Origin of the sequence: Amycolatopsis sp. SB7-3, assembly GCF_041021335.1 — a bacterium.
GTDB lineage: Bacteria > Actinomycetota > Actinomycetes > Mycobacteriales > Pseudonocardiaceae > Amycolatopsis > Amycolatopsis japonica.
In genome coordinates, this window is record NZ_JBFPJQ010000008.1 from 111649 (window position 1) to 169319 (window position 57671).

The window sequence follows — 57671 nt, forward strand, 5'->3', positions numbered from 1 at the left end:
CAATCCACAGCAGCCGGAATCCATTGTGGAATTGTGGATACCCGCGGCGCGCATGGCGGCCTCGTCGGCGTCGAAGCCGAGCACTGCGTGCTGGTGGCAGTGCACCTGACTGAGCGCCTCGACGTCCAGCGAGCGGAACTCGAGCGGCGAATCCTCGACGAGTTCGGCGAAGGTCCTGGTCCGTTCGGCGAGCAGGTCCGCCACCGGGTCGCCGGGGAGAAGAGCCGGGAGGTCGCCGCGGAAGAGGGCCGTGCAACTCGGCTCCAGCCCGGCCACCAGATACCCCGCCCGCAGGTACGGTTCGAGCACGGAAAGCGTGCGGCGCAACACGTTCTTCGCGACATCGAGCTGTCCGGTCGACACCCAGGTGAGACCGCAGCAGACGCCGCGATCGGGCAGGACGACGTCGTAGCCCGCGGCGGTGAGCACCTCCGTCGCGGCGTCGAGGACGTCCGGCGTGAGGTAGTTGTTGAAGGAGTCGGGCCACAGCACCACGGGCCGGGCACCGGTCGCCCAGCGTTTGAGATCCGGCCGTCGCCGGGTGAACGGCGCCGTCGCGAAGGTCGGCAGATCCCGTTCCGGCGCGATCCCGCCGAACTTCTTCAGCAGTCCGGAGAACCGGCGCGACAGCGTGTTCGCCAGCCGGGGCGCGAGTGACGCCGCACGCAGCCACACCGGCAGCCAGCCCATCGAATAATGCGACGCCGGGCGGATCCGTCCTTTATGGTGCTGGTGCAGGAATTCCGCCTTGTACGTCGCCATGTCGACGTCGACCGGGCAATCGGACAGGCAGCCCTTGCACGACAGGCAGAGATCCAGCGCCTCGGCGACCTCCTCGGAGCGCCAGCCGTCGGTGATCAGCTCGCCGTTCACCATCTCGGCGAGCAGATGCGCGCGGCCCCGCGTCGAATGCTTCTCCTCGCGTGTGGCGCGGTAACTAGGGCACATGACGCCCGCACCGGTGGTGTTGCGGCATTTCCCGACACCGACGCAACGCCGCATCGCCTGCCCGAAACTGCCCCGGTCCTCCGGGTACGCGAGCGCGGTGACGTCTTCGAGCTCCAGCGGTGCGCGACGGACGCGGAGATCGGCGTCGACCGGCCGGGGATTCACCAGGATGCCGGGGTTCATCATGCCCGCCGGATCGAAGATCCCCTTGAACCGCGCGAAAAGCGCGAGCATCTCGGGACTGTACATCCGGGACAGCAGTTCCGAACGTGCCTGGCCGTCACCGTGCTCCCCCGACAGCGAGCCGCCGTGCGCGGCGACCAGATCCGCCGCCTCTTCGAGAAACGACCGGAATCCGGCGATCCCTCGCGGTGAAAGCAGATCGAAGTCCAGCCGCAGATGCAGGCAGCCCTCGCCGTAGTGGCCGTAGACGACGCTCTTGCGCCCGTGCTCGCGCATGAGCTGCTTGAACTCCCGAAGGTAGGCGCCCAGCCGCTCGGGCGGCACGGCCGCGTCCTCCCAGCCGGGCCATGCCTCCTCTCCCCCGGCCAGCCGGGTCGCGAGACCGGCGCCCTCCTCCCGGATCCGCCACAGCCGCTTCTGCGCGGCCGCGTCGTCCAGCAGCGTGGATCCGGTCAGCGCGCCGCGGAGCCCGTCGATCAGCCCGCGGGCCTGGTCCGGGTCGGCCATTTCGACGAACAGCCAGGCGCCACCGGGCGGCAGACCGTCGGCGCGACCGGGCTCCAGCAGCGCGACCAGATCCGCGTCGACGCCTTCGACGGTCAGCGGCGACCACGGCAGGATCGCCGGGACGGCGTCGGCCGCGGCGATGTCGGATTCGAAGCCGAGTACCGCGAGCACCTTGCGTTCCGGCACTTCGGCGAGCGAGACCAGCGCCTCCAGCACGGTGACGCAGGTGCCCTCGCTGCCGACCAGTGCCTTGGCGACGTCGAAACCGTTCTCCGGCAACAGGTGTTCCAGCCCGTATCCGGAGACCCTCCTGCTGAAGGAGGACAGTTCGGTGCGCAGCAACGCCAGGTTGTCCCGGACCAGCGCGCGCAGTTCGGAGAAGACCCGTCCTTCGGCGCCGGGCTTGGCCGCACGAGCGTCCACTTCGGACGGTGAGGTCGGCCCGGCGGTCAACCGCGTGCCGTCGTGGAGCAGCACGTCCAGCTCCCGGACGACGTCGACCGTGCGGCCCCAGGCCACCGAATGCGAACCGCAGGCGTTGTTGCCGATCATCCCGCCGATCGTGCAGCGCGAATGCGTCGACGGGTCGGGGCCGAACCGGAGCCCGTGCGGCGCGGCGTGCCGCTGGAGGTCGTCGAGGACGGTTCCCGGGGCGACCCTCGCCGTGCGCGCCGCCGGGTCGAGGTCGAGGACCCCGCCGAGATGACGCGAAGTGTCGATCACGACGCCCGGCCCGCACGAGTTGCCCGCGACGCTGGTGCCGCCACCGCGCGCGATCACCGGCAGCCCGGCCCGGCGGCAGGCGGCGACGGCCTCGATCACCTCGTCGACGCTCCGCGGCAGCACCACGCCCTTCGGCACGTGCCGGTAGTTGGAGGCATCGGTCGTGTACAGCGCCAGTGTCGCGGCGTCGGCCAGGATCTCCACGAGGTCCATTCAAGACAACCGCGGCCGGAAACGCATCGGTGAACCTCTCCGGACGGGTGTGTCGGAAACCACGTCCGATATGCGATCGTGAGCGCGTGACGGCGAGACGGCACGCCGCTGAAGAGCTCGCCGCCGAGCACAGCGCGGTGCTCGGCGGACTTCTTCGCGAGCGCGAAGAGCTGCTCGCGACCCTCGACCGGGTCGCGGCCCTCAACGGCACCGCGCGGCTGATCCGCGAGTCGATCGGCACGCATTCCGGCTTCGTCGCCGAGCTGGCCGGACCCGAACAGGCGGTGATCCGCTGGATGTCGGGCACCCGCACCGACGCCCTGCAGGATCTCGCCGTGCCGATCGGCCAGGGCATCGGCGGGCGGGTGCTCGCGCTGGGCAGGCCCGTGCGGGTCAACGACTACGTGAGCTCACCGAGTATCACCCACCAGTTCGACGCGCAGGTCCGCGGCGAGGGGCTCGCCGCGATGATCGCCGTCCCGATCGTCAGCGGGACCGAGACCGTCGCCATCGCGTACGCCGCCATGCGCGAGCGCCGGGACTTCGGCGACGACGCGGTCCAGTCCCTCGAGGACATCGCCACCGAGGCGGGCCGGGCGCTGAAACTGGCGTCGGTCGCCGAGGCCGACCGCGAGACCGCGCTGTCCGCCGAGCGGCTCCGGATGCAGAGCGCGCTGCACGATTCGGTCGGCGCGCTGCTGTTCTCCATCGGCGTCCAGGTACGGAACCTGCACGAGGACATCAGCGACAACCCGGCGCTCGAATCGCGGCTGCGGCGGCTGGAAGGCGACGTGTCGGCCGCGTCGAGGGCGCTGCGCGAGTCGCTGCTCGCGCTGTCGGAGTCGAGCCCGGAACGCGCGCTGCCGGTGGAACTGGCCGAGCACTGCCGTTCGTTCCAGGCGCGCTGCGGTGTCCCGGCGCGGTTCGTGCAGCTCGCGCCGGTGCCGCGGCTGGACGCCGAACGCACCGGCGTCCTGGTCGCGGCCGTCCGGGAGGGCCTGCTCAACGTGGAGAAACACGCCGAAGCGCTGTCCGTCGTGGTGAGTCTCCTGCCCAGTGAGGACGGTGTGCAGGTGGTCGTCGCCGACGACGGCACCGGACGCCGCGCCGAAGACGCCGACGAGCCCGGACCCGGCACCGGGATGGGGCTGCGCGCGCTGGCCGAACGCGCCGCGCGGGTCGGCGGCCGGGTCAGCCTGGTCCGCGACGAAGACGACGGTTGCACGCTGCGCGCCTGGGTGCCGGAACCGTGCCGTCGCCGGTGACGGTCCTCGTCGTGGACGACCATCCGGTGGTCCGCGACGGGGTGAGCCTGCTGTTGCGCTACGACCCGGCGATGACCGTGGTCGGCTCGGCCGAGACCGGCCGGTCCGCGATCCGGCGGGCGGGTGAGCTGAAACCGGCGTTGATCCTGCTGGACCTGCGGCTGCCGGACATGCTCGCGCCCGAGGTCATCGCCGAACTCCGGCGCGTGCACCCGGCCGGGCGGATCGTGGTGTTCACCGCGCACGGCGACCATCAGGGCGTGCGGGCCGCGCTGGACTCCGGGGCGCACGGCTGCCTGCTCAAGGACGTCGCCGGGACGGATCTGGTGGCGGCGTTGCGGCAGGTGCTCAAGGGTGAGCGCGTCGTCGATCCGCGGATCTTCCCCGACGACGGCCAGCGGTCCGACGCGCTGGCCCGCAGCGGCCTGACGCGGCGCGAGTACGAGGTCCTGCGGCTCGCCGCGCAGGGCCAGACGAATCCGGAGATCGCGGAATCGACCGGGCTGGCGCGGAACACCGTCAAGACCTATCTGCAGTCCGCGCTGCACAAACTCGGCGCCCGGAACCGCGTCGAGGCCATCGGCAAGGCCTCCGAAGCCGGCCTCCTCTGACGCGTTTCGTCCTCTGAATGCGGTAGTTGCACGCGCAAGTACCGCATTCAGAGGACGAATTGCGTCGTGTCCGTTTTGTGTCCGGGTGGGTCTCCAGGTGGGGGTAACGCGGCGGAGGGTGCCCACGCAGGATGACCGCCACCGATCGTGACTCGCGTCACACGAACGGAGGAGGCGGCTTGCTCAGTGTTCGTGATCTCCAGGTGCGGTACGGCCGGTCGGTGGCCGCGCTGCACGGGGTCGACCTCGACGTTTCACCTGATGGCGTGCTGGCCGTGCTCGGCAGCAACGGGGCCGGGAAGTCGACGCTGCTGCGCACCGTCTCCGGCACGCTGCGGATGCACCGCGGCTCGGTTTCCGCCGGCGAGGTGCGCTACGACGGCAAACCACTGACCAAACTGGACCCCGCCCGCATCGTCGGTCTCGGCGTGGTCGGCGTCCCCGAAGGCCGCCAGGTCTTCGCGCGGATGACGGTCGAGGAGAACCTGCGCGCCGGCGGGATCGGCGCCCGCTCCCCCGAGCAACGCGCCGCCGCCCGCAAACGCGTCGACGAGCTCTTCCCGGTCCTGTCCGAACGCGCCAAACAGCGCGCCGGCCTGCTTTCCGGCGGCGAGCAGCAGATGCTCGCGATCGGCCGTGCGCTGATGTCCGGCCCGCGGCTTCTGCTGCTCGACGAACCTTCGCTCGGTCTCGCGCCGAAGATCGTCGAGCGGATCGGCGACATCATCCGCGAGATCCACGAACAGGGCACCGCCGTGGTCCTGGTCGAGCAGAACGCCGTGATGGCGTTGCGCGTCGCCGACCACGCGATCGTCCTGGAGGTCGGCCGGGTCGCGCTGGCCGGGACGACGGCCGAGCTCGCGGCGAGCGAGGAGGTCCAGCGCCTCTACCTGGGCGGTCACGCCGAATCGCAGGCCACCGCCGAAGCCGAAGCCGCCGACGCCCGCAAGCACCTCGCGGGCCGGAGCCTGTCGAGGTGGGCCGGATGACGCCGCCCGAATTGCACGTCGAGAACGTGACCCTGCGCTTCGGCGGGATCCGGGCGCTGGACGACGTCTCGTTCACCGTCGGCTCCGGTTCGCTGCACGCGCTCATCGGCCCGAACGGCGCCGGGAAGTCCAGCTGTTTCAACGTGATCAGCGGCCTCTACCGGGCGAACACGGGCAGCGTCCGGCTCGGCGACACCGTCCTTTCCGGACTCGCGCCGCATCGGCTCGCCCGGCTCGGGGTCGGCCGGTCGTTCCAGAACGCCGCCCTCTCCCCCGGCTCGACCGTGCTCGACAACGTCATGCTCGGGCGTCACGCGCTGACCAAGGGCGGTTTCCTCGCTTGCGGCCTCCGTCTGCCGTGGACGGTCCGGGCCGAGCGCCGCCATGCCGAACGGGTTCGGGAGATCTGCGACTTCCTCGGCATCGGCGCGCTGGTGGACCTCCCGGTCGGCGCGCTGCCCTACGGCGCGGTGAAACGCGTCGACCTCGCCCGCGCGCTCGCCGTCGAACCGGTCCTGCTGCTGCTCGACGAACCCGCGGCGGGCATGAACGCGACCGAGACCGCCGAGCTGGCCGGGACGATCCGCGACGTCCGCGACGAACTCGGCATCTCGATCCTGCTGGTGGAACACGACATGGGGCTGGTGATGGGCATCGCCGACCGGGTCACCGTCCTGGACTTCGGCAAGCGCATCGCCGACGGCACACCGGCCGAGGTCCAGTCGGATCCGGACGTGATCAGGGCATATCTCGGCACGGAGGCCACGGCGTGAACACATTCCTGCAACTCGTGGTGAACGGACTCGGCAAGGGCGCGGTGTTCGCGTTGCTGGCGCTGGGTTTCGTGATCATCTTCAAGGCCACCGAGGTGGTCAATTTCGCGCACGGCTCGCTCGTGCTCTTCGGCGGCTACCTGGTCGTCGTGACCCGCGAAGCGCTCGGTTGGGTGGGTGCCTCACTGGTCGGCATCGTTTCGGCTGGTCTGCTCGCCCTTCTGCTGGAACGGTTCCTGCTGTCCCGCTCCAGGCACGCGGACGCGAACAGCCTGGCGTTGCTGACCATCGGCGTCGACGTGATCATCACCGAGGAGATCGTGCGGCGGCTCGGCGTCACGTTGCCGTTCCTCGGCGACGCCTGGGACGCGAAACCGTTCCAGCTCGGCGGGATCACGCTGTTCCGCACGCATCTGGTGGCGCTGCTCGTCGCCGCCGTGCTGATCACCGCGTTCACGCTGGCGTTCAAGTATTCGAACTGGGGCGTCGCGATGCGGGCGCAGGCCGAGAACCGCGAGGCCGCCGCGCTGATGGGCATCCGCAGTTCCCGGGTGACCGCGACCGCCTGGGTGGTCGCGGGCGTCCTCGCCGGGGTCGCGGTGCTCTTCATCGCCACACAGGACTTCTCCGGCGCGGGGCTGTCCCGCGGCACGCACTCCATCGCGCTCGCCGCGTTCCCCGCGGCCATCCTCGGCGGGCTGGACTCGACGGCGGGCGCGGTGGTGGGCGGCCTCGTCGTCGGGCTGGTCGAGGCGCTTTCCGCGCAGTACGTGTCGTTCGACTTCTCCAAGAGCGCGGTCTTCCTGGTGATGCTCGTGGTCCTGGTGGTGCGGCCGTCGGGGTTGTTCGGGACGAGGGAGAGCACCCGTGTCTGACACCGCCGTGAAAACCCCCGCCGCCGCCCCGACGGCACCGCCCCCGAAACGCGATCGGGGACGCCTGCTCAGGGCATTGGTCTGGGTCGCGCTGCTGGTGGTCCTGCTCGCGATCCCGTTGTATCTCGACGCCGCCTGGCTGAAGGCCGGGCAGTACATGATGATCGGCGGCGTCGGCGCGATCGGGCTGACACTGCTGGTCGGGCAGGCCGGGCAGTTGTCGCTGGCGCACGCGTTCTTCCTGCTGGCGGGCGCGACCGGGTACACCGTCCTTTCCGGACCGTCCGACGACGAGCGCGTGATCGGGCTCGGGCTCGATCCCGGGCTGTCGCTGATCGGCGCGGTGGTCGTCGCCGCGCTGCTGGGGCTGGCGTTCGCGCCGGTCTCCGGACGGTTGCGCGGGATCTACCTCGGTGTCGCGTCGCTTTCGCTGGTGTTCCTCGGGCTCTACTTCGGACAGTCGGCCGAGACGCTGACCGGCGGGACGTCGACCGGGCGCACCCCGGAACCGTTCTCGCTGTTCGGCTTCCCGTTCACCAACGGCGGCCCCGAGATCGAGCTGCTGGGCGTGCCGATCCGGCAGGCGGAACGGCTCTGGTACCTGTTCCTGCTGCTGACCGTGCTCGCGTTCGTCGTCGCCAAGGCGGCGGTGCGCAGCCGGGTCGGCCGGTCGTGGCGGGCGGTGCGCGACAACGAGGCCGCCGCGTCCGTGATGGGCGTCAGCGTCACGCGGGCCAAGGCGGGCGCGTTCGCGGTCTCCTCGGCGTACGCGGGGCTCGCGGGCGCGATGACCGTGCTGTGGTTCGACATCCTCAAACCCGACGAGAGCGAATTCGGCACGTACGGCATCAACATCTCCATCGCCTTCCTGGCCATGGTGATCATCGGGGGACTCGGCTCGGTGCCCGGCGCGCTGGTGGGCGCGCTGATCGTCAACGGGCTGCCGCAGGTGCTTTCGCTGTATTCCGCCGATCTCGGCTGGTTCTCCGGAACCGGGGACGGCGCCTTGACCCCGATCCTGGTCAGTTCGTTCGTCTACGGCGCCGCGATCATCCTCGTGGTGCTCTTCGAACCGGGCGGACTCGCCGCGATCGGACGACGGATCACACCCGCCAAGAAACCTCATCTCCCGGAGGAGCAAGACAAATGAAGCGCATCTATCCGGCCGTCGCGCTGGCGGCGGTCCTCGCCCTTTCGGCGTGCAGCACGAAAGCGGGCGACTCGGGGTCCTCGGGGGCGGACGGTTCGGGCGTCAAGACCGACAAAGGGGCGACGGCCTCGGAGATCACCCTCGGCGTGATGACCGACAAGACCGGGGTGTTCAAGAACCTCGGGCTCGGTATCACGCAGGGGAACGAATTGTGGGCCAAGGACTTCAACGCCGCGGGCGGGGTGTGCGGCCGTCAGGTCAAACTCGAGACCGTCGACCACGGCTACAAGGCGGACACGGCGAAGACGCTGTATCCGCAGATCGAACCGAAGGTCCTCGGCTTCGTGCAGCTGCTCGGCTCGCCGGTGGTGGCCGCGCTGAAGCAGAACATCGCCTCGGACAAGACCGTCGCCGCGCCCGCGTCGTGGTCTTCGGAACTGCTCGACAACCAGTACGTGATGATCGTCGGGACGACGTACGACCTGGAGATCATCGACGGGCTGTCGTACTTCCAGGAAAAGGGCCTGGTGAAGGACGGCGACACGATCGGGCACGTCTACATCGACGGCGAGTACGGCAAGAACGGCCTGCGCGGCTCGCAGTTCTACGCCAAGAAGCACAATCTGACGGTCAAGGAGGTCAAGATCACCTCCACGGACAACGACCTCACCAACATCATCACCGGGCTCAAAGGCGACGGGGTGAAGTCCATCGTTCTCACCACCACTCCGGCACAGACCGGTTCCGCCCTCGCGGCGAACAAGGCGCTCGGACTGAACGTGCCGGTGCTCGGGAACAACCCGACCTTCGACCCCGTGCTGCTGAAGAGCCCCGCGGCGAACGCGCTGGACAAACTGACGATCGTCGCCAGCAGCGTCCCGTTCTCCGCCGACATCCCCAAGGCCAAGGAAGTCGCCACGAAGTACAAGGCGGCGTACAAGGAGACCCCGAACGGCGGGATCCCCTACGGCTACGCGGTCGGCGAGGTGTGGGGCGCGGTGCTCAAGAAGGCCTGCGAGAACAAGGACCTCACCCGTGACGGCGTCGCGGCGGCGCTGAAGCAGACGACGTCGGCGAGCACGGAGGATCTCGTGGCGGCGCTGGACTTCTCGAAGCCGGGCACCCCGGCGACACGTCAGGTGTACGCGGCGACACCGGACGCGTCGGCCGAGGGCGGCGTCCGCTACGTCAAGCCGCTGTTCGAGGCTCCCGAGGCGAAGGAGTACGTGGCCCCGCACCAGAAGTGAGTCTCGCTTCGGCGAGCGCGTCCGCTTCGGCCAACGGCGTGGTGCCGTTGGCCGAAGCGGCGTCGAGGATCCCTTGCGTGGTCTTCTCCAGTGCCTCGACGCGGGCGAGCGCCTCGGCGTGCGTGAGGTTCTCCTTCTCCCGGCCGAGGGTGTAGACGACTCCCCCGGCGCTCGCGACGAAATCCGGGATCCACAGGACTCCCCGGGCGGCGAGGTCGCCGGCCACTGTGTCGTCGGTGAGCTGGTTGTTGGCCGGGCCGACGACGAGCGGCGCGGCGACCTCGGTTCCGGGGCCGAAGACCCCGCCAACGGCCGCGGGGATCAGGACGTCGGCTTCGACGCCGAGCACCTTCTCCGGCTGGACCAGGGCCAGGCCTTGTTCGCGGGCCGCGGCGAGGCGTCGTTCGTCCACATCGGACACGACGACCTCGGCGCCCTGCTCGACCAGGTTCGCGGCGAGGTGGGCACCGACCGAGCCGTAGCCGCTGAGGACCACCTTGCGGCCGTTCATCCCGTCGTCACCGAAGACCGCCCGCGCCCCCGCTCGCAGCGCGGCGAGCACGCCGACGGCGGTCGGCCCGCTCGAAGAACCGGTGCCGCCGTGCTCCTCGGGCAGGCAGAAGACGTGCGGGGTCCGCTCGCGCAGCACGAGCATGTCGTCCGGGCCGGTCCCGACGTCGGGTCCGGCGAGATACGCACCGTCGAGTGACGCGATGAGGTCCGCGTGGTCGAGCAGGATCTCGCGCCGCTGTTCGGCGGACGGCACGCCGTCGAGCGCGACGACACTCTTCCCACCGCCGAAGTCCAGCCCCGCGACCGCGCATTTGCGGGTCATCGCCGCGGACAACCGCAGGACGTCGTCGATCGCGTCGTGGACGCGCGGATAGACCTTGAACCGGCAGCCCCCGACGGCCGGGCCGAGCGTGCTGGAATGCACGGCCACCATCGTCGTCACCCCGGACCGGCGCCCCCGCCGGACGACCAGCTCCTGTACGGACATCTGACTCCCCTACTTCGCATTTAGTCGACTGAATGCGCCGAAGTTAGGGTGATGCGCAGGGTTACGGAGTCCTTGCCGAACGATATTCGGCAAGGCTGGTGAAGGAGTGAGCGTGGACGAACTTGATTCGGCGATCATCCGGGAACTCCAGGCGGATGCGCGGCAGTCGAACCGCGACATCGCCCGCAAGGTCGGCGTCGCACCGTCGACCTGCCTGGAACGGACGCGGCTGCTGCGGGAGCGCGGCGTCATCCGCGGGTATCACGCGGACATCGACCTGCGCAGCCTCAACCGCGGCGTGCAGGCGATGGTCTCGGCGCAGGTGCGGCCGCTGAGCCGGGAGGTGATCGATTCCTTCCAGCGTTCGGTCGCGGAATTGCCGGAGGTCCTCTCCGTTTTCGTCACCGCCGGCAGCGACGATTTCCTGATCCACGTCGCCGCCCAGGACGTCGATCAGCTCCACGCATTCCTGGTGGATCGTTTGGCGAAGCGCAAAGAGATCATCGGCTTCCGGAGTTCGATCATTTTCCGGCATCTGCGCAAGACCGAGCTGGAACCCCTTCCGCGCCGAATACCGGGTGACACCCCCTAGGTCTTCACCCCGGAATACCCGACACACCACCCCTAAGTACGCCCGAAATCCGAGACTTCGCATCGTAGGAGACGGAAACTGTCGGGGGTATGGGTTTCACTGTTCACAGCGGAAACGGAAAGGAGGCGCGCCATGGACGTTCGGACAGGCCTGAACCATCGTGAGCGGGCCACCCTGAGAGCCGTGGCCGAGGGCCACGCCGAGATCAGCTGCAGCTGCGAGCCGGACCTGTTCGTCGACGGTCTCGCCTGCTGCGACCAGCACACCGCGCATCGCCTCGCCCACCTCGGCCTGGTGATGCCCGCCCGGGGCGGCCGCTGGGGCGAGCGGGTTCCCGCCCTGCTCACCGAAGCCGGAGCGGTGGCACTGGAAGGCGCGTTCCCGCCGCTGGCCGCCGCTTAAAAACGTTTGCGGGTGCGCGCGGGGAGCGCCACGATCTCGTGATGCGTGTCTTTCTGGAGACCGAGCGGCTCGTGCTGCGGCAGTTCACCGGTGCCGACGTCGACGACCTGTTCGCGCTCTACGACGATCCCGAAGTCATGCGGTACCTCAATGGGGGCGAACCCGCCGACCGGGCGGAGATCGAAAAGCTGGACCTTCCCGCCTTTCTCGGTTACTACGAGCGTTTCCCCGGTTACGGGTTCTGGGCGGCGATCGAGAAATCGAGCGGGGATTTCCTGGGGTGGTTCCATTTCCGCCCGCTGCGGGGACACCACACGGACGACCCCGAGCTGGGGTACCGGCTGAACCGGTCGGCCTGGGGCAAGGGATACGCGACCGAAGGTTCGCTCGCGCTCCTGGAGAAGGGGTTCACCGAATTGGGGGCCCGGCGGATCTGGGCGGCGACCATGGCGGTGAACCTGGGGTCCCGGCGGGTCATGGAAAAGATCGGGATGCGGTACGTCCGGACCTACCACCAGCACTTCGACCACCCGATCCCCGGCACGGAAGAGGGTGAGGTCGAGTACGCCATCACCCTGGACGAGTGGCGATCGGCGCCCGAACCGCATTCAGAGGACTAAACGCGGCCGGTGGGCAGCCAGGTTTCGCCGATCTCCTCGGCCAGGGCCTCCCCGCCGGTGAGGTCGGCGAGCCAGGCGTGGAACGTCTCACCCTGGTCCGGCGCGAGCCCGACGTCGAAATGCGCGACGTCCTCGAAGCGCGTCGCGTGCAGCAGGTACGGCGACGAGCGGATGTCGTTCTCCAGGCGGCCGGCCCGGTCGTAGTCGACGACGACCTCCACCAGCCGCAGCCGCCGGTACTCCCGCACCCCGATGACGTCGACGGCCTCCGAAACGGCCTGCCCGTACGCCCGGATCAGCCCGCCGGCGCCGAGCAGCACCCCGCCGAAGTACCGGGTCACCACGGCGACCGTGTCGGTCAGCTCGCGGCGGCGGAGCACCTCGAGCATCGGGGTGCCCGCCGTGCCCGCGGGCTCGCCGTCGTCACTCGAACGTTGAGTCCTGCCGTCGGCGCCCAACACGAACGCGTGACAGTGGTGCCGGGCCGCCGGATCGGCCTTCTTCCTGGCGGCGATCACCTCGCGGGCGGCCTCCTCCGAGGTGACCGGCGCGAGCGCGCAGAGGAAGCGCGACCGCCGGATTTCGATCTCGTGGACCCCGGTACCCGCCACGGTGAGATAACGATCCGCCATCGGCCAAGCCTCTCAAACCGGGCAGGTCGCTCTGCCGTTCGGGCGATTCGCCGGTCACCCGAGGTCACCATCGCAGGAGCGAAACCCACTCTTCCGCGCGACCCAGGTCACACTTTCGGACGAGCCCGGCAGCGATAACCGCAGGTCAGCACGCTGATGCTCCACTCAGTGGACACGTCATTCCAGCTCGTGGGCAGATGATGTTTGAAGTCAACGCCCGCGTGGCATTTCCCACCCCGACCAAGCGACGTATGTCGATAACAGCGATTTCACACTATCGTCATAAGACCGGCGAACCCGGGAGTAACACGTGTACCCGCCAGCCACCCACCACAGCGGCCAGGCGGCACCCACGTGCACAGCAGTACCGATATGCGCATCGGCCGCCCAGTGCAGTGCGGCTCTACGAGGCCTGCCCCCGTTTCCGCGGGCGGGATCGTTCCCTCTCGACTGACCATCGCGGTCCCGGACCACTCCGTTAACTGGTTCACGTCCGAACCACCCGAACGGAGTGTTACCGGTCGCGCCGACGCCTTGGGAGGCGGCCAGCCGTGACCCACCATGCCAGCTACAAGGGCAGCAAGGCCCCCGAAGGCCTGTACGACCCGGAGTTCGAACACGACGCCTGTGGTGTCGCGTTCGTCGCCGATCTCTCCGGTAAACGCGATCACGGCATCGTCGCCAAAGCGCTGATCGCGCTGCGGAACCTGGAACATCGCGGGGCCCGCGGCGCCGACCCGGAGACCGGCGACGGCGCCGGGATCCTCATCCAGGTCCCCGACGAGTTCTATCGCGAGGTCGTCGACTTCGACCTTCCCTCGGCCGGCGCCTACGCCGTCGGCACCGCTTTCCTTCCGCAGGACGAAAAGGCCCGCGGCCGGGCGATGACGACCATCGAGCGCGTCGCCGCCGAAGAGGGCATGCGCGTGCTCGGCTGGCGTGACCTTCCCGTCGACACGGACCACGTCGGCACCGGCGCGGCCGAGACCATGCCGCATTTCAGCCAGTTGTTCCTCGCCGGGAACGACGCGCTGGAGGGCCTGGCGCTGGAGCGCACCGCCTTCGTCGTGCGCAAACGCGCCGAGCACGAGCTCGTCGAGGACGACGTCTACTTCCCCAGCCTGTCCTCGCGCACGATCGTCTACAAAGGAATGCTCACCGAGCCGCAGGTCGAGAAGTTCTTCGCCGACCTCACCGACGAGCGCGTCACCAGCGCCATCGGCCTGGTGCACTCCCGCTTCTCCACCAACACCTTCCCGTCGTGGCCGCTGGCGCACCCGTACCGGTACGTCGCCCACAACGGCGAGATCAACACGTTGCGCGGCAACCGGAACTGGATGGACGCGCGTGAGGCGCTCCTCGAATCCGACCTGATCCCCGGTGACCTCAAGCGGATCTACCCGATCATCACCCGCGGCGCGAGCGACTCGGCGTCCTTCGACGAGGTGCTGGAGCTGCTCCACCTCGGCGGCCGCTCGCTGCCCCACGCGGTGCTGATGATGATCCCGGAGGCCTGGGAGAACCATCAGGAGATGGACCCCGCGCGCCGCGCGTTCTACGAGTTCCACTCGACGCTGATGGAGCCGTGGGACGGCCCCGCGCTGGTCTCCTTCACCGACGGCACCCAGATCGGCGCGGTCCTCGACCGCAACGGCCTGCGCCCCGCCCGGTACTGGGTCACCGAAGACGGCCTCGTCGTCCTCGCCAGCGAGGTCGGCGTGCTGGAGCTGGACCAGTCCACCATCGTCCGCAAAGGACGGTTGGAGCCGGGCCGCATGTTCCTCGTGGACACGGCCGCCGGCCGGATCGTCGAGGACGAGGAGATCAAGAACGAGCTCGCCACCGAGCACCCGTACGACGAATGGGTCGAGGACGGCCTGCTCCCGCTCGACGGGCTTCCCGCGCGGGAGCGCGAGATCCCGCCGCACGCCGCGCTCGTGCGCCGTCAGCAGGCGTTCGGCTACACCGAGGAGGAGCTCGACGTCCTGCTCGAACCGATGGCCCGCACCGGCGCGGAGCCGATCGGCTCGATGGGCAACGACTCCCCCATCGCCTCGCTGTCCAGCCGCCCGCGGCTGCTCTTCGACTACTTCATCCAGCTCTTCGCCCAGGTGACCAACCCGCCGCTGGACGCGATCCGCGAGGAACTGGTCACTTCGCTCGGCACCCAGCTGGGTGCGGAGCCGAACCTGCTGCAGGCCGACGCCAAGTCGTGCCGCCGGATCGTGCTGCCGTTCCCGGTGCTGGACAACGACGAGTTCGCGAAGCTGGTGCACGTCAACGACGACGGTGACCTGCCGGAGTTCCAGGCGGTCACCGTGCAGGGCACCTACGACGTCCACGGCGGCGGCGAGGCGCTCGTGCGGCGGCTCGACGAGATCCGCGCCGAAGTGTCGGCGGCCATCGCCGAGGGCGCGCGGCTGATCGTGCTGTCCGACCGCGGGATCGACGAGGACCACGCGGCCATCCCGTCGCTGCTGCTCACCGGCGCGGTGCACCACCACCTGGTGCGCGAGAAGACCCGCACGCAGGTCGGCCTCATCGTCGAGGCGGGCGACGCGCGCGAGGTGCACCACATCGCGCTGCTGATCGGCTACGGCGTCGCGGCGGTGAACCCGTACCTGGCGATGGCGACCGTCGAGGAGATGGCCGAGCAGGGCCTGATCGCCGGTGCCACCGCCAAGCAGGCGACCGCGAACCTGATCAAGGCGCTCGGCAAGGGCGTCCGCAAGACGATGTCGAAGATGGGTGTGTCCACAGTGGCCTCCTACACCGGCGCGCAGATCTTCGAAGCGGTCGGGCTCGGCGAAGAGGTCATCCAGAACTGCTTCACCGGCACCACTTCCCGGCTCGGCGGCGTCGGCTTCGACACGCTCGCCCTGGAGGTCGCCGAACGGCACCGCCGCGCGTTCCCGCGCGACGGGTTCCGCGCGAACCACCGCGAGCTGGAGACCGGCGCGGACTACCAGTGGCGCCGCGAGGGCGAGCCGCATCTGTTCAACCCGCAGACGGTGTTCAAGCTGCAGCATTCCACCCGTGCCGGGAAGTACGAGGTCTTCAAGGAGTACACGAAGGCCGTCGACGACCAAGCGCAGAAGCTGTACACGCTGCGTGGGCTGTTCGACTTCAAGGTCGGCCAGCGGCCGGCGGTGCCGATCGACGAGGTCGAACCGATCTCCGAGATCGTCAAGCGGTTCGCCACCGGCGCGATCTCCTACGGGTCGATCTCGGCGGAGATGCACGAAACCCTGGCCATCGCGATGAACCGGCTCGGCGGCAAGTCGAACACCGGTGAGGGCGGCGAGGATCCGGAACGGCTCTACGACCCCGAGCGCCGCAGCGCGGTCAAGCAGGTCGCGAGCGGCCGGTTCGGCGTCACGAGCGAATACCTGGTCAACGCCGACGACATCCAGATCAAGATGGCGCAGGGCGCGAAGCCCGGTGAGGGCGGCCAGCTGCCCGGCGCGAAGGTGTACCCGTGGATCGCGAAGACGCGGCACTCCACGCCGGGGGTCGGGCTCATCTCCCCGCCGCCGCACCACGACATCTACTCGATCGAGGATCTGGCGCAGCTGATCCACGACCTCAAGAACGCCAACCCGGCCGCGCGCATCCACGTGAAGCTCGTGTCCGAGGTCGGCGTCGGCACGGTCGCGGCCGGGGTTTCCAAGGCGCACGCGGACGTCGTGCTCATCTCCGGGCACGACGGCGGCACGGGCGCTTCGCCGCTGTCGTCGATCAAGCACGCGGGCGGTCCGTGGGAACTCGGGCTCGCCGAGACGCAGCAGACGTTGCTGGCCAACCGGTTGCGCGACCGGATCGTCGTGCAGACCGACGGCCAGCTCAAGACCGGCCGCGACGTCGTCATCGCCGCGCTGCTCGGGGCCGAGGAGTTCGGTTTCGCGACCGCGCCGCTGGTGGTGTCCGGCTGCATCATGATGCGGGTGTGTCACCTCGACACCTGCCCGGTCGGCGTCGCCACGCAGAACCCGAAGCTGCGCGAGAAGTTCAGCGGCAAGGCCGAGTACGTGGTGAACTTCTTCGAGTTCATCGCCCAGGAGGTCCGGGAGTACCTGGCGGAGCTGGGTTTCCGGTCCATCGCCGAAGCCGTCGGCCATGCGGAGATGCTCGACAAGCGCAAGGCGATCGACCACTGGAAGGCCGCGGGTCTCGACCTGACGCCGATCTTCCACGTGCCCGACATGGCCCCGGCCGGCCTGCGCCACCAGCAGACCGTGCAGGACCACGGGCTGGAGAAGGCGCTCGACAACACGCTGATCCAGCTGGCCGAGGGCGCGCTGTCGTCCGGGGACAAGGTGCGGCTGGAACTGCCGGTGCGCAACGTGAACCGGACCGTCGGCACCATGCTCGGCCACGAGCTCACCAAGCGATGGGGCGGCGAAGGCCTGCCGGACAACACGATCGACGTCACCTTCACGGGTACCGCCGGTCAGTCGTTCGGCGCGTTCGTGCCCAAGGGCATCACGCTGCGGCTCTACGGCGACGGCAACGACTACGTCGGCAAGGGCCTGTCCGGCGGACGGCTCATCGTGCGGCCGCCGAAGGTGGCGAGGTACAACGCCGAAGAGCACATCATCGCGGGCAACGTGATCGGCTACGGCGCGACCAGCGGCGAGATCTTCATCCGCGGCAAGGTCGGCGAGCGGTTCTGCGTGCGCAACTCGGGTGCGCTGGCCGTCGTCGAAGGCGTCGGCGACCACGGTTGCGAGTACATGACCGGTGGCCGGGTCGTCGTGCTCGGCGGTGTCGGCCGCAACTTCGCGGCCGGGATGTCGGGCGGCACCGCCTACGTGCTGGACCTGCCCGCGCACCGGATCAACCCGGAGATGGTCGACATCGACCCGCTGGATTCGTCCGATGTGGACTTCCTGCGCGAGGCGCTCGAAAAGCATTACGACGAAACGGAGTCCGCCGTCGCGCGTGCGCTGCTCGCCGACTGGGACGCCGCCGTCGACCGGTTCGGCAAGGTCATGCCGAAGGACTACAAGCGCGTGCTCGCGGCGCAGGCGAAGGCCGAGCGCGACGGGCGTGACGTGAACGAGGCGATCATGGAGGCCGCACATGGCTGACCCCAAAGGCTTTCTGACCACCACTCGCGAGACGCCCAAAAGCCGTCCCGTCGACCTGCGCCTGATGGACTGGCGCGAGGTGTACGAGGACTTCGCGACGTCGAAGCTGCAGAAGCAGGCCGGACGCTGCATGGACTGCGGTATCCCGTTCTGTCACCAGGGCTGCCCGCTCGGGAACCTCATCCCCGAGTGGAACACGCTGACCTGGCGCGACGATTGGCGCGACGCGGCCGAGCGGCTGCACGCGACCAACAATTTCCCGGAGTTCACCGGGACCCTCTGCCCGGCGCCGTGCGAGACGGCGTGTGTGCTCGGGATCAACGACGATCCCGTCACCATCAAGCGGGTCGAGATCTCGATCATCGACCGGGCCTTCGAAGAAGGCTGGGTCACGCCGCAGAAGCCGGTGGCGCTCACCGGCAAGAAGGTGGCCGTGGTCGGATCCGGCCCGTCGGGACTCGCCGCGGCGCAGCAGCTCACGCGCGCGGGCCACAGTGTCGTGGTCTTCGAGCGGGCCGACAAGATCGGCGGGCTGCTGCGCTACGGCATCCCCGAGTTCAAGATGGAGAAGCACCGGCTCGACCGCCGTCTGGACCAGATGCGCGCCGAGGGCACGGAATTCCGGACCTCGGTGAACGTCGGCGTCGACCTCACCGTCGAGGAACTGAAGTCGTCCTACGACGCCGTCGTCCTCGCCGGCGGCGCGACCGCGTGGCGGGATCTGCCGATCCCCGGCCGCGAGCACGCCGGTATCCACCAGGCGATGGAGTTCCTGCCGCACGCCAACCGCGTCGCCGCCGGGGAACTGGACGTCTCGCCGATCAGCGCCGAAGGCCTCGACGTCGTGGTCATCGGCGGCGGTGACACCGGCGCGGACTGCGTCGGGACCTCGCACCGCCAGGGCGCGAAATCGGTGACGCAGCTGGAGATCATGCCGAAGCCGCCGCTTTCGCGGTCCGACGCGCACCCCTGGCCGACGTACCCGATGATCTACCGCGTCTCGTCCGCGCACGAGGAGGGCGGCGAGCGGCTGTACTCGGTCAACACCCAGGAGTTCGTCGCGGACGCCGACGGCCGGGTGCGGGCGCTGAAGCTGGTCGAGGTGCGCAACGAGGGCGGCAAGTTCGTCCCCGTGGAAGGCACCGAGCGCGAACTGCCCGCGCAGCTGGTGCTGCTGGCGATGGGCTTCGTCGGCCCGGAGCGGGAAGGCCTGCTGGAGTCGCTCGACGTCGAGCTGGACCAGCGCGGCAACGTCGCCCGCGACAAGGCGTTCAAGACCAGCGTCGACAACGTGTTCGTGGCGGGCGACATGGGACGCGGCCAGTCGCTCATCGTGTGGGCGATCGCCGAAGGCCGGTCCGCCGCGGCCGGCGTCGACGCGTTCCTCACCGGCCGGGACGTGCTGCCCGCGCCGATCGCTCCGACCGACCGGCCGCTCACCTAGGCCGTTTTGCGCGTGAAGGCCCCCTTCCCTCGGCTGAGCCGAGGGAAGGGGGCCTTCACGCGTGTTGCCCCCATCGCGTTTAGTCCTCTGGATGCGGTAGTTGCGCGGACAACCACCGCAAGCAGAGGACTAAACGCGGGGTGTAATCGGCGCATTGGTTCTTTCGAGTGAAAGAACCGCCGGAAGAGTGTACTTGCGGGTGATGACAGCAAGGTTTCGGTATCGGTTGTATCAAGGGGGTAAGTCCCGTGCGGCGGCGGGGACCGGCAAGACCTGCCGGGGCCGCCGGACGGGATCCCAAGGAGGGGGTTCCTTGATATGTCCGTCGATCTGACCGTGCCCTTGGAATGGAAGACCGCCACCGGCGATGCCGCGAAAATGCTCGAAGAACTACAGCCGAACATCCTGAAAGCGCACGCCAGAGACCATTTTTCCGCACTTTTCCTCCGTTTTTCGGAGGCCCCGAGCGCGATGAAGTTCCTCGCGTCGCTCGTCCCGCTGATGAAGTCCGCGAAGACCCACCTGACCGAGGTCGAGCGCTTCAAAGCCGAAGGGGTGAAGGGGACGCCCTACGTCGGCACCGGGCTGACCTCGGCAGGCTACCGGTTCCTGAAAATCGAGGCGCCACAAGACGAATCCTTCCGGTTGGGCATGCGCACGCAGGAGACCCGGGAGAAGCTGAACGACCCGCCTCGCTCCACCTTCGACAGCGGATACCACGACGAGATCCACGCCGTCGTCGTCATCGGCGACGGCGCCGACGCCCCGATGACCGCGCGCCGGAACGCGGTTCTCGCACTGATTCCGTCGACCGTTTCCGTCGTCGCCGAGGAAACCGGATTCGGCCGGGTGAACGCCAACGGTGAGGGTATCGAGCATTTCGGCTACGTCGACGGCCGGAGCCAGCCGCTCTTCCTGGTCGAGGACATCCACGCGGAAAAGACGGGGACGGACGGGATCAGCGTCTGGGATCCGAGCGCCCCGCTGAACCAGGTGCTCGTTCCGGATCACGCGGCTCCCGATCCCGAAGTGCATTTCGGCAGCTACTTCGTTTTCCGCAAATTGGAACAGAACGTGCGGCGGTTCAAGCAGTCGGAAGAGGCACTGGCGGATCAATTGGGGCTCGTCGGCGAAGACCGGGAACGGGCGGGCGCGATGATCGTCGGCCGGTTCGAGGACGGCACGCCGGTCACCGCGCAACGGGAAGAGGGCGCGGAAAGCCCGGTACCGAACAACTTCGACTACGGAAGCGACATCGCCGGCGCCAAATGCCCGTTCCAGGCGCATATCCGGAAGACGAATCCGCGCGGCAGCGGCGGCGCGGAACAACCGCCGCAGGAACGTCTGCACCTGATGGCACGACGGGGCGTGCCGTACGGCGAACGGGCCGACGATCCGAACGCCGACCTGCCGCCGTCCGCGCGGCCCAGCGGCGGGGTCGGCCTGCTGTTCATGGCGTTCAATTCGGTGCTGGGCAACCAGTTCGAGTTCACGCAGGCGACCTGGTCGAACAACCCCGGGTTCCCGATTCCCCCGGTCGGGGTCAAACCGCCGGGCCTCGATCCGGTCATCGGCCAGGGCCCGCGCCCGGAATCCGTCTACACCGCGGAATGGGCGGGCACCCGCACGGTGACCGCGGATCCCATCCCGCAGGCGGTGACACTGAAGGGTGGCGACTACTTCTTCATGCCGTCACTCGCCTTCCTGCGCGGGCTCGGCGGGAAGAACTGATCCGGCGGGCGCCGGTCACGCTGGGGGTGGCCGGCGCCCGCTTTCTCCCTTCTCTCGGTCCGTATCGCGACGCGTAGTACTTTGTCCGGTGCGGTAAGCGACATCGGGCTTCGGGGAGGGAGCTGGTGATGAATCGGCATGAACGGCTGACGGCCTTATTGGACATGGTGGGAGAGCGGGAAAAAGTCGACGTCGAGGTTTCGGCGGGCGAACTCGGTGTCTCCCCCGCGACCATTCGCCGGGACCTCGATCATCTGGCGGGCCGCAATCTCGTGGTCCGCACCCGCGGCGGCGCCGTCGCGAGCAACGTCGCCTACGACCTTCCGTTGCGGCACAAGGCCGCGCGCAACGCGCCGGAACAGCAACGGATCTCCGCCGCCGCGGCCAGGATGGTCGACCCGGGCATGGTGGTCGGTCTCAACGGCGGCACCACGAGCACCGAGGTCGGCCGCGCGCTCGCGACCCGGCCGGATATGGGCGAGCCGAGCGGCGGGCCGTCGCTCACCGTGGTGACGAACGCGCTCAACATCGCCCACGAACTCGCCGTGCGGCCCAATATCAAGATCGTGGTGACCGGCGGGGTCGCGCGGCAGCAGTCGTTCGACCTGTCCGGGCCGCTGTCGCAGCTGTTCCTCGATCAGATCTCGCTCGATCTGGTGTTCCTCGGCGTGGACGCCTTCGACCCGGTGCACGGCGCGCAGGCGCACCACGAGGGCGACGCGAGCACGAACCGGCTGATGGCGGCCCGCGCCCGGCAGGTCGTCGTCCTCGCCGACAGCGGGAAGCTCGGCGGTCACGCCTTCGCGAAGATCTGCGCGACCGCCGACGTCGACGTGCTCGTCACCGACGGCCGCGCCGATCCCGAGCGGGTGCACGCCTTCGAGGAGGAAGGCGTGCGCGTGGTCAAGGCTTGAGCAGGTCCAGCCCCAGCAGCGCCGCGCCGAGCCTGCCCGCCTCGTCACCGAGCCGCGCGATCCGCAGTTCCGGCATCCGCTGGAACTGCAGGTTCGCCGCCAGCCAGGCCCGCACCGGCTCGAGGACGTAATCGCCCGCGGTGAACAGGCCGCCGCCGAGAACCACGACTTCGGGCGCGAGCAGGGTCACCAGGGTCTTGATGCCGTGGCCGAGCCCCTCGAGCGCGTCGTTGACCACGGAGATCGCGGCCTCGTCACCGTGGCGGGCGGCGTCGACCACCTGCTCGGCGCCTTCGGCGGGCCGCCCGGTGTGCTCGCTGTAGCGGCGGGCGATGGCCGACGCGGAGGAGATCGCTTCGAGGCATCCCGTCGCGCCGCAACCGCACGGCAGCCGGTGACCGACGTCGATATGCCCGATTTCGCCGCCTTGCCCGCCCGCCGCGTACAGCCTTCCGTCGAGCTGTAGCGCGGCCGCGATCCCGGTGCCGACCGGGATGAAGGCGGCGTCGGTGCAGCCCTTGCCCGCGCCGACGCGGAACTCCGCGAGCCCGCCGGCGCGGACGTCGTGCCCGAACGCGAACGGCAGGCCGAGCCTGCTGTCGAGCATCTCGCCGAACGGGACGTTCCGGAAGTCGAGGTTCGCCGAGAACCTGGCCACCCGCTCGACCTCGTCGACGATGCCGGGGATGACCACGCCGACGGCGTCCGGCGTACCGGTCCCAGCCTGCTTGCCCAGCGTTTCCACGATCCGCGCGACCTGATCGGCGAGCGCTTCGCCGTCCGCCCCGCGCGCCGTCGGCTCGCGCAGGCTGGCGAGGTCTTTCAGGTCCGCGTCGTAGAGGGCCGCCTTGATGGACGTGCCGCCGACATCGAGTGCCGCCACCGCAGGTGTCATACCCACGATTGTCACATTGACCGGAGGCTTCACCGCGACCTACGCTCGGTCGGCCAGACGACGGCACCCGGAACGCGGTGAGAATCCGCGCGGTCGCGCCACTGTGACCCCGAGCGATCGGGGAAGCCAGACCCGGAGCCGTCGTGACACCCCTGAAGAGGCCGCGCTAGCCCGAGGAGGTCCCACCGCCATGTCCGAAGCGGTAGCCGCAGTACCCGTCCCCGTCCGGATCCCCGTCCGCGAGATCCTGCCCTGGGCGGTGCTCGTCATCCTCCTTTCGTTGATCACGCTGTACTTCGTCAGCGCCGAGCAGGGCGCGGTGTCGGTGTTCGCGAATTCGTACGTCCACGAGTTCGTCCACGACGGCCGGCACCTGCTGGCCTTCCCCTGTCACTAGGGCGGCAAGCGCTCCATGATGAGGACCTTGCTGGTCCGCGGCATGCTCGCGGGCCTGGTCGCCGGTGTCCTGGCGACCCTTTTCGCGTACTTCTTCGGTGAGCCTTCGGTCGACACCGCCATCGGTCTCGAGGGCACCGCCGCGCATTCGCACAGCGCGCCCGGTGCCCACGAACACGCCCCGGCCGACGCCGAAGCGGCGGAGGAAGAGCTCGTCACCCGCGGTGTGCAGAGCACCGTCGGGCTGCTGACCGGCGTCGGCCTGTACGGCGTCGCCGTCGGTGGGCTGTTCTCGCTCGCGTTCGCCTTCACCTACGGCCGCCTCGGCACGCTGCGACCGCGGGTGACCGCGGCCCTGCTCGCCGGCGGCGGCTTCGTGGTCGTGTTCCTCGTGCCGTTCTTGAAGTACCCGGGGAATCCGCCCGCGGTGGGTCAGGCGGGCACGATCGGGAGCCGGACTTCACTGTACTTCGGTTTCGTCGCGCTTTCGCTGCTGGTCGGCATCCTCGCCGCGGCGTTCGGGCGGAAGCTGGCCGACAAACTCGGCGCCTGGCGCGGCGGTCTGCTCGCCGCGGGCGGGTACGTCGTGCTGATCTCGGTGGCGGCGGCGCTGCTGCCGTCGATCGACGAGGTCCCCGACGGGTTCCCCGGTTCCACGCTGTGGTCCTTCCGGCTGGCGTCGGTCGGCACGCAGGTGGTGCTCTGGACCGCGCTCGGCCTGGCCTTCGGCGCGTTGGCCGAGAAGGCCTTGGGGCGTAAGGACACCGTGCGGGCAAGCTAGCGTTTCGTCCTCTGAATGCGGTAGTTGCGTGTGCAAGGACCGCATTCAGAGGACGAAATGCGTCAGGGGACGCCGGGCGGCACGAAAGGCAGAGAGCCGTCGGCACCGTTCTCGATCAGGCGCAGCAGAGCCTCGGTGTCGACGTGCTCTTCGACGGCGTCCGCGAGCCTGTCCAGCATGGACTCCCGCAGTGCGCCGAACCCCGGTGCCCCGGCGGCCGGTGACCAGTCCGCCACCTCGCCCAGCCAGGCGCGCCGGAAGCCGTCGTTCTCGAAGGCGCCGTGCCACATCGTGCCCCACACCGCGCCCCGCCGGTATCCGTCCAAAAAGGACTCGGAGGGGCCGGTGGCGGTCACGGTGCCGTGGTGGATCTCGTACGCCTCCACGGATTGACCGCGCCACGCACCCGTCGGCCTGGCCAGCACCTTGTCGGCACTGAACGAAACCCGCGTCGGCAGCAGGCCGAGACCGGGGACCGTTCCCGCCCCGGATTCGACGTCGTCCTCGATCTCGGCGGCCAGCATCTGATAGCCGCCGCAGATCCCCAGCACCGGACGCCCCGCCTCGGCCCGCGCGCGCACGGCGTCGGCCAGGCCACGCGCCCGCAGCCACGCCAGATCGTCCACGGTCGCGCGGGAACCCGGCAGGATCACCACGTCGGCGGACCGGACCGTGTCCGGGTCGGCGGTCAGCGCGACCGAGACGCCGGGCTCGGCGGCGAGCGCGTCGACGTCGGTCGCGTTGGAGGCCCGCGGGAAACGCACGACGGCGACGCGCAGGGACCCGCCGGAGGCGCCCCAGCCCGCGGCGGCGAGCGCGTCTTCCGAGTCGATCCACACCTGGTCGAGCCAGGGCAGCACGCCGAACACCTCGCGGCCGGTGAGCTTTTCCAGCGTCTCCAGTCCCGGCCGCAACAGGCCGACGTCACCGCGGAACTTGTTGACCAGCCAGCCCGAAACCAGCGCCTGGTCTTCAGCAGACAGCAACGCGAGGGTGCCGAACATCGCGGCCATGACCCCGCCGCGGTCGATGTCGCCGACGACGACCACAGGCAGGCCGAAGCGCCGAGCCAGCCCCATGTTGACGTAGTCGCCTTCGCGCAGGTTGATCTCAGCCGGGCTTCCCGCGCCTTCGCACAACACGACGTCGAAACGCTTGCGCAGCGAAGAGAACGTGTCGAAGGCGATCTCGGCGAGCCCGGCCCGGCCCGTCGCGTACTCCCCCGCTTCGAGCGTGCCGAACGGTTTCCCGAGCGCGACGACGTGGCTGCGCCGATCGCTCCCGGGTTTCAGCAGCACCGGGTTCATCGCGGCTTCGGGTTCGACGCGGGCCGCCCGTGCCTGCAGCCATTGCGCACGGCCGATCTCGGCGCCGTCCGCGCACACCATCGAGTTGTTCGACATGTTCTGGGACTTGAACGGCGCGACGCGCACGCCCCGGCGCGCGAGCCAGCGGCACAACGCGGCGGTGACCAGGCTCTTGCCCGCGTCCGACGTCGTCCCCGCGACGAGCAGGCCGCTCATCGCGCGACCGCCACCGCGACGGCGAGCGCGGCGAGCCCGACCGCCCTCGACAGCCGGACCGCGCGGCGCACGTCCACCGGCTCCGGTTCGCGGCCGTCGCCGAGGACACCGCGGCGTTCGGTGCGGCCGCCGTAGCTGTTCGTCCCGCCCAGTTTGATCCCGAGCGCGCCGGCGAAGGCGGCCTCGACCTGGCCCGCGTTGGGACTCGGATGGTGTTTCCCGTCGCGGCGCCAGATCCGGAACGCGGGCCTGGCGAAGCCGCCCGCCAGCGGCGCCGACGCCACGGTGAGCGCCGCGCCGGCCCGGGACGGCACCAGGTTCGCCAGATCGTCCGTCCGCGCCGACGCCCAGCCGAAGTTGACGTATTTCGGCGATCGGTAGCCGACCATCGCGTCGAGTGTGTTGAGCGCGCGGTAACCCAGCAGACCGGGGATCCCGGCGACCGCGCCCCACAGCAGCGGCGCGACGACCGCGTCGGAGGTGTTCTCGGCGATGGACTCGGTGGTCGCACGCGCCAGCTGTTCGGTGTCGAGGCCGGTGGCGTCGCGGGCGCACAGATGCGAAAGCCGCTGTCGGGCGCCGGGCAGGTCGCCGTCGTCGAGCAGGTGAGCCATGCGCGTGCCCTCGTCCGCGAGCCCCTTGCCGCCGAGAACCACCCAAGTGGACGCCGCGGTGAGCGCGAACCTCGCGAAGGGACGCTTCCGCGTCAAGTACTGGGCAGCGACCCCCAAACCGGTGACGGTGCCCGCGCAGAGCGCGGTGTACGCGGCGCCCCGTACCTTCGAATCGGCGTAAACCCGCTGTTCGAGGGCTTGCGCGGCGCGGCCGAAGCCCGCGACCGGATGCCTCTTCCGTGGATCTCCGAACACGGCGTCGGCGACGTAACCGGTCACGAGTCCGGCTGCGGTGGCGGCTTGTCGGAGTGGCACGTGGCGAACGGTAGCGCGTGCACGAGAATGCGGGGTATGACCAAGCTGACGCATCGCCTCGCGAGGGTTCTGGAGACTCTCGCGCGGGCACTTCGCCGCTATTCGCGCGACGACGGCAAGGTGCTGATACTGGGCGGCGTCCGCTCTGGGAAGTCACACCACGCCGAGCGGCTCGCGTCCCGCCACCCGCACCTCACCTACGTCGCGCCCGGGCTGCCGCCGAGCGCCGAAGATCCCGAATGGGCCGCCCGGGTGGCCGCGCACCGCGCGCGGCGGCCGAGCCACTGGAAGACCGTCGAGACCACCGATCTGGCCACGGTGCTGCGCACGGCGACGCATCCGCTGCTCATCGACTGCCTCGGCACGTGGATCAGCCGGGTGCTCGACGAGGTCGGCGCCTGGGACCAGCGCAAGGGCTGGGAGCGGCGGCTCGACGACCGGCTGGAGGATTTCCTGGCGGCGTGGGCGCAGGCCGACGTGCCGGTGATCGCGGTCAGCAACGAGGTCGGCAGCGGTGTGGTGCCCGCGACGGTGTCCGGACGCGTGTTCCGTGATGTGCTGGGCGCGTTGAACAACCGGGTGTCCGCCGTGTCCGACCGGACCGTGCTGGTCGTCGCCGGACGGATGCTCGACCTGCCTTAGGGAGTCCCCATGCGTATCGCCACCCCGGACGCCGCCGCCGCGACCGCCGCGCGCGCCAGACTGGACGGACTGGTCAAACCGCTCGGTTCACTCGGACGGCTCGAAGACCTGGCCGCGTGGCTCAGCGCGGCGCACGGTGTCGTCCCGCCGCGGCCTCTCGACGACGTCCGCGTGGTGGTCTTCGCCGGGGACCACGGGGTTTCCGGGATGTCGGCGTATCCGCGCGAGGTCACCGCGGCGATGGTCCGGGTGTTCCTCGCCGGGAAGAGCGGGGTCAGCGTGCTGGCCGGGCTCGCCGGGGCGAAGGTGCGGGTGCTGGACATCGCGGTGGACTGGGACGGCGCGGACGTGCCCGCCGAGGTCACCGCGCACAAGGTCCGGCGGGGTTCCGGCGCGATCGACGTCGAGGACGCGCTCGCCGAGGGCGAGGCGCGGACGGCGTTCGAGCACGGGCTGGCGATCGCGGACGAGGAGATCGACGGCGGCGCGGATCTGCTCGTCCCCGGTGACATGGGGATCGGGAACACGACGGTCTGCGCGGCCGTGGTCGCCTCGCTGCTCGGTCTTCTCCCGGAAGACGTCGTCGGCACGGGCACCGGGATCGACGAGGCCGGACGCGCGCGGAAACTCGCGGTCGTCGAGGCCGCGTTGATCAGGGCCGGTGCGGTGAAAGACCCCTTCACGTTGCTGACTTCGCTCGGCAGCGCCTGTCTCGCCGCGACGGCGGGCTTTCTCGTGCAGGCGGCGGTCCGCGGGGTGCCGGTGCTGCTCGACGGCGTGTTCTCCGGCGCCGCGGCGCTCGTCGCCCGCGAGATCGCGCCGGGTGCCGAGCGGTGGTGGCTGGCCGGGCATCGCTCGACCGAGCCGTCGCAGGCGTACGCGTTGAAGGCGCTCGACCTGGAGCCGATCCTCGACCTCGGGCTGCGGCTCGGCGAGGGCAGCGGCGCCGTGCAGGCGGTACCGGTGCTGAGGGCGGCACGGGCGATCCTCGCGGACATGGGTCTGCTGGCGGATCTGGCTTGATCGCCGACGCGCTGAAAATGGCCGTCGGCACCCTGACCACCGTCCGGGTGCCGGCGCCGGGAGTGATCGACCGGCGGGTGGCGGGCGGGGCGATGGTGCTCGGCCCGCTGGCCGTCGTGCCGCTCGCTGCCGTCGCTTCGCTGATCGTCTTCCTGGGTGGGCTGATCGGTCTGCCCGCGTTCGCGTCGGCGGCGCTCGCGCTGGGCGCGGTGGCGCTCGGCAGCCGCGGGCTCCATCTGGACGGGCTCGCCGACACGGCCGACGGTCTCGGCGCTTCCTACGACCGTGCTCGGGCGCTGGAGGTCATGCGGCGCGGGGATTCCGGGCCGACCGGGATCGCGACCCTGGTGCTGGTGCTGCTCGTTCAGGTCGGCGCGCTGGCCGGGGCGATCTCGGCCGGGCACGGGATCGCGGCGGCCGCCGTCGCGGTCGTCGCCGGACGCGGGGTGCTTTCGCTGTGCTGCGCGCGTGGTGTCCCGTCGGCGCGGCCGGAAGGGCTGGGCGCGACCGTCGCCGGTTCGGTGCCGGTGTGGGCGGCGGCCGCGGTCTTCGCCGTACTGGCGGGCGCGGCGGCGCTGGCGTTGCCGTGGTGGCAAGGGCTCGCCGCGGTGGCCCTGGGATATCTGGCCGCGTCCGCGCTGCTGGCGCGGTGCGTTCAGCGGCTGGGCGGGGTCACCGGGGACGTGCTCGGGGGCTGCGTCGAGGTCTCCGTCGCGGGGATCTTGCTGGCTTCGTCGTTCTGAGGAACCGTCAGTTTCTCGTCGATCTCCGGCAGCCAGAAGCACAACTCGAAGGTCTTCATCCCGGCCCACAAGCCGAGTTTGCGGCCCTGGGAGACCAAAGTGACCGACGCGAACAGCAGCAGCGCGGCGATCACGGCGGCGATGAACGGATGCTTGCCGGCGAAGATGTCGACGATCGCGGCGACGGCGCCGAACAGCATCGGCGGCGCGCAGTTGCGCACCATCAGCCCGGACGCGCGCAGCCGCGTGACGTCGGCCGCGACCTCCTTGTCGTGCAGTTGCAGCGCGCACAGCAGGAGATGCGGGCTCTCCTTCAGGAACGCGCGGTCCTTGGCCGCGGGCATCCGGCGCACGAACTCCACGGCGGCGTCCCGGTCCCGCCTGCGCGGCACGATCCGCTCCAGCGCTTCCCCGAGCGGATAGGCCAGATAGCCCAGCAGGAAACTCAGGACCACGATCACGACGACCAGCACCACGGTCGGCACGCCGCCGACGCTCGCCGCCGTCAGGATGTGGAGCTTCGCCCCGAGGTAACCGAAGAACGCGACGTACAACGCGCCGGGGATGGTGTAGGCGAAGAGATCGAAGACGCCGATCACGAAGTTCACTCGCCTATCCAACCAGAAGCCGCCGTGCGCTTTGGCCGAGTTGGTCGTGAGTGGTAAGTCGCGTTCTAACGACACTTACCACTCACGAGCCCAAGGCTTCGGCGACTTCGTCGGCGTGCGGGATGGTCGCGGCGATGATGCCGTCCAGCACCTTCCGCGTCGCCGTCATCTCGTCGATCGCCGTGGTGATCCGGTCCCTCTCCCGGTACAACTCGGGCAGCAGATCGACGCAGGCGGGCGCCAGGCCGTTCCCCAGATCGACCATGCACGGCAGCACCCCGGCGATGGTCGCGGTGCCCAGCCCCGCGGACAGCAGGGTGCGGATGTTGCGCACCCGCGCGACATCCGCTTCCGAATATTCGCGGTAACCACTCGGCCTTCGCACCGGATGCAGAAGGCCCTGTTCCTCGTAATAGCGGAGCAACCGTTCCCGCACGCCCGTCCGCCGCACCAGCTCACCGATCCGCATGAGAACAACCATTACACGATCAGGAGTTGACTCTCACATCGATGAGAGACTTTAGCCTTGCCCCATGACCGATCAGAACCTCCCGGTGGCCGTCGCCGGACTCGGCCCGATGGGCGCCGCGCTCGCCGCCGCCCTGCTCGACCGCGGCCACGACGTGACCGTGTGGAACCGTTCCCCCGGCAAGGCCGCCCCCTTGGTGGCGAAAGGCGCGCGGCAGGCGGACGACATCGTGGACGCGGTGTCCGCGAGCCGTCTGCTCGTGGTCTGTCTCGCCGACTATGACGCGCTTTACTCCGCGCTCGGCCCCGCGCGGGAAGCCTTGCGCGGCCGCGTGGTGGTGAACCTGAATTCCGGCACGCCGAAGGAGGCACGCGAGGCCGCCCAGTGGGCGGAAGAACACGGAATCGGCTATCTCGACGGCGCGATCATGGTTCCTCCGCCCCTGGTCGGGCACCCCGGCTCGCTCTTCCTCTACAGCGGCCCCACCGAGGTTTTCGAGACGCACAAGGAGACCCTGGCCGACCTGGGCGATCCGACCCATCTCGGCACGGACCCGGGCCTCGCCGTGCTGTACAACACCGCGTTGCTGAGCATGATGTACTCGTCCCTGAACGGTTTCCTGCACGCCGCCGCGCTGGTCGGCAGTGCCGGGGTCGGGGCGGCCGAGTTCACGGAGATCGCGGTGGACTGGTTCCTGCCCTCGGTGATCGGCGGGATCATCAAGGCCGAGGCGCCCACCATCGACAAGGGTGAGTATCCCGGCGAGCTCGCTTCCCTGGAAATGAACGTCACGACGCTGAAGCACATCATCGGCACCAGCGACGAGCAGCGAGTCGACGCCGGCATCCCGGCCGGGAACAAGGAACTGCTGGACCGGGCGGTCGCCGCGGGGTTCGGTAAGAGCGGCTACTCCTCGGTGATCGAGATCCTCAAGCGGGGAGCCGCCTGACCGCCGCGAGCGCCGCCAGGAAGCGGTCCACCGTCTCCCTGTCCCGCGCCGCGATCCGCAGGTACCGCCCGTCCAGCCCCGGGAAGGTGTCCCCACGCCGGACAGCGAACCCGTGCTCCCGCAACCGTTCCCGGACGACATCGGCCCCAGGGTGCCGCACGAGCACGAACGGCCCCCGGGGCTCCCCCAGCACTTCGACACCCAAAGCGGTCAAGCCCGAAACCAGGTACTCCCGGTCCGCTTCCGCCGCCACGGCCAGTTTCTCGGCTTCCTCCAGCGCGGCCGGACGGCAGCACGCCACCACGGCGACGGCGGCCAGTGTCGACACCGACCACGGCGGCTGGACCGCGCGCAAGCGGTCCACAATGGATTCGTCGGCCAGGACGTACCCGGCACGCAGCCCGGCGATCCCCCACGTCTTCGTCAGGCTGCGGAGGACGACGAAACCCGGTTGCCCCGCAACGCTTTCGGTCTCGCCGGGGACGGCGTCGAGGAAGGCTTCGTCGACGACGACCAGCCGGTCCGGGCGGCCCAGCGCGAGCAGGTCCGCGGCCGGATGCAGGACGGAAGTCGGGTTCGTGGGGTTCCCGACGAAGACCAGATCGGCTTCCTCCGGGACTTCGCCCAGCCGGAAACCGTCGTCGGGCGACAGCACCACCCGGTGCACGGCATGGCCGGCCGCGCGCAGGGCGGCTTCGGGTTCGGTGAACTGCGGGTGCACGACCACCGCGCACGACGGCCGCAACGCCGTCGCCAGCAACGTGAACGCCTCGGCCGCGCCGGAGGTCACCAGGACCCGGGACTCGGGCAGCGAGTGCCGGGCGGCGACCGCGGCCGTGGCGGCGGTGACGTCCGGATAAGCGGCCAGATCGTCCAGTGCCGCCGCCAGTTCGGCGCGCAGCCAGGCGGGCGGCGCCGGCAGGCGGACGTTGACCGCGAGGTCGACGAGACCCTCGCCGACCTCGCGATCGCCGTGATGCCAGAGGTCGTAGTCAGCCATGAGCGTGCACCGCGGCGGCGAACCGCTCGGCGAGTTCGGGGTAGCCCGCCCAGTGGACGTGCAGATACGACGCGTGCAGGGACGCCGACGCGAAACCGTCCGGAGTGCGGTCCCAGCCCCAGGCCGGGGTCGGGCCGCTCCCGGGTTCGATGATCGTGCGGTGGAATTCGTGCCCGGTGACGCGTTGCCCGGCGACCGCGAGCACACTGTCCGCGGGCGAGAAAGCCTTGCGGTATCCCAGCTTTCCGCGTTTCGTCATGGTGGCCGACGCGTCGAGCACGCCGGTCATCGGCGTCCCGTCGATGTCCTGGCACAGGTACAACAGCCCCGCGCATTCCGCCACGACGGGCATTCCGTCGCCGACGGCGCGGGCGATCGCCGTCCGCAGCGGGAGATTCGCCGAAAGCTCTTCGGCGTGCACCTCGGGAAAGCCGCCGCCGAAGTACAACCCGGCGCAGCCTTCGGGAAGTTCCTTGTCCTGCAAGGGATCGACATCGACGACGTCGACACCGGCGGCGGCGAGCAGCTCGACGGCCTCGGTGTAGCGGAAGGTGAACGCCGGACCGGCCGCCGCGGCTACCACCGAACGTCGCCCCTCGACCGCGAACGGCGGCCGCCAGGGCTCCCCCGAAAGCCGGGAAGCCGAGCGCGCGACCTGCACGATCGCGCCGAGATCCACGCCTTCGCTGATCCAGGCGGCCAGCTCCGGCAGCAGGCGTTCGGACTCGCTCGCCCGTTCGGCCGCCGGGACCAGGCCGAGGTGACGGCTGGGCGCGTGGATCTCTTCGTTGCGGTACAACGTTCCCAGCAGCGGGACGCCGGTCGCCTCCAGCGCGGTGACGATCTCGTCCGCGTGCCGTTGCGAGCCCAGCTTGTTGAGGATGACACCGGCGAGCCGCACACGGGTGTCGTACTGCGCGAACCCGAGCACGGTCGCGGCGACACTGCGCGACGCGGCCGACGCGTCCACGACGAGCACCACCGGCGCGTCCAGCAACCGGGCGACGTGCGCGGTCGAGGCGTACCCCTCGGTGCCGAGCGCGCCGTCGAACAGACCCATCACGCCTTCGATGACCGCGATGTCGGCACCGGCGGAACCGTGCCGCAGCAACGGGATCAGCCGGTCCTCGCCCTGGAGGAACGGGTCGAGGTTGCGCGGCGGCCGCCCGGTCGCCAGCGCGTGGTAGCTCGGGTCGATGAAGTCGGGCCCGACCTTGTGCCCGGACACCTTCAGCCCCCGCGCGCGCAACGCCGCCATCAGGCCCGCGGCGATCGTGGTCTTGCCGTGCCCGGAACCGGGCGCGGCGACGACCACGCGGTTCACCATTCGATACCTCGCTGGCCCTTTTGCCCGGCGTCCATCGGATGCTTCACCTTCGTCATCTCGGTGACGAGGTCCGCCGCCTCGATCAGCTCCGGCGGCGCGTACCGGCCGGTGATCACCACGTGCTGATGGCCGGGGCGTCCGGTCAGCGTCGAGACGACGTCGTCCACTTCGAGCCAGCCCCATTTGAGCAGGTAGCTGAACTCGTCGAGGACGTAGAAGTCGTGGGTCTCGGCGGCGAGACGGCGTTTGATCTCGGCCCAGCCCTCACGTGCGTTCTCGGCGTGGTCCTCTTCGGAGCCGGATTTGCGCGCCCAGCTCCAGCCTTCGCCCATCTTGTGCCACTCGACGGCGCCGCCCTGGCCGGTGTCCTCGTGCAGCTTGCCCAGCGCGCGGAACGCGGCTTCCTCGCCGACACGCCATTTCGCCGACTTGACGAACTGGAACACGCCGATCGACCAACCCTGGTTCCACGCGCGCAGCGCCATCCCGAACGCGGCCGTGGACTTGCCCTTCATCTCGCCGGTGTGCACGGCGAGCAGCGGGCGGTTGCGCCGCTGGCGGGTGGTGAGGCCGTCGTTCGGCACCGTTTCCGGTTTGCCCTGTGGCATTACGCCGCCTTTCCGGAGATCCGGCTGCGGACGGCGCCCGCGAGGGTGTCGGCGGCGACCTCGGCGACCGGAACGTGTTCCGCGCCAAGGTGTTCCGCCAGTTCGGCGGCGAGCCCGAGGCGCATCTTGCCGCTCTCGCAGTCCATCACGACCGAGGTCACGTTCCCGGCCAGCAGCCCGGCCGCCTGCCGCGCGCGCTGGACGGCGTCGGCGCCGCTGGTCGCGCGGCCGTCGGTGACGACGACCAGCAGCGGACGCCGCAACGGATCACGGACCGCTTCGATCCGCAGAACCCTTGCCGCTTCGAGAAGTCCTTCGGCCAGCGGCGTCCGGCCGCCGGTCGCGAGACCGTCCAAACGGGACGCCGCGGCGTCGACGCTGATCGTGGGCGGGAGCGCGAGTTCGGCGCCCGAGGCGCGGAAGGTCACCAGGCCCACCTTGTCCCGGCGCTGGTACGCGTCGAGCAGCAGCGACAGCACGGCGGTCTTGACCTCGCGCATCCGCTGGCGCGCGCCCATCGAACCGGACGCGTCGACGCAGAACAGCACGAGGTTGCCTTCGCGTCCTTCCCGCCGCGCGAACCGCAGATCCTGAGGCCGCACCACGAGACCCGCGCCGCTGCGGCCGCGGGAACGCTGATGCGGCGCGGCCGCGCGCACGGTCGCGAGCAGATGCGGATGCCCGTCCTTGGTCCCGGCGGGCTGGACACCGATGGTCCGCCCGTTGTCGGTGATCGCCCGCGACCGCCGCCCGGCCGCGCCCTCACCGGTGCCCTTCACCTCGAAACGCCGGGCACGGAAGGCTTCCCCGGCGCCGACCGGCTTCTGGTCGCCGCCACTCCCGCCGCTTGACGGCTCCTGGCCACCTTCCGAGGGCGGCGGGGCCTCACCGCCCTCGGGCGGGGTACCGGAACCGGGACCGTCGTCGTCGGGACCGGGGCCTTCGGGTTCGGCGTCCTGCAACGCCTGCTCCAGCTGCTCCTCGGAGATCCCGGGCGCGTCGAAGGGATTGCGGCGACGACGGTGCGGCAGCGCGAGCCGGGCCGCGACCCGGACGTCGTCGGTGGTCACCTCGGTGCGCCCCGCCCAGGCGGCGTGCGCGACCGCGGTCCGCGCGGTGACGATATCCGCGCGCATCCCGTCGACCTCGAACGACGCGCAGACCTCCGCGATCTGCCGCAACGCGTCGTCCGGCAGTTTGACCGAAGGCAGAAGTCGTTGCGCCGCCTCGATGTCCGCGGCGAGTTCGGCGTCGGCCGCGGCGTACTGGCCGGCGAAACCGTCGGGATCCGCCTCGTAGGCGAGCCGGCGCCGGACGACCTCGACCCGCAGTTCGGGGTCCCGGCTGGACGCGACCTCGACGGTGAGCCCGAAGCGGTCCAGCAGCTGCGGCCGCAGCTCGCCTTCCTCGGGGTTCATTGTGCCGATCAGGACGAAGCGGGCCGCGTGTGACACCGAGACACCCTCGCGTTCGACGGTCGCGCGGCCCATGGCGGCGGCGTCGAGCAGGGTGTCGACCAGGTGGTCGTGCAGGAGGTTGACCTCGTCCACGTACAGCAGCCCGCGATGCGCGGCGGCGAGCAGGCCGGGCTGGAAATCGGTGACGCCGTCGGCGAGCGCGCGTTCCAGGTTCAGCGAACCGATCACGCGGTCTTCGGCCGCGCCGACCGGCAGCTCCACCAGCCGCGCGGGACGACGGTGGGCGGGCGAGCCCTCCGCGTGCGGTCCGTCCGGGCACGCCGGGTCGGGCTCGACGGGATCGCAGGAGAACCGGCACGCGTCCACGACGTCGACGCCGGGCAGCAGACCGGCCAGCGCCCGCACCATCGTGGACTTCGCCGTGCCCTTCTCACCGCGCACGAGAACCCCGCCGACGGCGGGCGAGATGGAGGAAAGCACCAGCGCCAGGCGCAGATCCGGCATCCCCACAACGGCGGTGAACGGGTACGGCTTCACAGCTCTCCCTCATCCTCGACGACCTCCGGCCGATCATCGCACAGGAAATCCGTCATCTACCGTGACGAACGTGCGCGAAAAATCACCCCTGACGGTCGTCGGGATCGGGGCCGACGGCTGGCCCGGCCTGTCCTCGCAGGCCAGGGAAGCGGTCCTGAACGCCGACGTGGTCGTAGGCGCTCCGCGTCAGCTCGCGTACCTGCCCGCCGGGCTGAAGTCCGAGCCCTGGCCCAGTCCGCTCCTGCCCGCTCTGGACGACTTCCTCGCCGAACGCGAGGGCCGTGTCTGCGTGCTGGCCAGCGGCGATCCGCTGCTGTCCGGCATCGGCACGACGCTGATCCAGCGTGGCTACGACGTCGAGGTCCTGCCCGCGCTCTCCTCGGTGACGCTCGCCCGCGCGCGGCTCGGCTGGGCGGCGGAGGAGACCGAAGTGGTGACCGTCGTCGGCCGCGCGATCGCCCGGGTGAGCCGCGCGCTCGCGCCCGGGCGGAAGATCCTCGTCCTCGGCGCGAACGCCGAAGACCTGCTCGACCTGCTCAAAACCCGCGGTTACGGCAAGAGCCGCGTCACCGCGCTGTCCGACCTCGGCGGACCCGACGAACGCGTCGGCCCCGGCTCGCTGACGGTGTTCGCCATCGAGGCCGACGGCCCCGCGCTGCCGCTGACCGGGCTGCCGGACGACGCCTTCGAGCACGACGGCCAGCTCACCAAACGCGACCTGCGCGCGTCCGCGCTGGCCAGGCTCGCGCCGTCGCCCGGCGAACTGCTGTGGGACGTCGGCGGGGGTGCGGGCAGCGTCGGCATCGAGTGGTCCCGCGTGCATCCGCTGAACCGGGCGATCGCGATCGAGCGGTCGCCGGAGCGGGCCGCCCGGATCACCCGGAACGCGGACGCGCTCGGCGTCCCGGAACTCGACGTGGTGACCGGTGCGGCGCCGGAAGCCCTCGAAGGGCTGACCACTCCGCAAGCGATCTTCATCGGCGGCGGACTGACCGTGCCGGGTGTCCTGGACGCCTGCCTGGCGACCGGTGCGCGGATCGTCGCGCACGGCGTGACCCTCGAAGCCGAACAGACCCTGGCCCGCGCGTACGGCGAACACGGCGGGGAACTGGTCCGCGTCGCCGTCGAACAGGCCGCGCCGCTCGGCGGATTCACCGGCTGGACCCCGGCGCGAGCCGTGACACAGTGGAGCAAACCGTGACAGTGCACTTCATCGGCGCCGGTCCGGGTGCGGCCGACCTCATCACCGTACGAGGCCGTGACCTGCTCGCCCGCTGCGAAACCTGCCTGTACCCCGGCAGCATGACCCCCACGGACCTGCTCGCCTACTGCCCGGACGACGCGGTGCTCGTCGACACCGCGAACCTCGACCTGCCCTCGATCGTCGAGCGCATGGTCGAAGCGCACGGCAAGGGCCACGAGATCGCGCGGCTGTGCTCGGGCGATCCGTCGATCTACAGCGCCGTCGCCGAGCAGATGCGCCGCCTCGACGCGGCAGGCGTTCCGTACGACGTCACGCCGGGCGTTCCCGCGTTCGCCGCCGCGGCCGCCCTGCTCAACCGCGAGCTGACCGTGCCCGAGGTCGGGCAGAGCCTGGTCATCACGCGGGCCCAGGCCCGGTCCACGGCCATGCCGCCGGGGGAAACGCTGGCGAACTTCGCCCGCACCGGCACCACGCTCGCGCTGCATCTCGCGATCAACCGCATCGAGCAGGTAGTCGACGAATTGCGGCCGTTCTACCGCGAAGACTGCCCGGCCGCGGTGGTCGCGCTGGCCAGCCAGCCTGGTGAACAGGTGCTGCGCGGCACGCTCGGCACCATCGCCGCGCAGTCCCGCGAGGCCGGGATCACCCGCGCCGCGATGATCTTCGTCGGGGAAGTCCTTGCCGCGGAAGGGTTTCCCGACAGTTTCCTGTATTCGGCCACCCGTGATCGAGCGAACCAACCGGAGTCGTTGTGAAGAGTCTTCGCTGGGGCCTGCTGGCCGCCGGGACCATCGCCGCCGAGTTCGCGGCGGGCGTCGAAGAGAGCAAGCACGGTGTGCTCGAAGCCGTCGCCGCGCGATCCGGTGACCGGGCGGCCGAGTTCGCGAGCCGTTTCGAGATCCCGAAATGCTACGGCGCCTACGAGGATCTGCTCGCCGATCCGGACGTCGACGCGATCTACATCTCGACGCCGCATCCGCTGCACGGCGAATGGGCGATCCGCGCGGCCGAGTCGGGCAAGCACATCCTGTGCGAAAAACCGCTGACGATGTCCGTCGCCGAGGCCGAGAAGGTCGTCGAAGCCGCCCGCGCCAACGACGTCTTCCTCATGGAGGCGTTCATGTACCGGCTGCATCCGCAGATCCGGCGGCTGGCCGAGCTGATCTCCTGCGGCGCCATCGGCGAGGTCCGCGCCGTGGACGTCGCCTTCAGCTACAACTTCGCCGTCCCCCGGCTCACCGATCCCGCGCTGGGCGGCGGCGGGATCTTCGACGTCGGCTGCTACTGCACGTCACTCGCGCGGCTGGTCTCACAGGCCGCGACCGGACAGGACGTCGTCGAGCCCGAAGAAGTGCTCGGGATGGCGAGGCTCGACGAGAACGGCGTCGACGAGGTCGCGTTCGGGCTGCTGCGGCTGCCGGGCGGGATCCTCGCGCAGCTGGCCTGCGGTTTCCAGCTCACGCAGGACGACCACATCCGCGTGTACGGCTCGGAAGGGCAGCTGTACGTGCCGAAACCGGCGTGGATCCACGAAATGCGCAAGCCGAAGACATCGCAGATCGTGCTCACGCCGGAAGGCGGTGAGCCCGAGATGATCGAAGTCGAGGCGACACAAGGCCTTTTCGCCCGCGAAGCCGACCACGTCGCGGCGCATATCGAAGACCGCCAGGCGCCTGAACTCACCTGGGCGGAGACGCTCGCGAATCTGCGCACGCTGGAACGGTGGCGCGAGGCTGTGGCCCGATGAAGCTGCTGATCCTGGGCGGCACCGGCGAAGCACGCGAGCTCGCGAAGGAGCTGGTGGCGCGCGGCGAGCACGTCGTGTCCTCACTCGCGGGCCGCGTCGCACGACCGAAGCTGCCTCACGGCGAGACCCGAGTCGGCGGTTTCGGCGGGCCGGAGGGGCTCGCGCGCTGGCTGACCGAGAACGACGTCGACGCGGTGATCGACGCCACGCATCCCTTCGCCGAACGCATCGGCTCGAACGCGGCCATCGCGGCACGGGAAACGGGCACACCGCTGCTCCGGCTCGCCAGGCCCGGCTGGACCGAAGAGCCCGGCGACACGTGGCACTGGGCCGACGACCTCGACCACGCCGCGCGGCTGCTCCCGGCGTTCGGCGGACGCGTGTTCCTCACCAGCGGGCGGCAGGGCCTCGCCGCCTTCGCCGAGCTGGATCTCTGGTTCCTGATCCGCTGCGTCGACCCGCCCGAGGCGCCACTCCCCCGCCGTCACGAACTCCTGCTGGACCGCGGGCCGTACACGGTGGAGAAGGAACGCGCGCTCATGGAGCGGCACGGTGTCGAGGTCCTCGTCACTAAGGACAGCGGTGGCGCGATGACCGCGGCGAAGCTCACCGCGGCCCGCGGGCTCGGCCTCCCGGTGGTCGTCGTACGGCGGCCGGCGCGGCCGGAAACGGCCAGCGTAACGACAGTTCAGGGCGCTATAACCTGGCTCGGCGACAAGACGAAGGGCAGCCCTGCGTAAGCCGTTCGGACCAGACCCGTTAGCGTTGCGCCGATGCGTTTGATCGCTGTCACGCTGGGGTTGCTGTCCGCCTTGTGCGCATTGGCTTTCCCCTTCCTGCCGGTGGTGCAGGACACAGCGGAGGTCGTCTGGCCAACGGGCGGCGACACCCGCTCCGTCAACGCGCCCTTGACCGGGTACTGGGCGCAGGACCTGCGCGTCGACCTGCCGTGCACGACCGTCCGTTCGCTGGACGCGCGTTCGCAGGGCCAGGCGCTGTTGTTCTCCACAGTGCCCGACGGCCGCACCGACCCGCGCGCGGGCAAGGGCGTCGGCCTGCAGCTGCGCATCGACAACGGCGTGCTGCTCGCCTCCAGCCAGGGGCAGCAGATCGTGCAGCAGCCGCTTCCCGAGAACAAATGTGACGTAAAGCTGTCGGCGGACGCGAACCAGATGACGCTGACCGTCGCCGAGACCGTGGTGTTCCACGCCGAGGGCGACGTCCGGCCGCGGCTGGTCGGGATCTACTCGTCGATCAACGCGGGCAAGGACCCGATCGCCGGTCTGCACGTCTCGGTCGTCCCGGACACCCGCTACCAGACGTCGCCGACGGTGTGGAAGTGGATCATCGGCGTCATCGCGGCGCTGTCGTTCATCGGCTGCCTGATCGCGGTGTGGCGGATGGACTCCGGGTTCGCCCGCCGCGCGCCGCGCTGGGCGCCGGTCGGCTGGTGGCGGCTGACCGCCCGCGACGCGACGGTGATCATCGCGCTCGGCGCGTGGGTGTTCATCGGCCCGGTCACCTCGGACGACGGCTACATCCTCACGATGTCGAGAGTGGCCGAAGAGACCGGCTACCTCACGAACTACCACCGCTGGTTCGGTGTCGCCGAAGCGCCGTTCGGCTGGTTCTACCACGTGTACCAGCTGATGGCGCACGTCAGCACGGTGCCGCCGTGGATCCGGCTCCCGTCGTTCGTGCTGGGCGTGCTGAGCTGGCTGCTGATCAGCCGCGAGGTCATGCCGCGCCTGGGCACCCAGGTCCGCACGAGCCGCGCCGCCGGCTGGGCCGCCGCCGCGGTGTTCCTGGTCTGGTGGATGCCGTTCAACAACGGGGTCCGGCCGGAACCGGTCGCCGCGCTGGGCTCGCTGCTGGCGATCTGCGCCGTCGAGCGCGCGCTGGTGACCCGCCGTCTGCTGCCGTTGTGCCTCGGGCTCACCGCGGCCGGGTTCACCCTGGCCGCGACGCCGACCGGGCTGATCGCGGTCGCGCCGTTCCTGGTCGCCGCGCGCCCGCTGTACAAACTGGTCCGCCAGCGCGCCGAGAACGGCTGGCTGCCGGTGCTCGCGCCGGTGCTGGCCGCCGGGCTGCTGGTGCTGGTCGTGGTGTTCGCCGACCAGACCTTCGCCACCGTGCAGGAGGCGACCCGGATCCGCACCCTGGTCGGCCCGAACCTGTCGTGGTTCCAGGAACTCGCGCGCTACCAGCTGCTGTTCGAAAGCCTGCCGGACGGCTCCGTGCCACGCCGGTTCCCCGTGCTGCTGGTGCTGCTGTGCACCGGGACCTGCCTGGTGGTGCTGCTGCGCCGCGGCCGGATCCCCGGCGCCGCGCTCGGCCCCAGCCGCCGCCTGATCGGCACGGTCGCGCTGTTCTTCCTGCTGCTGGCGCTGACCCCGACCAAGTGGACGCACCACTTCGGCGCGTTCGCCGCGGTCGGCGCGGCGATGGCGGCGTTGACCGCGCTGGCGACCAGTTCGACGGTGCTGCGCTCACGGCGTAACCGGGCGGCCTTCCTCGCCGGGCTGCTCGTGGTCGGCGCGCTGGCCGCGACCGGGCCCAACTCGTACTGGTTCGTCTCGAAACTCGGCGTGCAGTGGACGGCGGTGGCGCCGTCGATCGGCGGGATCCCGCTGTCGACCATCCTGCTGATCGCGGCGGCGATCTCCGGGGTGTACGCGTTCGTGGAGAACGTCCGCGCGCACCGGCCCGGCCTGCAGGCGGGACCGCAGGAAGGGCGGAGCCGGTCGCTGCGGCTCGGTTCGCTCTCGCTGGTGGTGGTCTGCGGTCTGATGGCCACGGGCGAGTTCGTCAGCATGGCGTGGGCGATCCACAACCAGCAGGGTTCCTACAGCCTCGGCGCCGCGAACTTCGGGCATCTGTTCGGCAAGAGCTGCAACCTCTCCGACCACGTGATGGTGGAACGGGACGCCGCGACCAGCATCCTGCGGGCCCAGCCCGAACAGCGGACGGTCCCGGTGAAGAAGGAGGAGCCGCCCGCCGGGCAGACCCCGCCGCCGCTGCCGGATCCCGAGCAGGACAACGGCCGGGTGCAGACCGGGTTCCACACCCGCGCGATCGACGACAAGGATCCGCTGGCCGAACCGCCGCACGGCTTCAAACCCGACGAAGTCCCGATGTGGAGCAGCTTCCTCGACCCCGAGACGCGGGCCGGGCGGCTGCGCAGCGACTGGTACGCCCTCGCCGAGAAGCCGGCCGACGGCCAGATCGTGGTCGCCACCGCGGGCGCGGCCCGGCGGCCGACGTCGGTCAGCCTCGACTACGGCGTGAACACCAGCGAAGGCGTGAAGGTCGTGCGCAGCCAGTTCGTGCTGCCGCCGGGCGCCGGGACCAACGGCTGGAACGACACCCGGATCAACCTGCGCGACCTCCCCGCCGAGACGACGTCCGTGCGGATCAACATCGTCGACAACGACCTCACCGAGGACGGCTGGATCGCCGCGTCCGCGCCGCGCGTGCCGACGTTCACCACGCTGACCGAGAAGATCGCGGGCAAACCGGTGTACGTCGACTGGCCCGCGTCGTTCGTCTACCCGTGCGTGCAGCCGGTGACCTCGCACGACGGCATCTCGAAGATGCCCGAGTACCGGATCACCGCCGGCGCCGTCGCCGACGAGGCGAACTGGGCGTCCAGCACCAACGGCGGCCCGATCGGCTGGCTCGAAGAGGTCGCGGCCGAACCCGAGGTGCCCAGCTACCTGATCGGCCAGCCGAGCCAGTCCTGGGGCCAGCTGCTGCAGGTCGAACCGTTCACCGAGGGCATCGCGCCGACGATCGTCCACGGCGAGAAGGTCGTCCCCGGCTGGTGGTCACCCGGCCCCGGGCCGCGGCAGCCAAACGGCAAGGACCCGACGCGCTAGCCGTCACTCGCGTGATTGAGCCCGTAACACGCGTGATTGGGGCCGGAACTCACGAGTTCCGGCCCCAATCACGCGAGTGCGCTGTCTGATCACGCGAGTTACGCGTTCAGGCCCGCCAGTGCGGGCGGCAGCGGGCCTTCGTGAAGGACGCCGAGGCGCTGCGTAGCGCGCGTCAGCGCCACGTAGAGCTCAGCGGCACCTCGCGGTCCGTCGGCCAGGATCCGCTCCGGGTCCACGACGAGGACGGCGTCGTACTCGAGCCCCTTCGTCTCCGACGCGGGCACCGTGCCCGGCACGCCGGGAGGCCCGATCACGACGCTGGTGCCTTCACGCCCGGCTTCGTCCTTGACGAACTCCTCGATGGCACCGGCCAGCGATTCCGCGTCGACCTGCCGTGCCCACGGCCGGACCCCGTTGGACCGCACCGATTCCGGCGCCCGGACCTCCGGCGCGAACTCGGCGAGCACCGACGCCGCGACGGCCATGATCTCGGCCGGGGTGCGGTAGTTCACCGTCAGCGAGCGGTACACCCAGCGCCCCGGCACGTACGGCTTCAGCATCGCGTCCCACGAACGCGCCCCGGCCTCGGAGCGGCGCTGCGCCAGATCGCCGACGACGGTGAACGACCGGTTGGGACAGCGCCGCATCAGCACCCGCCAGTCCATTTCGGACAGTTCCTGCGCCTCGTCGACCACGACGTGCCGGTACGTCCAGTCCCGGTCCGCCGAGGCACGCTCGACGAGGCTCCGCGTGTCGTGCTCGACGAACCGGTCGGCGAGTTCGTCGGCGAAGAGCAGGTTCTCCGCCGACAGCATGACGTCCTCGTCCATCTCCTCCCGGTCGAGCTTCATCGTGTCGAACACACCTTCGGCGTACTCGGCCTCGGCCTTCTTCTCCCGCGCGAGCGCCATCTCGGCGGCCTTGTCCTCCGCCTTGTCGCGGCCGAGCAGGTCGACGAGTTCGTCGAGCAGCGGCGTGTCCGACACCGTCCATGCCTCGCCGTCGGCGCGCAGCAACGCCTGGTCGGCCCCCGCCGCGCGAAGCCGCTCCGAGGACGAGAGCAGCGACCCCAGCAGACTTTCGGGCGTCAGGATCGGCCAGAGCGCGTCGAGCGCGGCGGTGAACGTCTCGCTCTCCGCCAGTTCCTTCAGCAGGTCCTTCCGCAGCCGCTCCCATTCGTCACGGTCGTCCCGGCTGAGCCAGCCGCGGCCGATCCGCGCGATCGCCCGTTCGGTCAGCACGTAGGTGACGATGTCGGTGAACGTCCCGCGCGCCTCGTTGTGCGGCAGGCCGCTCTTGCGTGCCTCGTCACGGGCCCATTCCGCGGTCTCGGCGTCGATCCGCACGGTGACGTCGGCGAGGTCGATCAGCACCGGCTCCTCGGGCAGCCGCTGACGATCGGCGACGGCGGCCTTGAGGACGTCCAGCATCTTCAACGAACCCTTGAGCCGCGTGACTTCCGGCCCGTCCTCGGCGGTGACGTGCTTGCCGGGCACGAAATCGCCGGTGGTCATGAACACCACGTCGGTCTCGCCCAGCGACGGCAGGACCCGGCCGATGTGATGCAGGAACGCCGGATTCGGTCCGACCACGAGCACGCCGTGGCGCTCCATCCGCTCGCGCTGCGTGTAGAGCAGGTACGCGACGCGGTGCAGCGCGACCACGGTCTTCCCGGTCCCCGGCCCGCCCTCGATCACCAGTACCCCGGGGTGCTCGTGCCGGATGATCTCGTCCTGTTCGGACTGGATCGTCGCGACGATGTCCCGCATCCCCTCGCCACGCGGCGCGTTGACGGCCGCGAGCAGCGCCGCGTCACCCTCCGCGTCGCCGCCGGGGCGGCCGAACACCTCGTCGGTGAACCCGAGCACCTCACGGCCGTGCGTGTGGAACTGGCGGCGACGGCGCATCTTCTCCGGCGTCGCGGCGGTCGCGGTGTAGAACGGGCGCGCCGCCGGCGCCCGCCAGTCGAGCAGCACCGGCTCGTAGTCGTTCTCCTCGTCGAAGAGACCGATGCGGCCGATGTACGAGGTCTCCCCCGCCAGGCTGTCCAGCCTGCCGAAGCACAGCCCGTTGTCGACGACGTCCAGCCGCCGCGACTCCCTGGCCAGCGCGCGTACCTCGACGTCACGTTCCATGGCCGTCCCGCCGGTTCCGCCCAGCGCGGCCTGGTACTCCCCCTTCACCCGCGCGCGTTCGGCGTCCAGGCGCGTGTAGAGCCCGGCGACGTACTCGCGTTCGGACCGGAGCTCTTCTTCATGACCCTGAGTTGACACAGACTCCCATTTCGCCAGGTTTCGGCTACGGCGAGTGAGTCTGAGGCATCACCGGGGTCTTGTGGCAAGTCCCCCCATGCGCTATATGTTTATTACGGAGGGAGTTACTCCCTCCACTTCTCGGCCCCGTCGGGCCCCGTGTCCACGCAGTTCGGCAGGTTGCGAAAGCCACTTTCGCAACGTTGAAGGTTGCGAAAGTGGCTTTCGCAACGCCGCCGACGTGGCTTGCCGCACCCCATGCCCTGGATGTGTCGCGAAAGCCACCTTCGCGACGGATGATGTCCCGAAAGTGGCTTTCGCGACACCCGGCCCACTGTCCTTTGGGGACAGTTCCGGAAGTCGCTCATCCGCACGGTGGCGCGTATTCGAGCCCCGGAAAGTACTTCTCCCACTCTTCCCGCGTGATCCTCGGCGTCGCCAGCCTGCAGATCTCCTCCGCCACACGCGCGGTATCCGTCTGCCACAGCTGGACGCCGCTGCTCCCGATCGCGAGCGTATGCCCGTCGTCCCGGTACGCCAGCGAGTTGACCGTCGCCGCGAAGCCGGTGAGCTGCGTCGTCTCCACCGGTTTCCGCGGATCGGCCACGTCCCAGACGCGCACCGTCCGGAACGCCGACGCCGCCAGTTCCCGGCCGTCCGGGCCGAACGCGAGCGGCCCGACTCCTTCGGCGTGCCCGCCCAATTTCGCGAGCCGCGCGACATGCGCGCGATCGGTGATGTCCCACAGGTAGACGTTCCGGTCGCTGCTGCCCGCGGCGACCGTGCGGCCGTCGGGGCTGAGCGCCATCTTGAACACCGTGCCGCCGTCGGGCCGCAGGGTCGACACCAGGCTGGGCCGCTGGGGATCGGCGACGTCCCACAGGGTCACCGCGGACGAGTCCGGCCCCTGGCTCGCCACGAGCGTCCGTCCGTCGGGGGTGAACGCGAGCGACCACACGGTGCCGTCGCCGACCGGCAGATCCCGCGGCCCGGTGAACCGCCGGGGGTCGCTGACGTCCCAGAGCGTGATCGGTCCGTCGTCGCGGCCGGAGGCGAAGGTCTTCCCGTCCGGGCTGAAGGCGAGCGAGTAGGTCGGCAGGACCTCGGTCGACGCCAGCAGTTTCGGCGCCGTCGGATCGCCGATGTCCCAGCGCTGGAGCACGAAGGTCCCGGCCACCCCGGCACCGGCGTGCGCCGCCAGCGCGAGACTCCGCCGGTCCGGGCTCACCGCGACCGCGGTGACGGTCGCGGGCCCGGGCAGCTTCGAAAGCTGCCTCGGCGCACGGAGGTCGTCCATCGCCCAGAGCCGCACGTCGTCCCCCGCGGTGACGAGGATGCGCCCCTGTTCGAGGAAGGTGCCGACGTTCCAGCCCGCGCTCGACGCCAGCGCGAGTTCCCCGACGTCCTGCAGCCGGACGGTGCGGTCGGCGCTGGTGGACACGATGGTCTTGCCGTCCGGGGAGAACGCGGTCCACCAGATGGCGTTCGTGTGCCCGGACAGCGGCGGCAGCTCCTTCGCCGGCCCCGTCACGTCCCAAAGACGCACCGACTGGTCGTCCCCCGCGGTCACCACGAGCCTGCCGCTCGGGCTGAACCCGGCCGCCCACACCACGGCCGGGGTGGTCAACGTCGACAAGGGCCGCGGCGCCGCCGGATCGGCGACGTCCCACAGCCTCGCGGTGCGATCCCAGCTGGTGGTGAGCAGCCGCCTGCCGTCCGGGCTCCACGACGGCGTGAGCTGAAGATCCTTGTGTCCGGAAAGGACGGAGCGCCGCCGTGGCGCGGACGGGGTGGTGACGTCCCAGAGCTCCGCCGTCCAGTTCGTGTTCGTGACCGCGAGCAGCGTGCCGTCGGGGCTCAGGACGCCGCGTTCGAGCTGTTCGGCCGGGATCCCGCCGAGCGGTTTCGGCGCGCCGAGGTCGCCGACGTCGGTGAGCCGGACCGTCCGGTCCACCGAGCCGCTGACGAGCAGGCGGCCGTCCCGGCCGAAGTCGAGGGAGAGCAGGACGTCCCGATGCCCCGTGACGTCCGCCTTCCGCACCGGACGCCGCGGGTCGGTCAGATCCCAGAGCCGGACCCGATGATCCCGGGTGGCCGTCGCCAGCGCGTGCCCGTCGCGGCTGAACGCCAGCGGTCCACGGACCTCCTCCGATCTGGGCAGCGTCGCCAGGAGTTCCGGATGCCGCGAGTCGGCGATGGACCACACCTGCGTCGCCCGGTAGGAGTCGGAGGTGATCATGAGCTGTCCGCTCAGCGCGACGGTGACGTCGCCGGGGTCGAAGGTCATCCGCGTGGCGAACGGCGCCGCCATGGCGGTGAGCAGGCCGTCGTGGGTCTCCTGGATCGGCGAGAGCCGGTACGCGGCGAGACTGAGCTGGGTCGACAAGGGCGGGTTGGACTCCCGCAACGTCTTCGCCTCGACGACGGCCTTGCGCGCGAGCGCCTCGTTCCGCTGTTCGGTGGCGGTCCGCCCGGCGTCGACGGCGTACCCGACGGCGACACCCGCCAGGAGCAACAGGACACCGAGGAGCGCGACGAGTCTTCGCAGCCTCCGCGTCCGTTTGCGGCCGACGGCGGTCTCCTCGGCTTCGGCGTCGAGCCCGGCCTGAAGGAACGTCCGCTCGCGCGCGCTCAGCGCGTCCGGCTCCCGCTCCGCCCATTCGGCCGCGAGACCCAGCCGCGTGCCGCGATAAAGACTGCCCTTGTCGCGATCCAGCGACTCCCACAGCTCGGTCGCCTCGGCCAGCTGCCGATGCAGGCGATGCCCTTCACGGTCCTCCGCGAGCCAGTCGCGCAGTCGCGGCCAGCCGCGGATCAAGGCCTCGTGGGCGATCTCGACGCCGTCGCGGTCGAGGACGAGCAGGCGCGCGTCGGCGAGGCGCTCGAGAACCTCCGTCGTCGCAGGATCGTCGTCGAGTTCGCGCCGGTTGAGACGGCGCTTCGTGTCTTCGGTGCCTTCGCCGAGCGCGGTCAGGCGCAGGAAGATCTGCCGTACGACGCGCTGCCGGTCCGGCTCCAGATCCGTGTAGACCGCCTCCGCGGTCCGCGCGATCGCGTTGAGGATCCCGCCCGCCGCCTCGTACGCCGCGCTGGTCAGCGTGATCCCCTGACGCCGCCGCCACGTCTCCAGCAACGCGTGCGAGACCAGCGGCAGCATCGCCGGCTGGCCGGTGGCGTCGGCGACGAGCGTCGTGACCAGCGCCGCCTCGACCCGGCACCCCGCGCGGACGGCCGGTTCGACGATCGCGGTCCGGAGTTCGTCGGCGGTCATCGGGCCCACCATCACCTGCGCGTCGGTGAGCGCCTCGACCAGACCGGCGTGACGGCAGAGGTGACCGTAGAAATCCGCGCGGACACCGAGGACGACTCGCGTGCCGTGCTCGTCGCGGGCGAGCGCGACCAGCGCGTCGATGAACTTCTCGCGTTCGATCCGGTCGCCGCAGAGCGTGTAGACCTCCTCGAACTGGTCGACGATCAGCAGCCGTCCCTCGGCGTCGAGGTCCTCGTCGAGTGGATGCGACCCTGGCGTGCGAAGGACGACGGGGCGTTCGCTCACCGCCGCCAGCCCGGCCCGCAGGACGGACGACTTTCCGGACCCCGACGCGCCGAAGACGCCGACGAGCCGTCGTTCCGCGAGCTTGCCGGTCAGCTCGGCGACCAGCCGCTCGCGGCCGAAGAAGCGGTCGGCGTCGGCCGTCTGGAACGCGGCCAGCCCGAGGTACGGGAGTTCGGTTTCGTCGCGTTCGCCGGAGGCCGCGGCGAGCCCGGCGGCGACCGTGCGCCACCGTTCCTCCCACGCCGCGACGTCACCTCCGCACGCGGCGACGTACGCCGTCGTCACCGCGAGTCCGGGCAGCTTCCGTCCGCCCGCGGCTTCGGAAAGCGCGGCGGCCGAGTAGCCCGCGCGGGCCGACAGCTCGCGGTACGTCGGCCCGCCGGCCTTCTCGCGAAGCAGGCGAAGATCCGCCGCGAAGCTCACGACGACGTCGTCACCCGGCCCCAGCGGGCGCTCGCGTCTCGGCACCAGGCCCCCCTGATCGTCGAACCGTTACCGATTGGACATTGTTCACCGAAAACGGCCCGACACTGTACAAAAGTTCTGCGCTACAACCGATGGCGTGCCGATTCGAACCCATGCGGTGACCGTGGTCTTCGCGGGCGTGCCCGAACCGCCCGCGTCCTCGGAGCTGGAGGTGGTCGCCCATACCCCCGACGAACGTGAAGCGGTCTGGCACGCCAGGGCGCTGCGGCCGGACGTCCTCGTCCTGTCCGTCCACCCGCCCGCGCTCGACGGGCTCGCCGTGACACGCGAGGTGTCGTCCCGCGTACCGGACACCGCCGTGCTGGTGCTGACCCCGCCCGGCGACGGCGAACTCGTGGTCGCCGCGATGCTCGCGGGCGCGCGGGGCGTCCTGTCCCGCAGCGCGGGCCCCGACGATCTGATCCGCTTCATCCGCGGGGTCGCGGCGGGCGCGGTCGTGTTCGGCGAGCGCGCCGCGGACGGGCTCTACGGCCTCCTCGCCGCTTCACAGCCGATGCGGGCGTTCCCGCGGCTGACCCCACGCGAACACGAGGTGCTCGACCATCTGGCCGGCGGGCTGACGATCCCGGACGTCGCGCGCCGGCTGGGGCTCGCGCCCAAGACCGTGCGCAACGTCGTCACCTCGATCCAGGCCAAGGCGGGCACGGACGACCGGGAGGTGCTGCTCGCCCAAGCCCGGAACGCCGGGCTCGGCCGTCACTCGTAAGTGCGAGGTGTCCAGACGACGCCGTTCTCGGCGCGTGTCTTCGACGAGCCGACGATCAGCAGGCAGCGCATGTCCACACTGGCCGGATCGAGGGTGCCGAGGGTGACCACGCGGACGTCCTCCTCGGGGCCGCCGACGTCGCGGGCGACGACCACGGGCGTCTCCGGCGCGCGGTGCCGGAGCAGGACGTCGCGGGCCTGCGCGAGCTGCGTGGTCCGCGTGCGGGACGCCGGGTTGTACAGCGCGAGCACGAGATCCGCCGCGCCCGCCGCGTCGAGCCGTCGTTCGATGATCTCCCACGGCTTGAGCCGGTCGGACAGCGAAAGCACGCAGTAGTCGTGGCCCAGCGGCGCGCCGACCCGGGACGCGGCCGCCTGCGCGGCGGTCACGCCCGGCACGATCCGCACCCGTGCGCCCGCGCCGCGACCGGCCGCGACCTGTTCCAGCACCGCCGACGCCATCGCGAACACGCCGGGATCGCCCGACGAGACCACCGCGACCCTGGCCCCGTCGGCGGCCAGTTCGAGCGCTTCGACGGCGCGTTCGGCCTCGACGCGGTTGCCCGACGCGTGCCGTTGCTGGCCCGCGCGCTGCGGCACCCGCGCGACGTACGGGCCGTAGCCGACGATGTGCTCCGCCGCGGCCAGTTCCGCGGTCGCCTCGGGGGTCAGCCAGTCCGGACCCGCCGGGCCGAGGCCGACGACCACGACCTCCCCGCCGGTGTGCGTTTCCACCTCGCGGGTGACTTCGGGTTCGTCGGCGAGCCGGGACGCGTAGGCCGGGCTGGGCAGCAGCGCCAGCGAGAAGTACGGCACCGACTCCGGATCGACGTCGGCGAACGGCTCGACGCGCTGCGCCTGCCAGGTCGCCCGTTCGACGTAGAAGGCGTCGTCCAGTTTCCCGGCTTCGGCCAGCGCCTCGCGGACGTTGCCGAACGTGCGGCCGAGTTTGAGCACCGCCGCGGCCTGCGTGTCGGCCAGGCGTCGCGCGAGCTCCGGGGCGGGCAGCGTGCCGGGCAGGATCGTGAGGACCTCGTCGCGCTGCACCAGCGGGCGGCCGAGCACCGACGACGCCGCGCTGACCGACGTCACGCCCGGCACCACGGTCGCCTCGTAGCGGTCGGCGAGGCGTTCGTGCATGTACATGTAGGAGCCGTAGAAGAACGGGTCGCCTTCGCAGAGCACGACCACGTCGCGTCCGGCGTCGAGGTGTTCGGCGAGCCGTTTCGCGCTCAGCTCGTAGAAGTCGGCGATGGCGCCTTCGTAGCCGCCGGGATGGTCGGTGGTCTCGGTCGTGACCGGGTAGACCAGCTTCTCCTCGATCTGGCCGTCCCGCAGGTACGGCTCGGCGACCGAACGCGCGATGCTCCGGCCGTGCCGCGCGCTGTGATAGGCGATGACGTCGGCCTCGCCGATCAGGCGTGCGGCCTTGACGGTCATCAGCTCGGGGTCACCCGGTCCGAGCCCGACACCCCAGAGTTTTCCGAGCCCGCTCATTCGACCTCACTCGCCATCGCGTTGATCGCGGCGACGGCCATCGCGCTGCCGCCGCGTCGTCCGTGCACCACCAGGTACGGGGCCGGTGCCCGTTTCGCGAGCTCCACTTTGGACTCGGCGGCGCCGATGAAGCCCACCGGGACCCCGATGATCGCCGCCGGGGCACCGACGCCCTCTTCCAGCAGTTCCAGCAGGCGGAACAGCGCGGTGGGCGCGTTGCCGATCGCCACCACGGAACCGGGCAGCTTGTCGCGCCACAGCTCCAGCGCGGCCGCGGACCGGGTGGTGCCCATCCGCTCGGCCAGCCCGGGCACCTTCGGATCGGACAGCGTGCACAGCACCTCGTTGGCGGCAGGCAAACGTTTGCGGGTCACCCCGGAGGCGATCATGTTCGCGTCGCACAGGATCGGCGCGCCCGCTTCGAGCGCGGCACGGCCGGATTCCACCACGTCCAGGCTGTAGCGCAGATCGTCGACCAGGTCGACCATCCCGCAGGCGTGGATCATCCGCACGGCCAGCACCGCGACGTCGTCGGGCAGGATCGCGAGATCCGCCTCCTCACGGATGGTGGCGAACGAATGCCGGTAGATCTCGGCCCCGTCCCGGATGTAGTCGATCACTGTGTCCCTTTCTCCGCCAACGTCCTCGCCAGCTCGCCGACCGGGACGAACGCCCCGTCGACCAGATAACCGTCCTCCGTCGCGAGCACGTCGACGTGCTCGCGCGCGGGTTTGCCGCAGCGCCGTTCACAACCGGCGAAATGGGCTCTCGGCGTCCGCCCGACTCTCGCCGCGTCGGCCCGCACGTCGGCCAGCGACTTGGCACAGCCCGGCTGCCCGATGCAGGCGCTGACCCCGAGCGACGGCGCGTCCGGATCGGTGATCAGCCCCGTGTCCGCGGCCAACGGGCCGAGGACCAGGATCGATCGCCACGGCGTGACCACGGCGTTCCCGGCGTTCGCGATCGCGCGCGCCTGAGCCGAGGTGAGCCTGCCGAAGACCGGGGCGACCCCGATCGCGTCGCCGATCGGCCCGATCGGGAGGCCCGGGTTCACCTCGAACTTCCGCCGCTCCGTCATTTCACCCGGGATGCCCCTGAGCAGCGGCTCGACGTCGGCGAGTTCGCTGATCCGCCAGGCCGTCCCCCTCGTGCACAGGAAAGCGCGCGCGACGGCGAGCAGCGTCTCGACGGTCTGCTCGGCGGGGACGCGCAGGCCGGCGTCCTCGCCGGCGAGCAGCACGGCACCGTCGCGCCAGCAGACGTCGGCGCCCTCACCGGCGACGTCGCCCTGGCCGCCGTCGAAGGCGAAAAGGAAACGTCCCGGGAGTTCGGCCAGCTCCGGGACGGCACACAGGGCCTCGTCGAGTTCCCGAGCGAGCTTTTGCGCGGTCTCGCTCAGCGGTGAGGCAAGGATGTTGCGGACGCGTTCGTGCGACGGCGAAGGCAGGAGCCCGGCCGCGGCGAGCCTGCCCGCGAGCCCCGGCCGGGTGACGCCGCGCAGCTGCACGTTGCCGCGGGAGGTCAGGTGGAGGGCGCCGTCACCGAGGTCTTCGGCGGCGTCGGCGAGCGCCCTGAACTGAGCCGCGGTGATGGCACCGCCGGGCAACCGGATCCGTGCGAGCGGACCGTCGGCCGCGTCGTGCGTGGCGAAAACACCAGGGCACGCGTCGGCTCGGACACGTGCGCTCGTGGACATGCGCTCACTGTAGATGGCCGATTCCACCGAGAGTATGTCTCAGATCATATGTAGTAGGTGTGCTACATTCGATCGCAGCACTGAGATGGGGGTGACCAAATGAGAGATCCACACGACGTGATGATCTCCGTCAAAGATCTCCGGATGCGGTACGGCACGAACGACGTCCTCCACGGCGTCGACTTCACCGCGCACCGCGGCGAGGTGATCTGCCTGCTCGGCCCGAACGGGGCGGGCAAGACCACGACGATCGAGATCCTCGAAGGCTTCCGGATGCGGTCGGAGGGCGAGGTCAGCGTGCTGGGCGTCGACCCGGCGCACGCCGACGAGAACTGGAGGGCGCGGCTGGGGGTCGTCCTCCAGGCCTGGCGTGACCACGCGAAATGGCGCGTGCGCGAGCTGCTGGAGCACCTGGGCGGCTACTACGCGCCGTACTCCACGGACCGCATCAGGCGGCCGTGGGATCCGGACGAACTGGTCGCCGCGGTCGGCCTGACCGCGCACGCGGACAAGAAGGTCCGGATGCTCTCGGGCGGGCAGCGGCGACGGCTCGACGTGGCGATCGGCATCGTCGGCCGCCCGGAACTGCTGTTCCTCGACGAGCCGACCGCCGGGCTGGACCCGGAGGCGCGGCGCGAGTTCCACGAACTCGTGCACCGGCTGACCGATGACGACGACACGACGATCCTGCTGACCACGCACGACCTCGACGAGGCCGAGAAGCTGGCCGACCGGATCCTGATCCTGAACCACGGCCGCATCGTGGCCGACGGTTCGGCCGACGCGCTGAGCAGGCAGATCGCCGGCGAGGCCGAGGTGCGCTGGACGCTGGACGGCCAGCGGTTCGTGCACTCCACGACCGAATCGACGAAGTACGTGCACGAACTGTTCAAACAGCACGGGGACGCCATCGGCGATCTGGAGGTCCGGCGGGCGTCGCTCGAAGACACGTACATGACCCTGGTCCGCAAGGCCGAATCCCTGGAGGCGGTGGGCGCGCGATGAACACGATCCAGCACAGTGTCCGGCTGGGCTTCCGGCGCGGCTGGCTCGAGGCCCGCCAGATGATGACCAACTGGGAAGACCTTTTCAACACCTTCCTCTACCCGGCGATCTTCGTGATCGTCATGTTCTTCATGCGCGACGCGAAATTGCCGGGCATGGAGTTCTCGGTCGGCGCCGCCACCGTGCCGAGCGTGCTAGGCGCGTCGATCGTGTTCACCGGCATGCTCGGGATGGCGGGAGTCCTCGCCGTCGAACGTGAGGACGGCACGCTCCTGCGCGCCAAGGCCACCCCGAACGGGATGATCGGCTACCTCGTCGGCAAGGTCGTCACGGTGTCGATGAGCACCGTCATCGGCATGCTGCTGGTACTGATCCCCAGCCTGATCCTGTTCGACGGCATCGCGCCCGGCGGGCTGACGTCGTGGCTGGGCCTGCTGTGGGTGCTGGTGCTCGGCCTGCTCGCCACGATGCCGATCGGCGCGATCTTCGGCTCGCTGACCTCGAACGCGCGCAGCATCGGGCTGATCATGCTGCCGACACTGGGGATCGGCGCGATCTCGGGGATCTTCTACCCGATCACCGCGCTGCCGGAATGGCTGCAGTACCTCGGGCAGGTGTTCCCGATGTACTGGCTCGGCCTCGGCATGCGGTCGGCGCTGCTGCCGGACTCGACGGTGGCCATCGAGATCGGCCAGTCCTGGCGGCCTTGGGAGACCCTCGGCGTGCTGTCGGTGTGGGCCGTGATCGGATTGACGCTGGCCCCGGTCGTCCTGCGGCGCATGGCGCGGCGCGAGTCCGGGTCCTCGGTGGCGGCACGACGGGAAAAGGCGATGCAGCGAATTGGCTAGCTCATGAGCGAGGTCGTTTACAACCGGATCGCGATGTTGCGGGCGGAACGGGGCATTTCCCGCCGCGAACTCGCCGATGCGCTGGGCGTGCACTACCAGACCATCGGCTACCTCGAACGCGGCGAGTACAGCCCGAGCCTCTACCTCGCCCTGCGGATCGCGGAGTTCTTCGAGGTGGCGGTGGAGATCATCTTCTCCACCGCCCCTTTCCCGCGGATCGGGGACTCTTCGTCGGAGCGGTCGGCGTGAGCCTGCTGGAGCGGGCGCACGCGCACGCGGTCCGGCTGGGGCGCGATCGCATCGGGGGCGAGGAACTTCTGCTCGCCGTCTTCGACGACGGCGTCGGACACGCGCTCCCGGATGCTTTGGGGATCTCTCGCGATGTCCTTGTGGGGCAACTGGAGAAAGCTCCTTCGTCGCCTGCCGCCGGCAGCATCGACGGCTATCCGGTCACGGCCGAAGTCCTTGACGTGCCCCGATCCTCGGGTTTGGCGGAGCTGGTCGTCGGCCTGCTGGCCGCCGGGGGCGGAGCGGCTCGCGTCCTGGGCGAACACGGGGTAACCGAGGAGCGGGTGCGGGAGGCTTACGCGCGGATCTGGGCTCCCTTTCTGGATGAGAACGCCGTCTGGGGAAGTTCCATTGCGTGCCGCCCTATGGACCCGCCCGCTGAGATCGAGGCGCTGACTTCCGAGATCGCCGAATATCGGCGACGCAAGGAAGTGGCCGTCGATGCGCAGGAGTACGCCCAGGCTGGCCTCATCCGCAACAAGGAGAAAGAGGTCGAGCGACGGCGATCCGTGCTCATCCGGGAATGGGCGGCCACCGTCGATCCGGTGGATCTGGCCGAGGCGGTCGTTTCGCTGCGAGCCGAGGTCGCCGCCCTTCGCCGCATTTAGCCGACTAATTGCGGCGGGTTCCTCGCATTTAGTCGACTAAATGCGAGGGTCTCTTCGCAGGGCACTTCGGGGTCGGCGGCTGTTTCACCCTTATTACAAATGCCGACACCGGTGACTGTGTGGATTCCTGGTCATCCAACGCCCCAAAATCCACACAGTCCATCACCACCGGACCAGTCGCGATCGAAACACCGGTACCAGAAAACCCCTGAGCCTCTCAGGACCTGCCCGCCGTCTCACCGGCCACGCCCGTGAAACCGCCACCGAACTCGATCCGGCGCCCAGTTCTTGAACGGACGATTCAGGATCCCGTCACAAGCTGATCATCATGACTGGACCGGCCACGCAAGACTGTGTGGATTTTGGGACGTCAGATGTCCCAAAATCCACACAGTCCATCACCACCGGACCAGTCGCGACCTACCCGCCGCACGGCAACAGCCGCCAAGCCAACATGAAGACCTCCTCATCCGTCCTTAACGGACGATTCAGAAGCGAGTCACAAGCTCATCACCGTGACCGCCTACACCTACACGACCAGCCCACAGAGAAAGCCACCCAACCCCGAAAAACCCAAGCACACCAAGGCATGGCTGATCCCCACAACAGCCATCCCGGCGCTGGGCACCGCGCTCGTACCCGGCGGACCGGGCTGGCAGGGCGCACTGGTCCTGGCCGTCTTCGCCGCGGCAGTGGGCGCCTGGATTACGACCAGCCTGGACGACACCTGGATCGCGCTGGCGGCGGTGGCCGTCCTTGCCGTGGCAGGGGTACTGGCGCCCGCCGACCTGTTCGCCACCCTCGGCGCGGATCTGGTGTGGCTGCTGATCGCGGCGTTCGTGCTGGCGGCGGGGCTGACCGCTTCAGGCCTGGTCGACCGGTTCGTGGCCCTGGTCCCGGCACGGGCGCGATCGGTGCGCGGGCTGGCGCATCTGTCGACGGTCGCGGTGGTGGCCTCTTCGCTGGTGGTCCCCTCGACGTCGGGGCGGGCGGCGCTGGCCGTGCCGGTGTTCACCGCCTTGGCGAGCGCGCTTCCGCGGATGGTCAAGGCGCTCTCGGTGCTGTTCCCGACGGTGGTGCTGCTGTCGGCGGTCTCGACGCTCATCGGCGCGGGCGCGCATCTGGTGGCCGACCAGCTCCTGCGTGAAGCGACCGGCGACGGCATCGGCTTCCTGCGCTGGCTGTTGCTCGGCCTGCCGCTGGCGGTGGTCTCGTCCCATCTCGCGGCCGAGGTCGTCTTGCGGTTGTTCACCACCCGCGAAGACCGTCGTGAGCGGTTCGACCTGCGCTCCAGGTTCCCGCCGCGAGGACCGTGGACCCGGACGGAACGGTTCGCGGCGGTCACCATCGGAGCCGTGCTGGTGCTGTGGTGCACCGAGCCGTGGCACGGAATGCCGCCCGCGCTGGTCGGGCTCGTCGGCGCCTTGGCGATGTGCGTGCCACCGCATCGGGTCACCACGGGTACGGCCCTGAAGACCGTGCCGTGGTCGTTGCTGCTCTTCACCGCCGCGACGGCCGCGCTGGGCGGCGCGCTGGTGGGGTCGGGCGCGGCCGCGTGGATGGCGGACGTGGCCTTGAGTCCCGTCCGGGATGCGCCGGCGTGGGTCGTGCTGGCGGCGGTGATCGTGGTGAGCACGGCCGCGCATCTGGCGGTGCAGTCCCGCTCGGCGCGGTCTTCGGTGCTGGTGCCGGTGGTGATCCCGCTCGCGGCGGCCACCGGGCTGGCCCCGGCCGCGGCGGTGTTCGCCTCCACCGCGGCCGCGGGGTTCTGCCACACCCTCACCTCGTCCGCCAAACCCGTCGCCCTCTTCTCCGGCATCGACGGCGTGCCGACCTATTCGTCCCGCGACCTGCTCCGGCTTTCGAAAGTGCTCGCGCCGCTGCACGTGGTCGTCGTCGCCGTCTTCGCCTTGCTCGTCTGGCCGCGCCTCGGCCTCTCGCTCATCCCGTGAACCACCAGGAGGAAGTCATGCGGATCGTCGTCGCCCCCAGTGGGTTCAAGGAAAGTCTCGGTGCCGAAGCCGCCGCCGACGCCATCGCCGAGGGCGTGCTGCGGGTCGTCCCGTTCGCGGAGATCGACCGCGTCCCGCTCGTGGACGGCGGCGAGGGGTCGGCCGCGGCCCTGGCCGGGAGCACCGGCGGGA

Annotated in this window: 49 protein-coding genes (2 of these 49 only partly in view); 32 read left to right on the plus strand and 17 right to left on the minus strand. The window is 70.3% G+C overall.

Annotated features, from left to right (window positions below):
- Positions 1–2565, minus strand: the 5' portion of a protein-coding gene (locus AB8M46_RS36915) for an FAD-binding and (Fe-S)-binding domain-containing protein (RefSeq protein ID WP_394363286.1). 201 nt of this gene lie to the left of the window's left edge; the window shows 2565 of its 2766 coding nt (coding positions 1–2565); the start codon lies at positions 2563–2565; the stop codon falls past the left edge of the window.
- Positions 2566–2660: 95 nt separating this feature from the next.
- On the opposite strand from AB8M46_RS36915, the gene AB8M46_RS36920 reads away from it, so the two are divergent.
- The 7 genes from AB8M46_RS36920 to AB8M46_RS36950 all read left to right on the plus strand — a co-directional run bounded on the left by AB8M46_RS36920 (position 2661) and on the right by AB8M46_RS36950 (position 9484).
- Positions 2661–3839, plus strand: a complete 1179-nt coding sequence (locus tag AB8M46_RS36920; RefSeq protein WP_125735475.1) for a GAF domain-containing protein — start codon at positions 2661–2663, stop codon at positions 3837–3839.
- The gene (locus AB8M46_RS36925; protein ID WP_037346695.1) at positions 3824–4450 is read left to right on the plus strand and encodes a response regulator transcription factor; all 627 of its coding nucleotides are present in this window, start codon (positions 3824–3826) and stop codon (positions 4448–4450) included. Before AB8M46_RS36920 ends, AB8M46_RS36925 begins: the two co-directional genes overlap by 16 nt.
- 179 nt (positions 4451–4629) lie before the next feature.
- Positions 4630–5439, plus strand: a complete 810-nt coding sequence (locus tag AB8M46_RS36930) for an ABC transporter ATP-binding protein (RefSeq protein ID WP_043848629.1) — start codon at positions 4630–4632, stop codon at positions 5437–5439.
- Complete coding sequence (locus AB8M46_RS36935) at positions 5436–6212, plus strand: ABC transporter ATP-binding protein (protein WP_394363183.1); 777 nt, start codon at positions 5436–5438, stop codon at positions 6210–6212. The genes AB8M46_RS36930 and AB8M46_RS36935 overlap by 4 nt, the downstream gene beginning before the upstream one ends.
- Positions 6209–7087: a branched-chain amino acid ABC transporter permease gene (locus AB8M46_RS36940; RefSeq protein ID WP_038517770.1), complete on the plus strand. Its 879-nt coding sequence runs from the start codon at positions 6209–6211 to the stop codon at positions 7085–7087. Before AB8M46_RS36935 ends, AB8M46_RS36940 begins: the two co-directional genes overlap by 4 nt.
- Positions 7080–8237 carry a branched-chain amino acid ABC transporter permease gene (locus AB8M46_RS36945; RefSeq protein ID WP_394363184.1) on the plus strand — a complete coding sequence of 386 codons (1158 nt, stop codon included), beginning with the start codon at positions 7080–7082 and terminating at the stop codon, positions 8235–8237. Before AB8M46_RS36940 ends, AB8M46_RS36945 begins: the two co-directional genes overlap by 8 nt.
- Entirely contained in the window at positions 8234–9484 is a 1251-nt protein-coding gene (locus AB8M46_RS36950) for an ABC transporter substrate-binding protein (RefSeq protein WP_037346690.1), read from the plus strand. Before AB8M46_RS36945 ends, AB8M46_RS36950 begins: the two co-directional genes overlap by 4 nt.
- Here AB8M46_RS36950 and AB8M46_RS36955 read toward each other — a convergent pair.
- The gene (locus AB8M46_RS36955) at positions 9426–10484 is read right to left on the minus strand and encodes a Glu/Leu/Phe/Val dehydrogenase dimerization domain-containing protein (protein WP_394363185.1); all 1059 of its coding nucleotides are present in this window, start codon (positions 10482–10484) and stop codon (positions 9426–9428) included. The genes AB8M46_RS36950 and AB8M46_RS36955 overlap by 59 nt on opposite strands.
- A gap of 112 nt (positions 10485–10596) precedes the next feature.
- Between AB8M46_RS36955 and AB8M46_RS36960 the strand changes: the two genes are divergently transcribed.
- From AB8M46_RS36960 to AB8M46_RS36970, 3 genes are all read left to right on the plus strand, one after another.
- Positions 10597–11076: an Lrp/AsnC family transcriptional regulator gene (locus AB8M46_RS36960; protein WP_016332097.1), complete on the plus strand. Its 480-nt coding sequence runs from the start codon at positions 10597–10599 to the stop codon at positions 11074–11076.
- Positions 11077–11208: 132 nt separating this feature from the next.
- On the plus strand, positions 11209–11478 hold the full coding sequence (locus AB8M46_RS36965; RefSeq protein ID WP_037346685.1) for a hypothetical protein: 270 nt from the start codon (positions 11209–11211) through the stop codon (positions 11476–11478).
- Between the two features lie 41 nt (positions 11479–11519).
- Positions 11520–12098 (plus strand): GNAT family N-acetyltransferase, encoded by a 579-nt coding sequence (locus AB8M46_RS36970; RefSeq protein ID WP_378421598.1) that lies wholly within the window; start codon positions 11520–11522, stop codon positions 12096–12098.
- Here the strand turns inward: AB8M46_RS36970 and AB8M46_RS36975 are convergent.
- Positions 12095–12730: a YigZ family protein gene (locus tag AB8M46_RS36975; protein ID WP_378417289.1), complete on the minus strand. Its 636-nt coding sequence runs from the start codon at positions 12728–12730 to the stop codon at positions 12095–12097. The genes AB8M46_RS36970 and AB8M46_RS36975 overlap by 4 nt on opposite strands.
- Before the next feature lie 551 nt (positions 12731–13281).
- Here AB8M46_RS36975 and gltB point away from each other — a divergent pair.
- From gltB to AB8M46_RS36995, 4 genes are all read left to right on the plus strand, one after another.
- Positions 13282–17820: a glutamate synthase large subunit gene (gene gltB / locus AB8M46_RS36980; RefSeq protein ID WP_394363186.1), complete on the plus strand. Its 4539-nt coding sequence runs from the start codon at positions 13282–13284 to the stop codon at positions 17818–17820.
- Positions 17813–19264, plus strand: a complete 1452-nt coding sequence (locus AB8M46_RS36985) for a glutamate synthase subunit beta (RefSeq protein WP_016332091.1) — start codon at positions 17813–17815, stop codon at positions 19262–19264. The genes gltB and AB8M46_RS36985 overlap by 8 nt, the downstream gene beginning before the upstream one ends.
- A 318-nt stretch (positions 19265–19582) precedes the next feature.
- Positions 19583–20995, plus strand: coding sequence for a Dyp-type peroxidase (locus AB8M46_RS36990; protein ID WP_394363187.1), 1413 nt, complete (start codon positions 19583–19585; stop codon positions 20993–20995).
- Positions 20996–21123: 128 nt separating this feature from the next.
- Entirely contained in the window at positions 21124–21909 is a 786-nt protein-coding gene (locus AB8M46_RS36995) for a DeoR/GlpR family DNA-binding transcription regulator (protein ID WP_037346676.1), read from the plus strand.
- Here the strand turns inward: AB8M46_RS36995 and AB8M46_RS37000 are convergent.
- Complete coding sequence (locus AB8M46_RS37000) at positions 21899–22792, minus strand: ROK family protein (RefSeq protein WP_125735791.1); 894 nt, start codon at positions 22790–22792, stop codon at positions 21899–21901. The genes AB8M46_RS36995 and AB8M46_RS37000 overlap by 11 nt on opposite strands.
- Positions 22793–22994: 202 nt before the next feature.
- On the opposite strand from AB8M46_RS37000, the gene AB8M46_RS37005 reads away from it, so the two are divergent.
- Together AB8M46_RS37005 and AB8M46_RS37010 are read left to right on the plus strand one after the other, a co-directional pair.
- Positions 22995–23201 carry a CbtB-domain containing protein gene (locus tag AB8M46_RS37005; RefSeq protein WP_034312940.1) on the plus strand — a complete coding sequence of 69 codons (207 nt, stop codon included), beginning with the start codon at positions 22995–22997 and terminating at the stop codon, positions 23199–23201.
- A gap of 15 nt (positions 23202–23216) precedes the next feature.
- Positions 23217–23981 carry a CbtA family protein gene (locus AB8M46_RS37010; protein ID WP_037346672.1) on the plus strand — a complete coding sequence of 255 codons (765 nt, stop codon included), beginning with the start codon at positions 23217–23219 and terminating at the stop codon, positions 23979–23981.
- A 62-nt stretch (positions 23982–24043) separates the two neighbouring features.
- On the opposite strand, the gene AB8M46_RS37015 is transcribed toward AB8M46_RS37010, so the two are convergent.
- Positions 24044–25504, minus strand: coding sequence for a cobyric acid synthase (locus AB8M46_RS37015; protein ID WP_394363188.1), 1461 nt, complete (start codon positions 25502–25504; stop codon positions 24044–24046).
- Positions 25501–26433, minus strand: a complete 933-nt coding sequence (locus AB8M46_RS37020) for a cobalamin biosynthesis protein (RefSeq protein WP_394363189.1) — start codon at positions 26431–26433, stop codon at positions 25501–25503. The genes AB8M46_RS37015 and AB8M46_RS37020 overlap by 4 nt, the downstream gene beginning before the upstream one ends.
- 36 nt (positions 26434–26469) lie before the next feature.
- Between AB8M46_RS37020 and AB8M46_RS37025 the strand changes: the two genes are divergently transcribed.
- Genes AB8M46_RS37025 through AB8M46_RS37035 form a run of 3 tightly spaced genes read left to right on the plus strand, consistent with a single transcriptional unit; the run spans position 26470 to position 28841 of the window.
- A complete protein-coding gene (locus AB8M46_RS37025) occupies positions 26470–27075 on the plus strand; it encodes a bifunctional adenosylcobinamide kinase/adenosylcobinamide-phosphate guanylyltransferase (protein WP_037346667.1) in 606 nt (201 codons plus the stop codon).
- A gap of 9 nt (positions 27076–27084) precedes the next feature.
- A complete protein-coding gene (cobT, locus tag AB8M46_RS37030; protein WP_394363190.1) occupies positions 27085–28098 on the plus strand; it encodes a nicotinate-nucleotide--dimethylbenzimidazole phosphoribosyltransferase in 1014 nt (337 codons plus the stop codon).
- Positions 28095–28841 carry an adenosylcobinamide-GDP ribazoletransferase gene (locus AB8M46_RS37035; protein ID WP_152611102.1) on the plus strand — a complete coding sequence of 249 codons (747 nt, stop codon included), beginning with the start codon at positions 28095–28097 and terminating at the stop codon, positions 28839–28841. The genes cobT and AB8M46_RS37035 overlap by 4 nt, the downstream gene beginning before the upstream one ends.
- On the opposite strand, the gene AB8M46_RS37040 is transcribed toward AB8M46_RS37035, so the two are convergent.
- On the minus strand, positions 28754–29449 hold the full coding sequence (locus tag AB8M46_RS37040) for a hypothetical protein (RefSeq protein WP_394363191.1): 696 nt from the start codon (positions 29447–29449) through the stop codon (positions 28754–28756). The genes AB8M46_RS37035 and AB8M46_RS37040 overlap by 88 nt on opposite strands.
- Before the next feature lie 82 nt (positions 29450–29531).
- The gene (locus AB8M46_RS37045; RefSeq protein ID WP_378423255.1) at positions 29532–29918 is read right to left on the minus strand and encodes a MerR family transcriptional regulator; all 387 of its coding nucleotides are present in this window, start codon (positions 29916–29918) and stop codon (positions 29532–29534) included.
- Positions 29919–29982: 64 nt separating this feature from the next.
- On the opposite strand from AB8M46_RS37045, the gene AB8M46_RS37050 reads away from it, so the two are divergent.
- On the plus strand, positions 29983–30867 hold the full coding sequence (locus tag AB8M46_RS37050) for an NAD(P)-dependent oxidoreductase (RefSeq protein ID WP_394363192.1): 885 nt from the start codon (positions 29983–29985) through the stop codon (positions 30865–30867).
- Here AB8M46_RS37050 and cobC read toward each other — a convergent pair.
- Genes cobC through AB8M46_RS37070 form a run of 4 tightly spaced genes read right to left on the minus strand, consistent with a single transcriptional unit; the run spans position 30848 to position 35757 of the window.
- Complete coding sequence (cobC, locus tag AB8M46_RS37055; protein ID WP_394363193.1) at positions 30848–31867, minus strand: Rv2231c family pyridoxal phosphate-dependent protein CobC; 1020 nt, start codon at positions 31865–31867, stop codon at positions 30848–30850. The genes AB8M46_RS37050 and cobC overlap by 20 nt on opposite strands.
- Positions 31860–33194, minus strand: coding sequence for a cobyrinate a,c-diamide synthase (locus tag AB8M46_RS37060; protein ID WP_394363194.1), 1335 nt, complete (start codon positions 33192–33194; stop codon positions 31860–31862). Before AB8M46_RS37060 ends, cobC begins: the two co-directional genes overlap by 8 nt.
- Positions 33188–33802, minus strand: coding sequence for a cob(I)yrinic acid a,c-diamide adenosyltransferase (cobO, locus tag AB8M46_RS37065; protein WP_016332072.1), 615 nt, complete (start codon positions 33800–33802; stop codon positions 33188–33190). Before cobO ends, AB8M46_RS37060 begins: the two co-directional genes overlap by 7 nt.
- Complete coding sequence (locus AB8M46_RS37070) at positions 33802–35757, minus strand: putative cobaltochelatase (RefSeq protein ID WP_394363196.1); 1956 nt, start codon at positions 35755–35757, stop codon at positions 33802–33804. The genes cobO and AB8M46_RS37070 overlap by 1 nt, the downstream gene beginning before the upstream one ends.
- 61 nt (positions 35758–35818) lie before the next feature.
- Between AB8M46_RS37070 and cbiE the strand changes: the two genes are divergently transcribed.
- From cbiE to AB8M46_RS37095, 5 genes are read left to right on the plus strand one after another with little or no spacing between them, the layout of a single operon-like run.
- Positions 35819–36958: a precorrin-6y C5,15-methyltransferase (decarboxylating) subunit CbiE gene (gene cbiE, locus AB8M46_RS37075; RefSeq protein WP_394363197.1), complete on the plus strand. Its 1140-nt coding sequence runs from the start codon at positions 35819–35821 to the stop codon at positions 36956–36958.
- Positions 36955–37716, plus strand: a complete 762-nt coding sequence (gene cobM, locus AB8M46_RS37080; protein WP_394363198.1) for a precorrin-4 C(11)-methyltransferase — start codon at positions 36955–36957, stop codon at positions 37714–37716. The genes cbiE and cobM overlap by 4 nt, the downstream gene beginning before the upstream one ends.
- Entirely contained in the window at positions 37713–38708 is a 996-nt protein-coding gene (locus tag AB8M46_RS37085; protein WP_394363199.1) for a Gfo/Idh/MocA family protein, read from the plus strand. Before cobM ends, AB8M46_RS37085 begins: the two co-directional genes overlap by 4 nt.
- Positions 38705–39448: a cobalt-precorrin-6A reductase gene (locus AB8M46_RS37090; RefSeq protein ID WP_394363200.1), complete on the plus strand. Its 744-nt coding sequence runs from the start codon at positions 38705–38707 to the stop codon at positions 39446–39448. The genes AB8M46_RS37085 and AB8M46_RS37090 overlap by 4 nt, the downstream gene beginning before the upstream one ends.
- 33 nt (positions 39449–39481) lie before the next feature.
- Entirely contained in the window at positions 39482–42586 is a 3105-nt protein-coding gene (locus AB8M46_RS37095; protein WP_394363201.1) for an arabinosyltransferase domain-containing protein, read from the plus strand.
- 98 nt (positions 42587–42684) lie between these two features.
- On the opposite strand, the gene helR is transcribed toward AB8M46_RS37095, so the two are convergent.
- Together helR and AB8M46_RS37105 are read right to left on the minus strand one after the other, a co-directional pair.
- Positions 42685–44859, minus strand: a complete 2175-nt coding sequence (gene helR, locus AB8M46_RS37100) for an RNA polymerase recycling motor ATPase HelR (protein WP_394363202.1) — start codon at positions 44857–44859, stop codon at positions 42685–42687.
- A gap of 343 nt (positions 44860–45202) precedes the next feature.
- Positions 45203–48862 carry a hypothetical protein gene (locus tag AB8M46_RS37105; RefSeq protein WP_394363203.1) on the minus strand — a complete coding sequence of 1220 codons (3660 nt, stop codon included), beginning with the start codon at positions 48860–48862 and terminating at the stop codon, positions 45203–45205.
- 94 nt (positions 48863–48956) lie between these two features.
- Here AB8M46_RS37105 and AB8M46_RS37110 point away from each other — a divergent pair, with 94 nt between their 5' ends.
- Positions 48957–49586, plus strand: a complete 630-nt coding sequence (locus AB8M46_RS37110; RefSeq protein WP_394363204.1) for a response regulator — start codon at positions 48957–48959, stop codon at positions 49584–49586.
- On the opposite strand, the gene AB8M46_RS37115 is transcribed toward AB8M46_RS37110, so the two are convergent.
- The 3 genes from AB8M46_RS37115 to AB8M46_RS37125 are packed head-to-tail and all read right to left on the minus strand — an operon-like array spanning position 49577 to position 52778.
- Complete coding sequence (locus AB8M46_RS37115; RefSeq protein WP_394363205.1) at positions 49577–51082, minus strand: precorrin-2 C(20)-methyltransferase; 1506 nt, start codon at positions 51080–51082, stop codon at positions 49577–49579. The two genes, AB8M46_RS37110 and AB8M46_RS37115, sit on opposite strands and share 10 nt — an antisense overlap.
- Complete coding sequence (locus AB8M46_RS37120; RefSeq protein WP_016332061.1) at positions 51079–51702, minus strand: precorrin-8X methylmutase; 624 nt, start codon at positions 51700–51702, stop codon at positions 51079–51081. The genes AB8M46_RS37115 and AB8M46_RS37120 overlap by 4 nt, the downstream gene beginning before the upstream one ends.
- Entirely contained in the window at positions 51699–52778 is a 1080-nt protein-coding gene (locus AB8M46_RS37125; protein WP_394363206.1) for a precorrin-3B synthase, read from the minus strand. Before AB8M46_RS37125 ends, AB8M46_RS37120 begins: the two co-directional genes overlap by 4 nt.
- A 99-nt stretch (positions 52779–52877) precedes the next feature.
- On the opposite strand from AB8M46_RS37125, the gene AB8M46_RS37130 reads away from it, so the two are divergent.
- The 6 genes from AB8M46_RS37130 to AB8M46_RS37155 form a co-directional block, all read left to right on the plus strand.
- On the plus strand, positions 52878–53783 hold the full coding sequence (locus AB8M46_RS37130; protein ID WP_037346647.1) for an ABC transporter ATP-binding protein: 906 nt from the start codon (positions 52878–52880) through the stop codon (positions 53781–53783).
- Positions 53780–54631, plus strand: a complete 852-nt coding sequence (locus AB8M46_RS37135) for an ABC transporter permease (RefSeq protein WP_394363207.1) — start codon at positions 53780–53782, stop codon at positions 54629–54631. The genes AB8M46_RS37130 and AB8M46_RS37135 overlap by 4 nt, the downstream gene beginning before the upstream one ends.
- Positions 54632–54634: 3 nt before the next feature.
- On the plus strand, positions 54635–54880 hold the full coding sequence (locus AB8M46_RS37140) for a helix-turn-helix transcriptional regulator (RefSeq protein WP_005162705.1): 246 nt from the start codon (positions 54635–54637) through the stop codon (positions 54878–54880).
- A complete protein-coding gene (locus tag AB8M46_RS37145; RefSeq protein WP_394363208.1) occupies positions 54877–55527 on the plus strand; it encodes a Clp protease N-terminal domain-containing protein in 651 nt (216 codons plus the stop codon). The genes AB8M46_RS37140 and AB8M46_RS37145 overlap by 4 nt, the downstream gene beginning before the upstream one ends.
- A 515-nt stretch (positions 55528–56042) precedes the next feature.
- Positions 56043–57479 carry an SLC13 family permease gene (locus AB8M46_RS37150; RefSeq protein WP_394363209.1) on the plus strand — a complete coding sequence of 479 codons (1437 nt, stop codon included), beginning with the start codon at positions 56043–56045 and terminating at the stop codon, positions 57477–57479.
- A 17-nt stretch (positions 57480–57496) separates the two neighbouring features.
- Positions 57497–57671, plus strand: the start of a protein-coding gene (locus tag AB8M46_RS37155; protein ID WP_394363210.1) for a glycerate kinase. Its footprint extends 980 nt past the window's final position; the window shows 175 of its 1155 coding nt (coding positions 1–175); the start codon lies at positions 57497–57499; the stop codon falls past the right edge of the window.

Bases quoted from the DNA above. Each gene is read 5' to 3' on its own strand.
- cobT (WP_394363190.1), top strand. From the start codon at position 27,085: ATGCGTATCGCCACCCCGGACGCCGCCGCCGCGACCGCCGCGCGCGCC.
- AB8M46_RS37015 (WP_394363188.1), bottom strand. From the start codon at position 25,504: ATGAGCGGCCTGCTCGTCGCGGGGACGACGTCGGACGCGGGCAAGAGC.
- AB8M46_RS36935 (WP_394363183.1), top strand. From the start codon at position 5,436: ATGACGCCGCCCGAATTGCACGTCGAGAACGTGACCCTGCGCTTCGGC.
- AB8M46_RS36990 (WP_394363187.1), top strand. From the start codon at position 19,583: ATGTCCGTCGATCTGACCGTGCCCTTGGAATGGAAGACCGCCACCGGC.
- AB8M46_RS37090 (WP_394363200.1), top strand. From the start codon at position 38,705: ATGAAGCTGCTGATCCTGGGCGGCACCGGCGAAGCACGCGAGCTCGCG.
- cobC (WP_394363193.1), bottom strand. From the start codon at position 31,867: ATGGCTGACTACGACCTCTGGCATCACGGCGATCGCGAGGTCGGCGAG.
- AB8M46_RS37010 (WP_037346672.1), top strand. From the start codon at position 23,217: ATGATGAGGACCTTGCTGGTCCGCGGCATGCTCGCGGGCCTGGTCGCC.
- AB8M46_RS37005 (WP_034312940.1), top strand. From the start codon at position 22,995: ATGTCCGAAGCGGTAGCCGCAGTACCCGTCCCCGTCCGGATCCCCGTC.
- cobO (WP_016332072.1), bottom strand. From the start codon at position 33,802: ATGCCACAGGGCAAACCGGAAACGGTGCCGAACGACGGCCTCACCACC.
- AB8M46_RS37045 (WP_378423255.1), bottom strand. From the start codon at position 29,918: ATGCGGATCGGTGAGCTGGTGCGGCGGACGGGCGTGCGGGAACGGTTG.
- AB8M46_RS36955 (WP_394363185.1), bottom strand. From the start codon at position 10,484: ATGTCCGTACAGGAGCTGGTCGTCCGGCGGGGGCGCCGGTCCGGGGTG.
- AB8M46_RS36995 (WP_037346676.1), top strand. From the start codon at position 21,124: ATGAATCGGCATGAACGGCTGACGGCCTTATTGGACATGGTGGGAGAG.
- AB8M46_RS37130 (WP_037346647.1), top strand. From the start codon at position 52,878: ATGAGAGATCCACACGACGTGATGATCTCCGTCAAAGATCTCCGGATG.
- AB8M46_RS37125 (WP_394363206.1), bottom strand. From the start codon at position 52,778: ATGTCCACGAGCGCACGTGTCCGAGCCGACGCGTGCCCTGGTGTTTTC.
- AB8M46_RS37135 (WP_394363207.1), top strand. From the start codon at position 53,780: ATGAACACGATCCAGCACAGTGTCCGGCTGGGCTTCCGGCGCGGCTGG.
- AB8M46_RS37050 (WP_394363192.1), top strand. From the start codon at position 29,983: ATGACCGATCAGAACCTCCCGGTGGCCGTCGCCGGACTCGGCCCGATG.
- AB8M46_RS37060 (WP_394363194.1), bottom strand. From the start codon at position 33,194: ATGGTGAACCGCGTGGTCGTCGCCGCGCCCGGTTCCGGGCACGGCAAG.
- AB8M46_RS37025 (WP_037346667.1), top strand. From the start codon at position 26,470: ATGACCAAGCTGACGCATCGCCTCGCGAGGGTTCTGGAGACTCTCGCG.
- AB8M46_RS37095 (WP_394363201.1), top strand. From the start codon at position 39,482: ATGCGTTTGATCGCTGTCACGCTGGGGTTGCTGTCCGCCTTGTGCGCA.
- AB8M46_RS36975 (WP_378417289.1), bottom strand. From the start codon at position 12,730: ATGGCGGATCGTTATCTCACCGTGGCGGGTACCGGGGTCCACGAGATC.
- AB8M46_RS36950 (WP_037346690.1), top strand. From the start codon at position 8,234: ATGAAGCGCATCTATCCGGCCGTCGCGCTGGCGGCGGTCCTCGCCCTT.
- AB8M46_RS37115 (WP_394363205.1), bottom strand. From the start codon at position 51,082: ATGAGCGGGCTCGGAAAACTCTGGGGTGTCGGGCTCGGACCGGGTGAC.
- AB8M46_RS37140 (WP_005162705.1), top strand. From the start codon at position 54,635: ATGAGCGAGGTCGTTTACAACCGGATCGCGATGTTGCGGGCGGAACGG.
- AB8M46_RS36970 (WP_378421598.1), top strand. From the start codon at position 11,520: ATGCGTGTCTTTCTGGAGACCGAGCGGCTCGTGCTGCGGCAGTTCACC.
- AB8M46_RS36965 (WP_037346685.1), top strand. From the start codon at position 11,209: ATGGACGTTCGGACAGGCCTGAACCATCGTGAGCGGGCCACCCTGAGA.
- AB8M46_RS36985 (WP_016332091.1), top strand. From the start codon at position 17,813: ATGGCTGACCCCAAAGGCTTTCTGACCACCACTCGCGAGACGCCCAAA.